At 30.3% G+C, this 57671-nt stretch carries 57 protein-coding genes and 1 pseudogene (2 of these 58 only partly in view); 34 read left to right on the top strand and 24 right to left on the bottom strand.

The features are described from left to right. The 5 genes from BUB47_RS01755 to BUB47_RS01735 all read left to right on the top strand — a co-directional run. On the top strand, positions 1-729 hold the 3' portion of the coding sequence (locus BUB47_RS01755) for an ABC transporter permease (protein ID WP_073183157.1). 1230 nt of this gene lie to the left of the window's left edge; the window shows 729 of its 1959 coding nt (coding positions 1231-1959); its start codon lies beyond the left edge, outside the window; the stop codon is at positions 727-729. A 34-nt stretch (positions 730-763) separates the two neighbouring features. Further along, a complete protein-coding gene (locus BUB47_RS01750) occupies positions 764-1285 on the top strand; it encodes an FtsX-like permease family protein (RefSeq protein ID WP_159430528.1) in 522 nt (173 codons plus the stop codon). A gap of 232 nt (positions 1286-1517) precedes the next feature. Next, positions 1518-2177, top strand: a complete 660-nt coding sequence (locus BUB47_RS01745) for a GTP pyrophosphokinase (RefSeq protein ID WP_073183154.1) — start codon at positions 1518-1520, stop codon at positions 2175-2177. Between the two features lie 169 nt (positions 2178-2346). Continuing rightward, entirely contained in the window at positions 2347-2898 is a 552-nt protein-coding gene (locus BUB47_RS01740; protein WP_073183152.1) for a MaoC family dehydratase, read from the top strand. A gap of 133 nt (positions 2899-3031) precedes the next feature. Further along, positions 3032-4780 (top strand): phosphotransferase, encoded by a 1749-nt coding sequence (locus tag BUB47_RS01735; RefSeq protein ID WP_073183150.1) that lies wholly within the window; start codon positions 3032-3034, stop codon positions 4778-4780. Positions 4781-4792: 12 nt separating this feature from the next. Here the strand turns inward: BUB47_RS01735 and BUB47_RS01730 are convergent, their stop codons facing one another. Together BUB47_RS01730 and BUB47_RS01725 are read right to left on the bottom strand one after the other, a co-directional pair. Further along, the gene (locus tag BUB47_RS01730; RefSeq protein WP_143270580.1) at positions 4793-5266 is read right to left on the bottom strand and encodes a hypothetical protein; all 474 of its coding nucleotides are present in this window, start codon (positions 5264-5266) and stop codon (positions 4793-4795) included. 169 nt (positions 5267-5435) lie between these two features. Further along, positions 5436-6632, bottom strand: a complete 1197-nt coding sequence (locus BUB47_RS01725; protein ID WP_073183146.1) for a M20 family metallopeptidase — start codon at positions 6630-6632, stop codon at positions 5436-5438. A gap of 144 nt (positions 6633-6776) precedes the next feature. Between BUB47_RS01725 and BUB47_RS01720 the strand changes: the two genes are divergently transcribed. The 7 genes and pseudogenes from BUB47_RS01720 to BUB47_RS01695 all read left to right on the top strand — a co-directional run bounded on the left by BUB47_RS01720 (position 6777) and on the right by BUB47_RS01695 (position 13526). Beyond that, positions 6777-8177 (top strand): YfcC family protein, encoded by a 1401-nt coding sequence (locus BUB47_RS01720; RefSeq protein ID WP_073183144.1) that lies wholly within the window; start codon positions 6777-6779, stop codon positions 8175-8177. A 133-nt stretch (positions 8178-8310) separates the two neighbouring features. Then, positions 8311-8543: pseudogene (locus tag BUB47_RS10040) on the top strand (response regulator); the annotation flags it as partial. Then, positions 8532-8972: a response regulator transcription factor gene (locus BUB47_RS10135; RefSeq protein ID WP_268761864.1), complete on the top strand. Its 441-nt coding sequence runs from the start codon at positions 8532-8534 to the stop codon at positions 8970-8972. The pseudogene BUB47_RS10040 and the gene BUB47_RS10135, both read left to right, overlap by 12 nt. Beyond that, on the top strand, positions 8959-9813 hold the full coding sequence (locus BUB47_RS01710) for a sensor histidine kinase (RefSeq protein WP_073183143.1): 855 nt from the start codon (positions 8959-8961) through the stop codon (positions 9811-9813). Before BUB47_RS10135 ends, BUB47_RS01710 begins: the two co-directional genes overlap by 14 nt. A gap of 128 nt (positions 9814-9941) precedes the next feature. Then, a complete protein-coding gene (locus tag BUB47_RS01705; RefSeq protein WP_073183141.1) occupies positions 9942-10862 on the top strand; it encodes an ABC transporter ATP-binding protein in 921 nt (306 codons plus the stop codon). After that, entirely contained in the window at positions 10855-11580 is a 726-nt protein-coding gene (locus BUB47_RS01700) for an ABC transporter permease (RefSeq protein ID WP_073183139.1), read from the top strand. The genes BUB47_RS01705 and BUB47_RS01700 overlap by 8 nt, the downstream gene beginning before the upstream one ends. Then, the gene (locus BUB47_RS01695) at positions 11577-13526 is read left to right on the top strand and encodes a serine hydrolase domain-containing protein (protein WP_073183138.1); all 1950 of its coding nucleotides are present in this window, start codon (positions 11577-11579) and stop codon (positions 13524-13526) included. Before BUB47_RS01700 ends, BUB47_RS01695 begins: the two co-directional genes overlap by 4 nt. Before the next feature lie 100 nt (positions 13527-13626). Here BUB47_RS01695 and BUB47_RS01690 read toward each other — a convergent pair whose 3' ends face one another. The 3 genes from BUB47_RS01690 to BUB47_RS01680 all read right to left on the bottom strand — a co-directional run bounded on the left by BUB47_RS01690 (position 13627) and on the right by BUB47_RS01680 (position 16423). Continuing rightward, entirely contained in the window at positions 13627-14247 is a 621-nt protein-coding gene (locus tag BUB47_RS01690; RefSeq protein ID WP_073183136.1) for a superoxide dismutase, read from the bottom strand. 158 nt (positions 14248-14405) lie between these two features. Then, complete coding sequence (locus tag BUB47_RS01685) at positions 14406-14933, bottom strand: FUSC family protein (protein ID WP_073183135.1); 528 nt, start codon at positions 14931-14933, stop codon at positions 14406-14408. Positions 14934-15118: 185 nt separating this feature from the next. Continuing rightward, positions 15119-16423 carry an MATE family efflux transporter gene (locus BUB47_RS01680; protein ID WP_073183133.1) on the bottom strand — a complete coding sequence of 435 codons (1305 nt, stop codon included), beginning with the start codon at positions 16421-16423 and terminating at the stop codon, positions 15119-15121. Between the two features lie 88 nt (positions 16424-16511). On the opposite strand from BUB47_RS01680, the gene BUB47_RS01675 reads away from it, so the two are divergent. From BUB47_RS01675 to BUB47_RS01660, 4 genes are all read left to right on the top strand, one after another. Continuing rightward, the gene (locus BUB47_RS01675; protein ID WP_073183131.1) at positions 16512-17240 is read left to right on the top strand and encodes a MerR family transcriptional regulator; all 729 of its coding nucleotides are present in this window, start codon (positions 16512-16514) and stop codon (positions 17238-17240) included. A 90-nt stretch (positions 17241-17330) separates the two neighbouring features. Next, complete coding sequence (locus BUB47_RS01670) at positions 17331-18101, top strand: DeoR/GlpR family DNA-binding transcription regulator (protein WP_073183129.1); 771 nt, start codon at positions 17331-17333, stop codon at positions 18099-18101. 192 nt (positions 18102-18293) lie between these two features. Then, a complete protein-coding gene (locus BUB47_RS01665; RefSeq protein WP_073183127.1) occupies positions 18294-19343 on the top strand; it encodes an S-methyl-5-thioribose-1-phosphate isomerase in 1050 nt (349 codons plus the stop codon). 103 nt (positions 19344-19446) lie between these two features. After that, complete coding sequence (locus tag BUB47_RS01660; protein ID WP_073183125.1) at positions 19447-20103, top strand: L-fuculose-phosphate aldolase; 657 nt, start codon at positions 19447-19449, stop codon at positions 20101-20103. A 37-nt stretch (positions 20104-20140) separates the two neighbouring features. Here BUB47_RS01660 and BUB47_RS01655 read toward each other — a convergent pair whose 3' ends face one another. Both BUB47_RS01655 and BUB47_RS01650 read right to left on the bottom strand, forming a co-directional pair. After that, positions 20141-20467, bottom strand: a complete 327-nt coding sequence (locus tag BUB47_RS01655) for a GNAT family N-acetyltransferase (protein ID WP_073183124.1) — start codon at positions 20465-20467, stop codon at positions 20141-20143. 118 nt (positions 20468-20585) lie between these two features. After that, the gene (locus tag BUB47_RS01650; RefSeq protein ID WP_073183122.1) at positions 20586-21380 is read right to left on the bottom strand and encodes a hypothetical protein; all 795 of its coding nucleotides are present in this window, start codon (positions 21378-21380) and stop codon (positions 20586-20588) included. Positions 21381-21484: 104 nt separating this feature from the next. Here BUB47_RS01650 and BUB47_RS01645 point away from each other — a divergent pair, with 104 nt between their 5' ends. Further along, positions 21485-22402: a diacylglycerol/lipid kinase family protein gene (locus BUB47_RS01645; RefSeq protein ID WP_073183120.1), complete on the top strand. Its 918-nt coding sequence runs from the start codon at positions 21485-21487 to the stop codon at positions 22400-22402. A 47-nt stretch (positions 22403-22449) separates the two neighbouring features. Here BUB47_RS01645 and BUB47_RS01640 read toward each other — a convergent pair whose 3' ends face one another. The 4 genes from BUB47_RS01640 to BUB47_RS01625 all read right to left on the bottom strand — a co-directional run bounded on the left by BUB47_RS01640 (position 22450) and on the right by BUB47_RS01625 (position 26979). Next, a complete protein-coding gene (locus BUB47_RS01640; RefSeq protein ID WP_073183118.1) occupies positions 22450-24048 on the bottom strand; it encodes a Na/Pi cotransporter family protein in 1599 nt (532 codons plus the stop codon). A gap of 154 nt (positions 24049-24202) precedes the next feature. Then, complete coding sequence (locus BUB47_RS01635) at positions 24203-25039, bottom strand: DegV family protein (RefSeq protein WP_200779455.1); 837 nt, start codon at positions 25037-25039, stop codon at positions 24203-24205. A 32-nt stretch (positions 25040-25071) separates the two neighbouring features. After that, complete coding sequence (locus BUB47_RS01630) at positions 25072-25797, bottom strand: DUF2238 domain-containing protein (protein ID WP_200779454.1); 726 nt, start codon at positions 25795-25797, stop codon at positions 25072-25074. Positions 25798-25866: 69 nt separating this feature from the next. Continuing rightward, positions 25867-26979: an aminotransferase class I/II-fold pyridoxal phosphate-dependent enzyme gene (locus BUB47_RS01625; RefSeq protein ID WP_073183116.1), complete on the bottom strand. Its 1113-nt coding sequence runs from the start codon at positions 26977-26979 to the stop codon at positions 25867-25869. A 211-nt stretch (positions 26980-27190) separates the two neighbouring features. Here BUB47_RS01625 and trkA point away from each other — a divergent pair, with 211 nt between their 5' ends. Together trkA and BUB47_RS01615 are read left to right on the top strand one after the other, a co-directional pair. Further along, on the top strand, positions 27191-28576 hold the full coding sequence (gene trkA / locus BUB47_RS01620; protein WP_073183114.1) for a Trk system potassium transporter TrkA: 1386 nt from the start codon (positions 27191-27193) through the stop codon (positions 28574-28576). A 12-nt stretch (positions 28577-28588) separates the two neighbouring features. After that, a complete protein-coding gene (locus BUB47_RS01615; protein WP_073183112.1) occupies positions 28589-30037 on the top strand; it encodes a TrkH family potassium uptake protein in 1449 nt (482 codons plus the stop codon). Here BUB47_RS01615 and BUB47_RS01610 read toward each other — a convergent pair. Then, the gene (locus BUB47_RS01610; protein ID WP_073183110.1) at positions 30034-30615 is read right to left on the bottom strand and encodes a LysE family transporter; all 582 of its coding nucleotides are present in this window, start codon (positions 30613-30615) and stop codon (positions 30034-30036) included. The genes BUB47_RS01615 and BUB47_RS01610 overlap by 4 nt on opposite strands. A gap of 56 nt (positions 30616-30671) precedes the next feature. Next, positions 30672-30860, bottom strand: a complete 189-nt coding sequence (locus tag BUB47_RS01605) for a hypothetical protein (protein ID WP_073183109.1) — start codon at positions 30858-30860, stop codon at positions 30672-30674. Between the two features lie 188 nt (positions 30861-31048). Between BUB47_RS01605 and BUB47_RS01600 the strand changes: the two genes are divergently transcribed. Beyond that, a complete protein-coding gene (locus BUB47_RS01600; protein ID WP_083529022.1) occupies positions 31049-31348 on the top strand; it encodes a hypothetical protein in 300 nt (99 codons plus the stop codon). Between the two features lie 42 nt (positions 31349-31390). On the opposite strand, the gene BUB47_RS01595 is transcribed toward BUB47_RS01600, so the two are convergent. Together BUB47_RS01595 and hisC are read right to left on the bottom strand one after the other, a co-directional pair. Next, the gene (locus BUB47_RS01595; protein ID WP_073183107.1) at positions 31391-32938 is read right to left on the bottom strand and encodes an ABC-F family ATP-binding cassette domain-containing protein; all 1548 of its coding nucleotides are present in this window, start codon (positions 32936-32938) and stop codon (positions 31391-31393) included. A 62-nt stretch (positions 32939-33000) separates the two neighbouring features. Further along, the gene (hisC, locus tag BUB47_RS01590; RefSeq protein WP_073183105.1) at positions 33001-34089 is read right to left on the bottom strand and encodes a histidinol-phosphate transaminase; all 1089 of its coding nucleotides are present in this window, start codon (positions 34087-34089) and stop codon (positions 33001-33003) included. Between the two features lie 233 nt (positions 34090-34322). Between hisC and BUB47_RS01585 the strand changes: the two genes are divergently transcribed. The 8 genes from BUB47_RS01585 (at position 34323) to BUB47_RS01550 (ending at position 41402) form a co-directional block, all read left to right on the top strand. Then, positions 34323-35639: a phenylacetate--CoA ligase family protein gene (locus tag BUB47_RS01585; protein WP_200779453.1), complete on the top strand. Its 1317-nt coding sequence runs from the start codon at positions 34323-34325 to the stop codon at positions 35637-35639. Positions 35640-35656: 17 nt separating this feature from the next. After that, a complete protein-coding gene (gene iorA, locus BUB47_RS01580; protein WP_200779452.1) occupies positions 35657-37414 on the top strand; it encodes an indolepyruvate ferredoxin oxidoreductase subunit alpha in 1758 nt (585 codons plus the stop codon). 11 nt (positions 37415-37425) lie between these two features. Beyond that, the gene (locus BUB47_RS01575) at positions 37426-37995 is read left to right on the top strand and encodes an indolepyruvate oxidoreductase subunit beta (RefSeq protein ID WP_073183103.1); all 570 of its coding nucleotides are present in this window, start codon (positions 37426-37428) and stop codon (positions 37993-37995) included. A 9-nt stretch (positions 37996-38004) separates the two neighbouring features. After that, positions 38005-38409 (top strand): amino acid-binding protein, encoded by a 405-nt coding sequence (locus BUB47_RS01570; RefSeq protein ID WP_073183102.1) that lies wholly within the window; start codon positions 38005-38007, stop codon positions 38407-38409. Positions 38410-38420: 11 nt separating this feature from the next. After that, the gene (locus BUB47_RS01565) at positions 38421-39719 is read left to right on the top strand and encodes a phenylacetate--CoA ligase family protein (protein WP_073183100.1); all 1299 of its coding nucleotides are present in this window, start codon (positions 38421-38423) and stop codon (positions 39717-39719) included. Between the two features lie 10 nt (positions 39720-39729). Next, the gene (locus BUB47_RS01560; protein ID WP_073183098.1) at positions 39730-40149 is read left to right on the top strand and encodes an ACT domain-containing protein; all 420 of its coding nucleotides are present in this window, start codon (positions 39730-39732) and stop codon (positions 40147-40149) included. A 136-nt stretch (positions 40150-40285) separates the two neighbouring features. Then, the gene (locus BUB47_RS01555; protein ID WP_073183096.1) at positions 40286-40894 is read left to right on the top strand and encodes a TetR/AcrR family transcriptional regulator; all 609 of its coding nucleotides are present in this window, start codon (positions 40286-40288) and stop codon (positions 40892-40894) included. Positions 40895-40916: 22 nt separating this feature from the next. Beyond that, complete coding sequence (locus tag BUB47_RS01550) at positions 40917-41402, top strand: flavodoxin domain-containing protein (protein WP_073183094.1); 486 nt, start codon at positions 40917-40919, stop codon at positions 41400-41402. 71 nt (positions 41403-41473) lie between these two features. On the opposite strand, the gene BUB47_RS01545 is transcribed toward BUB47_RS01550, so the two are convergent. From BUB47_RS01545 to BUB47_RS01530, 4 genes are all read right to left on the bottom strand, one after another. Then, complete coding sequence (locus tag BUB47_RS01545) at positions 41474-42652, bottom strand: amidohydrolase (RefSeq protein WP_073183092.1); 1179 nt, start codon at positions 42650-42652, stop codon at positions 41474-41476. 3 nt (positions 42653-42655) lie between these two features. Further along, positions 42656-43870, bottom strand: a complete 1215-nt coding sequence (locus BUB47_RS01540; RefSeq protein WP_083529021.1) for a hypothetical protein — start codon at positions 43868-43870, stop codon at positions 42656-42658. A 191-nt stretch (positions 43871-44061) separates the two neighbouring features. After that, positions 44062-46065, bottom strand: a complete 2004-nt coding sequence (gene ftsH, locus BUB47_RS01535) for an ATP-dependent zinc metalloprotease FtsH (RefSeq protein ID WP_083529020.1) — start codon at positions 46063-46065, stop codon at positions 44062-44064. Then, positions 46058-46366, bottom strand: coding sequence for a zinc ribbon domain-containing protein (locus BUB47_RS01530; protein WP_073183090.1), 309 nt, complete (start codon positions 46364-46366; stop codon positions 46058-46060). Before BUB47_RS01530 ends, ftsH begins: the two co-directional genes overlap by 8 nt. A gap of 236 nt (positions 46367-46602) precedes the next feature. Between BUB47_RS01530 and BUB47_RS01525 the strand changes: the two genes are divergently transcribed. From BUB47_RS01525 to BUB47_RS01515, 3 genes are read left to right on the top strand one after another with little or no spacing between them, the layout of a single operon-like run. Then, a complete protein-coding gene (locus BUB47_RS01525; RefSeq protein WP_073183089.1) occupies positions 46603-48282 on the top strand; it encodes an Hsp70 family protein in 1680 nt (559 codons plus the stop codon). Then, complete coding sequence (locus BUB47_RS01520; RefSeq protein WP_073183087.1) at positions 48282-50963, top strand: J domain-containing protein; 2682 nt, start codon at positions 48282-48284, stop codon at positions 50961-50963. The genes BUB47_RS01525 and BUB47_RS01520 overlap by 1 nt, the downstream gene beginning before the upstream one ends. Positions 50964-51014: 51 nt before the next feature. Then, positions 51015-51347 (top strand): CGGC domain-containing protein, encoded by a 333-nt coding sequence (locus tag BUB47_RS01515; RefSeq protein ID WP_073183085.1) that lies wholly within the window; start codon positions 51015-51017, stop codon positions 51345-51347. A 25-nt stretch (positions 51348-51372) separates the two neighbouring features. On the opposite strand, the gene BUB47_RS01510 is transcribed toward BUB47_RS01515, so the two are convergent. Beyond that, positions 51373-51927: an alpha/beta hydrolase family protein gene (locus BUB47_RS01510; protein ID WP_073183083.1), complete on the bottom strand. Its 555-nt coding sequence runs from the start codon at positions 51925-51927 to the stop codon at positions 51373-51375. Between the two features lie 321 nt (positions 51928-52248). Between BUB47_RS01510 and BUB47_RS01505 the strand changes: the two genes are divergently transcribed. The 3 genes from BUB47_RS01505 (at position 52249) to BUB47_RS01495 (ending at position 55630) form a co-directional block, all read left to right on the top strand. Further along, the gene (locus tag BUB47_RS01505) at positions 52249-53451 is read left to right on the top strand and encodes an iron-containing alcohol dehydrogenase (RefSeq protein ID WP_073183081.1); all 1203 of its coding nucleotides are present in this window, start codon (positions 52249-52251) and stop codon (positions 53449-53451) included. Between the two features lie 127 nt (positions 53452-53578). Next, a complete protein-coding gene (locus BUB47_RS01500; protein WP_073183079.1) occupies positions 53579-54217 on the top strand; it encodes a TetR/AcrR family transcriptional regulator in 639 nt (212 codons plus the stop codon). 189 nt (positions 54218-54406) lie between these two features. Then, a complete protein-coding gene (locus tag BUB47_RS01495; protein ID WP_073183078.1) occupies positions 54407-55630 on the top strand; it encodes an MFS transporter in 1224 nt (407 codons plus the stop codon). A gap of 56 nt (positions 55631-55686) precedes the next feature. Here the strand turns inward: BUB47_RS01495 and BUB47_RS01490 are convergent, their stop codons facing one another. The 4 genes from BUB47_RS01490 to BUB47_RS01475 all read right to left on the bottom strand — a co-directional run. Continuing rightward, positions 55687-55887 (bottom strand): PspC domain-containing protein, encoded by a 201-nt coding sequence (locus tag BUB47_RS01490; protein WP_073183076.1) that lies wholly within the window; start codon positions 55885-55887, stop codon positions 55687-55689. A gap of 73 nt (positions 55888-55960) precedes the next feature. Continuing rightward, positions 55961-56956, bottom strand: a complete 996-nt coding sequence (locus BUB47_RS01485) for a DUF4097 family beta strand repeat-containing protein (protein ID WP_073183074.1) — start codon at positions 56954-56956, stop codon at positions 55961-55963. A gap of 1 nt (position 56957) precedes the next feature. Then, on the bottom strand, positions 56958-57620 hold the full coding sequence (locus BUB47_RS01480) for a DUF1700 domain-containing protein (protein WP_073183072.1): 663 nt from the start codon (positions 57618-57620) through the stop codon (positions 56958-56960). Continuing rightward, positions 57617-57671, bottom strand: the final stretch of a protein-coding gene (locus BUB47_RS01475; protein WP_073183070.1) for a PadR family transcriptional regulator. 257 nt of this gene lie beyond the right edge of the window; 55 of the gene's 312 nt are visible here — the last part of the coding sequence; its start codon lies beyond the right edge, outside the window — the gene reads right to left on this strand; the stop codon is at positions 57617-57619. Before BUB47_RS01475 ends, BUB47_RS01480 begins: the two co-directional genes overlap by 4 nt.

Genomic DNA, 57671 nt, shown 5'->3' with positions numbered 1-57671 from the left:
AGCGTAATCTTTCTCACCTTATTTACAGTGACCTTTGGTTATGATGTTAAAAAGATGGTGGATAGATATAATACAACGGATGTGACCATAGAACAAAATGCAATGAGTCACGATAATGAAGAGAAATATCAACCCATTGATGAGAACTTACTACAAAAACTGTCTTCCATAGATACGGTAGAAGAAATGCATTTATTTTATCAAGGTAAGAAAATAGAGGAAGAGGAAGATACGAAAGGCTTACCCTATGCATCTACCTTGGGAACAGGATATATAAAAGTAAATTCTGTTTTTGAAAGGGAATACAACAGATTTGCTGAAAAAAGCATTTCAGAAGGAAAGCCTTCTTGGATGGGGAACCCTTACGCGATAGAAGATGGAAAAATTAAATTAAAGATGATAGGAGTCCCAGCGGATCAATTAAAAGATGAGGCAATCAATTTAAAGGTTTTAGATGGAGAACTAAATGAAGAAGAATTTGATGGTGGCGGATCTATTATATTTAACCAAGGGACGAATTTGTCCAATCAACTACTGGAAGATGGGCCTAGGGCTGGAGATGTATTAGAGTTGTCCATATGGGATCCTGGCAGAGATGTTTATGTGGAGAAAGAATTTAAAATAATGGCAGTAGTAGAGTCTATAAATCCCTTCCATACGTCTATTATTGGAGGAGCACCCATCAGCCTATCCGATGGAGATTTTAAAAAAAATTTATCCAAATTATAAAGATTTAATCTCTTATGTGAAATTAGATACAAGTATGGAATTAGATAAAAATGAGTATGAAGAAATTGAAGAGACAGTCCAAGAATCCTTTAACTCTCAAATTGTCATGGGTTCCAAATACAAGACAAGAATAGAGCAAGAAACTCAAAAAGACCAAATGATGATTAGTGGGTTGTTGATATCTATCGTTTTTGGAATTATAGGATTGACCAATGTGGTAAATACATTAGTAACCAGCATTATGGCAAGAAAAATGGAATTTGCAACAATGCAGTCCATAGGCATGACGAAAAAACAAATGATTGCCAGAATTACTCAGGATGGAATTGTCCTTTGCCTGTCAAGTTTTATCGTAGCCGTACCCATTTCCTATTTTCTAATTGATATTTTAGGGAATCAACTATTGTTATTAACGGGATTTAACGGTAAGATATTTATGATTGGATGCACTATTTTGTTTTTTATAATGATGGTTGTAACCCTTATAACTTCTTATATAGTGACATGGTCTCTCAATAAAAAAACTTTGACAGAGAGAATTGCAGACGCAGGATAAAAATACAATAAATAGACTCTACTATTTTTAATTAAACTAGTAGAGTCTATTTTATTAATAACATAAAACTATAAATTATAAGGATTATCTATTTAGTTATTTTTAATTGTAGAGAATGTGGATAAATTAAACAGGTAAAATACTAAGATTATTCTAATTTATCACTAATTGTTTGAAAGAAGTATTTTATTTTGATATTATGTATTCTAATGATTAAGTGAGGTAGAAATTTATGAATACAGAAGGAAATGATAAATTATTAAATATTGAAAGTTCTTTAGGAGATTCAGAAGAACTTATATTGCAATTTAAATCTTATCAACAACGCTATACAGCAGCAATTAAAGAAGTCACAACAAAGCTGGAAATACTAGATGATGAGTTTAAATCTATACATGAATACAATCCTATTCATAATATTGAAACAAGATTAAAAAGTCCACACAGTATAATGAAAAAACTGGAGAAATATAATTTACCTAGAGATTTAGATTCAATGAGCGAAATAAAAGATATTGCGGGAGTTCGCGTTGTATGTAATTATATAGAAGATATTTATACAATAGCGGATTTATTGACGACTCAAGTTGACATAACACTGGAGAAGAAGAAAGACTATATAAAAAATCCAAAGGAAAATGGATATAGAAGTTTACATTTAATTATAACAGTTCCAATATTTTTATCTACAGGTGTGGAGTCAATTCCTGTGGAAGTACAGATAAGAACAATTGCAATGGATTTTTGGGCAAGTCTTGAACACTCTTTAAGATATAAAGATCCAACGGATACGACAAAAGATGTAATTCAAAGATTAACTAAATGTGCAGAGGTAATTGCATCTGTTGATAAAGAAATGCAGGATATTCACAAGTCAATACACCAAGGATAGTAAATATATATATAATAAGGAAAGGTTAATACCTTTCTTTTTTTATTAAGTGATAAAATAAAGGAAGTAGTTAGTGTTATATTAATTAGATATTTGAATAAAATAATTTTATATAATGGTGCTAGGACTATTTGATTTAATATTTGCAAGTAATTTAAAGGAGGATATTATGAGTTCAAAAGAGGAAAAAAGAGTTAATGAAGTATATGATTATGAAAAGTATTTTAAAAAGGCAACTGAAAAACCTTTTAATTTTGCGGATCATACTTATGCAGAATATAAGTGGTTTGAAGATTTTGAAATAGGAGATACATATAATTTGCCATCAAGAACTCAAACCGAGGGTATTTTTGCTGCATTTATGGTTGTGTCAGGAGATCGTCATCCTATACACTACGATAGAAAATACTGTAAAGATAGGGGGCATAGAGATTTATTTGCTCATGGTTTGCAAACTCTAGCACAAGTTGCTCCCGGGGCGGGAATATGGCCTGAAGAAGTTGGTGAGTCGCTAATTGGTGCCTTGGAAACAACGTCGCGTAATTTAAAACCTGTATATTTAGGAGATACTCTATATCCTAAATTAGAAATAGTAGATTTAAAACCACAAAATACTACTGGAGTAATAACTTTTTATCATACTATTTACAATCAAGATGGAGAGATAGTGTTAGACGGATTTCAAAAATATTTAGTTCGAAAAAATCCGAAGAATCTATAAGTTATAGAAACAGTGTAAAGTTCATATACTTCTTTTGTTCATCATCTAAATAAAGTAATCTTTGACATATTACTTAAAATTGTATATCATTTAACTAAAGTGATTTTTCGTGAATAGGAGGAAAGTTTAAATAATGAACAAACGAGATTGGATTGTATTGTCAGTAATTGTTAATTATGGATATAATGGACAACGAGACATAATAAAGTATACAGGTTATTCACTGGGGTTAATTAACTCCTCTATTAAAAAACTAATTGAATATGGATATATTGATGAAGAGTACAATATAACAGATAAGACTAGGATGCATATAGAGATTTCAAAACCTAAGCGTGCAGTAATTCTTGCGGCCGGAATGGGTCTTAGAATGACGCCTATTAATAAAGTTCCAAAGGGACTTCTACAAATTAACGATGAGCCTTTAACTGAGCGTATTATTAAACAATTACATAAAGTAGGTATTTATGAAATTTATATTGTAGTAGGTCATATGATGGAAGCTTTTGAGTATCTAACTGATAAATATGAAGTTGAACTTATTTATGACCGTGAATTTGCTTGGAAGGACAGTTTGCATTCACTTTTCTTAGCGGAAGATAAATTATCTAATTGTTACATTGTGCCAGGGAGTGTATGGTTTTCAAAAAATCCATTTAGCAAGAGTGAATATTTTTCATGGTATGGTGTATCGGAATACATGGATGACGAGAGCATTGTGCGATTAAATCGTAAGATGGAACTTGTATATACTGATGATGAAAGTGGCGGAAATTCTATGATTGGAATTTCATATTTACTAAATGGAGAGGCAAAAAAAGTTAGAGAGAATCTAATAAAATATGACTCACAGAGAAAATATAATCGTGAACGTTGGGAACAGACGTTATTTGATGGAAATAAAATGATGGTATATGGGCGAGTAATGCTTGGCCAATCTGCCTATGAGATAAAAACTTACGAGCAATTGCGAGAATTAGATAGTGAATCTAAAGACTTAAATTCAAAGAGAATTAATTTTATAAGTAAGATGTTTGGAGTTGAAAAAGAAGAGATTACAGATATATCTGGATTATTTAAGGGAATGACTAATAGACATATGCGTTTTTCAGTTCATGGTAAGCCGTATTTACTTAGAGTTCCAGGTGAAGGTAGTAATGAAATAATTAACCGTAGGCAAGAGGCGGAAGTTTATAATGTTTTACATGGCAAGGGACTATCAGATGTAGTTGTCTATATTTCTCCAGATGATGGATACAAAATAACAGAATATTGGGAAGATTCTCATGACTGCGATCCGTCAAATGAAAAAGAAGTAGAGGCGTGTATACACCATTTAAAAAAACTTCACGATATGAAACTTGAAGTAAATCACTCTTTTGATATTGGAGAGAGAATTGTAAGATATGAAGAGCTTAGAGATACTCCATCAACATTTACAGATTACGATGAAACAAGAGAAAAAATGATGGAACTTTTAGATATTTTCAAAAGTTTACCTGAGGAAAAGTGTTTGTGTCACATTGACGCAGCGGAAGTCAATTTTTTATTTGTGGGCGAGCAAGTTTACTTAATTGACTGGGAGTATGGTGCAATGTGTGATCCACATATTGACTTAGCGATGTTCTCTATATTTGCAAATTATAAAAAAGATAGAATTGATGAAGTAATAGACATATATTTTGATGGTAATGCAAATGATATTTCACGATTAAAAGTATATATATTTGCGGCTGTAGGTGGATTTTTATGGTCAGTGTGGAGTGAGTATAAGGCGAATATGGGCGTTGATTTTGGAGATTACACTATGAAGCAGTATAGCTATGCTAAAAAATTCTATAAATATGCAACTGAACTTGCAAAAAAGTTAAATAAAATATAAATCTAATAAATATTATTTAGTTAAGGATATGGCATTTGATAATGTATTTATAAGCATATTAAATAGAGCTATTATATTTAACATAGCCAATAGCATAGATAGTGAAAAGCCTATTTGAAAGTCAGTTATATTTGGAAGCGTTATAAAATATTCTATTAGGAAAACATTGTAAAATGTTGAAATAGAAATAACATAACTAAAAAATATACAAGATAGTGTAATAAATATTCTGTATATGTAGGAATTCATTTTTATATTTATGTCTTTGTCACCACTAATTGCAGGTAGCTTTACAGAATATATTGAGAACATCAATATTGAAAAAGAAAAAGTTATAGTTAAACAAAACTTTGATAGTTCTTGAATGTCTTTAACATTAAAAGAAGATTCTAAAAATATTACACAAAAAACAAATAGTAAAATATTTGATATGGCAATCAGAAATTTTGATCTAGTTATCTTTTTATTGTTGTTAGTTTTCAACAAAATCACCTCTTTAAAATAATACCATATTATAAATAAAAGAGGAGTATAAGTTCATTTATTTAAATATTATAAACTAAAGTTACAAAGTGAAATTAATGACAACGAATTTAAATTATTAAAAGGCACTTAGTATAGATAAATTATACTTAGTGCCTTTTGATTTATAATTTTATTTTGAAGTTTGTTTTAAAAAAGAGTTCTTAACTTCTTTAACCATTTCAGGATTTTGAGATAATTCAATAGCGCTGCACACGAAAGATTCAACTGTTGTTAAAATTCTCTTCTTTGCCTCACTACTATTGGCATACTGTATAAATTTTTCTTCGTGAACTATAGCCTCTCCATTTGCTATTCCCACATTTCCATATAAAGTAGGACAAGCGTAACTTACATTTCCAATATCAGTGGAGCCTGGTATTTCTTCGACATCACTTAAAGGTTCAAATCCTGAAAGCTCCATATGTTTTTCCATAAGCTTTAAAAGTACTGGATTTAATATTAAGTCATAGTAAATATTTTCAGGATAGTTAATTTTAAGTTCGGCGCCAGTCATTAGAGCAGCACCATGGGCACAATTTTTAACTTTTTCAAAAACTTTTTCAAAATAGTTTTTTTTAGCTGCTCGAACATAAAAAAGACATTTACAGTGGTCTGGAATTGTATTGGCAGCTTGTCCACCTTCTGTTACTATTCCATGAATTCTAACATCACTTTTAAGTTGTTGTCTTAGGTAGTTAATAGCTGTAAAGGTCAACATGACAGCATCTAATGCATTTACGCCATCTTCAGGATTTACAGCAGCGTGAGTTGCTTTACCCAAAAATTCAAATTCCAGTGCTCCCATGGCAAGTGCTCTGGCTTTTAAGTTGCTATTTTCATGTAAGTGCATTTGAAAAGCTGCGTCCACATCGTCAAAGGCACCTGAATCTGTCATGTCAATTTTTCTTCCTGTAGTTTCTTCTGCAGGTGTTCCAAATATAACTATTGTTCCCTTAAATAGATCTTTTTGCTTAGATAGTAGTATTCCGGCTCCCACAGTAGTGGCAGCAATCCAGTTGTGACCACAGGCGTGAGCAGGTAGTTTATTTGGTCCATATCCTGGAAGTGCATCGTATTCAGCTAAAAATGCAATTGTTGGGCCATCACCGTTTTTAAATTCTGCACGAAATGCAGTTTCTAAGTTTAAATAGGGCTTTTCAACTGTAAAACCATTTTCTTCCAACAAATTTGCTAAGTAATTAGAGGACTTAAACTCTTCATCTCCAAGTTCGGGATGTTCAAATATGAAGTCACTAATTTCAAAGAATTCATTTTTATTTTTGCTAATTTCTCCTTGTATATAATCATGTAAATTTATTTTATCCATTTATTTATTCTCCTTATATTTAGTTGAGATTGTTCTTTTTTCCATATATAATAGTATAATTATTATCAAAATATTATCACGAATTTTTAGTATTTTCAATATTGCAAATACTGAAACAAATGTGGTTACATAGGAGAGATTATTATGGAGACAAAAAAGAAAAAACTTAAAATGCCACATACATATGTAATTCTTGTAATTATGTTATTACTTGTGACAGCATTATCTTGGTTTATACCGTCAGGGGAATATGACCGAATAGAAGATCCTGAAACCGAGAGAATTATAGTTGTAGACGGGTCTTACCATTCAGTTGAAAAAGAATATGTAACACCATTCCAAGCGGTTGGAGCAATAGCAGAGGGAATGGTGGAATCATCAGATATAATATTTTTTATTTTATTTGCCTATGGAATGGTCTATATGTTAATTAAATCTGGTGCTTTTTTTGGAGGAATAGCGCAGGTACTGCGGATTTTTAAGGGTAAAGAAAAAATAATGTTGCCTGTTTTAATGGTTTTATTTGCAGTTGCAGGTTCAACAGTGGGAATCAGTGAAGAATTTTATGGAATTATACCTGTATTTGTAGGGATAGGAATAGCAATGGGATATGATGGGCTGGTAGGTGGAAGTATAATTTGTCTTTCAATGGCAGTTGGTTTTTCAGCCAATACTACAAATCCATTTAGTATAGGAATAGCACAGAGTTTGGCTGGGCTCCCTATGATGTCCGGAATGCTTTATAGAATAATTATATTTATTGTATTTACTGGACTTTCAATTTTCTATGTAATGAATTATGCAGAAAAAGTAAGAAAAAATCCTGAACTGAGTTTAGTTAAAGATGTAGATTTTGGACACTTAAAGGGAATGAGCAGAGAAGAAATGAATAAATTGCCATTTACAAACAGGCATAAAATTTTATTGGGAATTTTTGTTATGAGTATTGTAATTATGGTTTTAGGAACTATTCTAGGAGGATGGTACTTAAGAGAATTATCCGCACTTTTTATAATTATGATGGTAATAATTGGACTGGTTGCAGGTTTTAGTTTAAATGAAATTTGTGAAAACTTTTTAGAGAGTGTAGGCGAAATAATTTTTGGAGCGCTAGTAGTTGGATTTGCTCGTTCAATAATGGTAGTTATGACTGAGGCTAATATAATTGACTCAATAGTATTTTATATGTCGGAAATATTAATAAAACTGCCTAAGTATCTTGCGGCAATAGGTATGTTAATATTTCAAAATTTACTTAACTTTTTTATTACTTCCAATTCAGGTCAAGCTGCAGTGTCAATCCCATTAATGACTCCAATTGGTGATATGATAGGTTTAACTCGCCAGACTACAGTTTTAGCATATACCTTCGGAGCAGGATTTTCAGATATATTTTGGCCTACTGGATGCGCCGTAATGTGTGGTCTTATGGGAGTGCCAATGAACAAGTGGTATAGATTTATAACTCCACTGTTTTTAATGATGTTTGTGCTGGAAATTATATTTTTAATGTTGGCTGTTAGTTTTGGATATGGGCCATTTTAATAAAAAGATATTAGTTAAAGTAACTTTAATATTATAAGAAAGCATACAATAAATTTATGAAATATAATAAATAGGAGGAGTGCTATTGAGCAAGAGAATATTACTTATTGAAGACAGTGAGGATATAGCAAATATGGTAAAAAGTTACCTGTCTGAAAAGCTATATAGTGTTACACTTGCAACAGATGGTGAAAAAGGAATTGAACTTTTCAACGAAGATAGTAAATATGACTTAATACTTTTGGATATTATGCTTCCTAAAAAAATGGACTTGAAGTTATGGAACAAATACGAAGAGAAAGTACAGTTCCCATAATTATTATATCGGCTAGAGATTTGGAATTAGATAAGACTATGGCATTGGACTTAGGAGCAGATGACTATATTATAAAACCATTTTCTCTTGCTGAATTAGACTCCAGAATTAAAGCTAATTTACGTAGAAGTAGTTTGTGGAGTCTAAAGAACAATCAAAATAAAGTTTTAATTTTTTTAGATTTATCTTTAGATATAGATAATTGTAGTCTCACTCAAGATGAAAAAAACATATCTTTGACAGCCACAGAGTTTGAAATATTGAAGATGTTTTTATTAAGCCCTGAGCGAACTTTTACAAAGGGCCAAATATATTCTTCAGTTTGGAAAGATGAGTACTATGGAGATGAAAGTATTATAAATGTTCATATTAGTAGACTTAGAGAAAAACTTGGGGATAAGGGGAAAAATTCTAAATACATAGAAACTCTTTGGGGTATTGGCTATAGATTGAGGAAAAGTAAAAGTGAAAAAATCTGAAATAATATCAATTATAGAACAAATAAAAGATGTAAATGAAAAAAGTTCTAATTCGTCAGTCTTTGTAAACACTTCAAATCCAGTAGTAAAAGAATTGTGTGAAGAGTTAAATATAATGATGGAATTTAATAGATCCTTGGAATCAAATTATATAAAGTCGGAAAATAACTATAAACAAATGTTATCAAATATTTCGCATGATTTAAAAACCCCTTTAACAGTAATTATGGGACTACTTGAAATGTTGAACTTTGAAAATAAAACTCTAGAGGAGAATAGTAGGCTTGCTAAAAAAACATACACTGTTGCAGAAGAGCTTCACAATATTATTAATGAATTCTTTGAACTTGCAAAGCTAGAGTCAATGGACTCTGAAATTTCGCTTTCTCAAGTTAATTTATCTGAAATTGCAAAGAAAATTATTTTAGATTTTTATGATTTAATTAAAAGCAATAATATTAATTTAAAATTAAATATACCAGAGCATACTGTAAATATTATGGGTAATGAAAAATCTATAAAGAGAATTCTTAGAAATTTACTTCAAAATGCAATCCAATATGGTGGAAGTACAATTGGCATAGATATAGTTGAAAGTGAAGGATATGCAAGTTTAATTGTATATGACAATGGACAAGGGATTGAAAAACAAGATATTAACAAGATATTTAATAGATTGTTTACACTTGAGGACTCCAGAAATAAAAAATTTCAAGGAAGTGGACTTGGACTTACTATTGTAAAGCAATTGGTGGAACAGATGAATGGAGAAATAACTGTTAGTAGTGCTCCTTTTGAAAGAACAGAGTTTAAAATATTGTTTAAAAAATTTATATATTAACTATTTTATCACTAGGTTTATCCTGGTGATATTTTTCTGTATAAATAAATTGTTAGAAAAAAGTTAGAAACTCTAAAGTTAAAAGAAAACTTTAAATGGTAAATTATTAAGTGTTAGGGGGAATATTTATGAAAAATATAGTTATGACAAAAGACCTTTTAAAAGAAGTTGATGGAGTTGAAATTTTAAAAAATATAAATATCAACGTCAAGAAAGGCGAGATATATGGATTGCTGGGGCCAAATGGAGCAGGAAAGACTACACTTTTAAAAGCTATTTGCAACTTAATTTCTATTAATTCCGGAAGTATTAATATTTTTGAAGAAGAAATAACTTCAAGTAGTTGTGAATATTTAAGAAAAATAGGTGCACTTATTGAAGAACCGTTTTTTGAGGAGGAACTATCAGGTATAGAAAACTTAAAAATACACTGTGAATACTTGGGATATTACAATAAAACAGCTGTTGCAGAAGTTTTAGAATTAGTGAGTATGACAAAGTACAAAGACAAATTAGTTAAGTCTTACTCAACGGGAATGAGGCAACGTCTAGGAATTGGGAGGGCAATAATATCTAAACCGGAGCTGCTTATTTTAGATGAGCCCATTAATGGACTTGATCCTGCCGGAATTAAAGAAATGCGTGATTTATTTAAGACGCTTTCTAGAGATTTTGGAACGACAATTATAATTTCAAGTCACATTTTAAGTGAATTAGAACTGCTTTGTGACACAATAGGTATTTTAAAAGAAGGTGAACTTCATTCAGAAGAACCAATAGAAGTTATAAAAAATAAAAATATAAACTTTTTTTTACTTGAAGTTGAAAATGTTAAACGCACAGCTGCAATATTAAAATCTAAACTAAAAATAGACAATTTTAAAATAGATGGAGAAGGTCTTATTAGAATATATGATGAGTCAGTTATTCAATCTGACTTAATCGGAAAATTAGTTTCAGAAGAGATAAACATAAAATCTTTTCAAGTAAAGACATCTTCTCTGGAAGATTACTATTTATCAGAAACAGAGGAGGGTACAGATGAATAAATTAATATCACTGGAAATGAAAAAATATGGGAAGGGCTCTGTATTTAAAGCTGTTTCAAAAATATGGATACCTTTAATATTTTCAATAGCTTTTTTAGGAATGTTTTTATTTTTTGAAAAAATGCCTATGCTGACTAACCTTTCAATTGAAGAGTTTGGAGATTTTATAAGAGATATTTCTGAAATGCCTCCGGTATATTCACTATATTTTCAAATGGTTTCAGTTATAGGACTTATTTTTACCTCAACTATGTATTCAGCCTATGTAGTCAAAGATTTTAAAACTAAAAAGATTCAACAGTTATATTTATATCCAATTAAGAAAAGTAAAATTCTCTTATCAAAAATATATACAGCTTTTATAATTAGTTTTTTATCTATGATAGTAACTACAGCTATAGGAATTTTATTAATTTTAATTTTAAATAAAGGTCCAATTCCAACAACAGAATATATAAATCAAATTCAAAACATTGTTCTAATTCCAATAGTAGGACTTATTCCCATGGTAATAGGAATGAAGAAGAGATCGGTAGTAAGTACAATAGTTTCAGGAGTAGTAATTTCACTATTATTAGGAGGAAACTTAGGAACAATTTCACTTTGGGACTATTCTATTGTAAATATAATACTATCTATTATTGGAGTGGTTTTAACTATTTGGATTATTAGAGATCCTATGACAACAGAGTGTTTTAACAGAGGAGAAGACAAATGAAAAAGAAAATATTAACTATAGCTTTAGCATTATTTTTAATGCTAAGTTCATTCCCGTTGGAAATTTTGGCAAGTGAAGATAATGTATTATTAAATAGTGAAGAATTACAATCAACAAAAACAGAGTTAGATGTAGAAAAAATTGAAATGATAACAGATGAAATTGCAGAGAAATATATTAACAAAGATATTGTAGGAGCTTCAGTTGCAATAATTCAAGATGGAAATATTGTATTTGAAAAAGGATATGGTCTAGCAAGTGTTGAAGAAAATATAGAAGTATCTCCAACTGAAACTTTTATGGAGGCAGGTTCAGTATCTAAATTATTTACTTGGACAGCAGTTATGCAACTTGTAGAAGAGGGGAAAATTGATTTAGATGAAGATATTAAAAACTGCCTCCCTAAAGATTATTTAAATTTATCTTTTGAAAAGCCTATTACAATGAACCATTTAATGACGCATAGTGCAGGCTTTGAAGAAAATCCAACTGCTATGATGGTAAGTGATGTTAAAGACATACTTCCACTAGAGGAATACCTTTCACAGAAGTATGCTCCAAAGCAAATTTATTCACCGGGAGAAGTAGTGGCCTATTCCAATTATGGAACTAATTTAGCGGGATTAATAGTAGAGAGAGTTAGTGGAGTTGAGTATTCAAAATATATAAGAGAAAATATATTTAATCCTTTAGATATGACAAATGCTTATTTTGACAGAAATTATACTGCAGTAGAAAATATAATGAAGAACAAATCAGAAGGATACGCTTTAAAAAATGGTGAATTTAAGAAAGTGCCTCATGTATATATTAATGATATGCCTGCAGGTAGTTTAAATATTACAGCTGATAATTTAGCTAAGTTTATGCTTGCTCATATGAATAGCGACGGAACAGGAGACTTAAAATTATTTAAAAATCCGGAAACTTTAAGTGAAATGCACACCACTTTATTTTCTCATGAGGATATGCGGGTTAATGCACATGGGTTTTGGGAGGGTGAATATGGTGGAGTTAGAACCCTTGAACACGGTGGAAATACAATTGGTTTCACTTCTCGTTTTATAATGGTTCCGGAGACGGATTTTGGAATATGTCTACTTACAAATGCAGCAAGTGATATGTCGGGAATGAGCACAGAATTAATTGAAACATTTATTGGAAGTGGAGAAATCATACCAGCCGAATACAGTGGAGATAGTCACAGTGAAGAAGTAGTTGGTAAGTACAGAAGTGCGCGTACCATTGAATTTACCTTCGGAAAAATAATGTATCCTTTAATGAATTCAGACTATGAAATTAGCACAAATCAAAATGGAGGTATTAATTTAAAAGTTTCTGCTTATGGAATTGATAGCTCTTATGTTGAAGTAGCACCTTATCACTTTGTAAGAGTAGATGGTAAGAATACACTTATGGATAAAGCTGGAATGAATATGAGCAAACTTTATTTTTTAAGAGATTCAGAAAATAAAGTAACAGCACTAACATTTGGCTCTGTAGATCAGTCTTTAAAAATATCAGAAGTGCAGTCTACAGGCTTTACTATAGGATATATTGCAATTTGCATTTTAGTATTATTAGTCGGTTTGATATCAGCAGTAATAATGAAAATAAGAAATAGAAAAGATAAAAATAAGGACAATAAGTTGGTAAAATATTATTTTTCACTATCTATACTTGGATTATTAGAGTTTGGCAATGTAGTTGTTCAAACACTTAGATTTTTAGCTAAGCCTGAACTTTCATCTTCTGCATTTTTACCACATATTATTTTATCGTACATCATTTTAATACTTCAGGTAATAAACATATTTTTTGTCATGAGGAACTTAAAAGCAGCAAGAGATTTAAAAGTGCAAAAGATGTATTTAATAGTACTATCTGTTGCAACTGTAATGATGATTGTGTTTTTATATTCCTATAATTTTTATAAATTTATTTAGATACTTAAATAATAAAAACTTAGTAGTTTCAAATTAAAAATCTACAAGCTTGATAAATGAGCTTGCAGATTTTTAACTTATATTAGTTAATATATTTAGTTTATTTACTGGTTTTTAATATATAGTTATATCTTTCTTCAGCATAGTCCCAGTTAATTACATTCCAAAATGCATTAATGTATTCAGGCCTTCTGTTTTGATATTTTAAATAATATGCGTGCTCCCAAACATCTAGTCCTATTACCACTCTTTTAGAATTCATTACAGGGCTGTCTTGGTTAGGTGTTGATTCAATTGAAAGTTCTCCATTGCTATAGATTAGCCACGCCCAGCCACTTCCAAAACGCTTTGTAGCAGCATCGTTAAATTTAGCTTTAAATTCTTCTAGTGAACCAAAACTCTTGTCAATAGCAGTTTTTAAATTTCCTACAGGTTCTTTACTTCCACCTGGTGCTATTAATTTCCAGAAAAGTGAGTGGTTGTAGTGACCACCACCATTATTAATAACGGCTTGTCTTACACTATCTGGCAAACTTTCTGACTTTTTAAGCAAATCAGGAAGCTTCAATTCTTGAAGTTCGGGTTCGTTTGCAATAGCATCATTTAATTTATCAACATAAGCTTGATGATGCTTAGTGTAGTGAATTTCCATAGTTTTTGCATCAATATGTGGTTCTAATGCATTGTATTCATATCCCAGTTCGGGTAATTTATAAGTCATAATTGACCTCCTTTTATTTTACAGAATTATCTGTTAACTTTCTTTTATTAATATACCCTTGAAATAAAACGATAATCATTATCAATGAAATTAATAATAAATAATTTTGAATAGAATTAAGAGAAATATTAATATAGTAAAATAAAAGATACGTATTATTATTTTTTAGGTGGGAAAATTAAAAAATTTATTGCAAGTCCGATCAAAGTTCCCAAAACAGTTCCTATAGTTCGGTTTAAAGCATACATCCAAGCATTGTCGAGAGTTGTAAGATAAGCTATTGCAAAATAAAATATTCCTCCAGGGACAATGCTCTTTCTATGATTTAGTAGTGCTAAAAATACCATGTAAGGTATAATTCCAAGAGAAATGGCAACGATGTTTTCTGTAAAGCTGGCAACAAGACCACCAGTAACTCCGGCTACAACAGTTCCGACATTTCGAGTTATTACATTAGATATTGCCCTTGTTCTGTCGGGTTCCATTCCAACTAAAACTCCAATACAGGCAAAAAAAGGAATCATTGGTACATCTGTAAAGTTAATGTGTTCCATAATGTATCTCATAAATAGGGATGCTATAATAGTTCCCAATACTACTTTAATTGTATAAATTAAAAAATCTCTATCTAATCTTTTTAAAATAGTAGAAATATTTTTTCCAAGATAAGAATGTTTTTCATTCAAAAATAATCTCCTCCAAATATGTAATAGTTAGTCATAGTTTCATTATACTAGATTAATTGAGATAATAATGTACTAATACACAATTGTAAGGATAATGTTAAAAAAAATAAAATAAGATCAAGTTTATTATTGTTTTCTAAAAGACTTGATCTTATATAAAATTTTATTGATTTATGAATAGTGCTCTAACTATGCTTTACACCTCTATAGCGGTCAGCTTTAAGTATAAAAAATACTCCAAGTAAAACTGCTATTAGTTGGGAACTTGGAACAGATAACCACACTCCGGTAATGCCAAATATGCGAGGTAAGATTAGTGTCAATAGAACTAGTATTACAACGGGTTCGCCATATATTATAAAGTAAGATAGGCGATTTTGATGTGTGGCATAAAAGTATGAAGTAGTAACACGTGTAAATGAATAAAATAAAAAAGTAAGGCAGAATAAAGGCAATATTGCTGCAGTTATTTTTGCAACTTCAGTAGAAGCTCCAAATAAAATTGGAATTTGTACACGAAGTAAGAATACTACTATGGCGTAAGCTCCTGCCACAGCTAGAGAAAATTTATATGCAAAATCTCTAGTTTGAATAGCTTTTAAAGTTTCTTTCTGACCGGTGTAAAAACTAATAAGAGGTTGACAACCATCTCCAATACCTTGTAATAGTAATTGTATAAATGATACTACATAGCTTACTACTGAGTAGGCAGCAACTGCTTGAACTCCTCCATATTTCATTGCAAACTTATTCATCATTATTAAAATAATATATGGTGCAACAGCAAGTCCAAAAGGTGAAAGTCCTGTGCTAAAAATAGAAGCTCTAAGTTTTGAATTGGGCTTAAAATCTGAAGTCTCCAGTGAGCGTATATTTTTATATATAAAAGGAAGACATGGCAGTACAGTTATAAACTGTCCTATAATAGTTGCCCATGCAGCACCTTTCATTCCATATCTAAAAACCGAAACAAATAGCCAGTCTAGAATAATGTTTGTTATAAAACCTAAAATCATTGCAAACATAGCAAGAGCAGGTCTTTTTAAATTACGTATAATTGGTGCAAATCCATTTGCTAAAATTTGAAAACTTGAACCTAAGACTATCCAATATAAATATTCTGATGCATATTTTAATACTGTATCTTTTGCTCCAAAAGCTACGAGTATTGGGTGCATAAATAATAATAAAAAAGCAGTTAGCACCAGACAAGCGATGGCAAGTAAAGTTAGTGTTGAGCCTAAATATTTTTTTTCTGATTGGATGTCTTTTTTTCCAAAAGAAATAGACATTCCAACAGCTCCACCAAGACCTATGCCTGTACCTGTTGCTTGAATGAGAACAACGAGAGGATAGGCAAAATTTATAGCAGAAAGCCCAGCGTCTCCAATATTTCTGCCTATAAAAAGCCCGTCAACAATAGAATATAGACCAGAAAATGCAAATGCGAGCATTGATGGAAGTACAAAATGGAAAAACTTTTTTCTCATTATAATTCTCCTTTTTTGAAATTTATGTTATTCTATATTCTATAGAATACACCTTAAAGTTAGTTTAATGTCAAGTTGGAGGATAATGATGGTAAGACAAATAGGATTAGTTGCAAAAGTGCTGGGAGTTTCAGCTTCAAAACTTCGATATTGGGATAAAAAAGGCTTAATTCGCTTTAAGAGAAATTCAGAAAATAATTACAGAACATTTTCTTTTCAAGCTATGATGGATATTTGCGACATTATTTTTTATCGCGATTTATCTATGTCAATAGATGACATACAGAAGTTGTCATCAAAAGATGAAAGTGGATTAAATAATATACTTAAGGAAAATAGAGTATCACTACAAGCTCAAATTGAAAAATTGGAAAAGTCAGTTGAAAAAATTGACAAGAGAATAAGTGCAGTTGAATCTATAGAAGAGTTAAAAGAAAATTTTACAATTGTTAAGGGGAAGTTTAGTCAAATAAACTACTTTGACTTTGACAATACAGCACATGTAGAAATATATTTAGAAAATCCAGAAGAAACTGTAGTATTTTTAAATTGTGAAAATCCTCTAGACATAAAATATGGAATATTTGCTGAAAGTGGAGATGAGCTTAGAAGAGCAGATACTGAAAAAAAATTATATTTACAGGGACTATTTTGGGTTAGTACAAGTAGTAAGTTTTCAAATTTAAATGAATTTATAGAAGAAGCTAAACAAAGGAGATTTTCACCTGGAAATCTAGTAGGGGAATATTTAATTACAACTGGCGGAGAAGTAAAAAAAGATTATTATATAGGGAAGATGGAATTATTAAAATGTTAATTTTTTGCATGTGATTGATTAATTGAAAAACATTCTCCGTTAAGTTAAAATGTAGATATAATAAAAATGTTACTATAGGCGGTAAAAAATATGTTATCTGTAGATAGAAAAAATAAAATATATAGTTTGTTTTTGGAAAAGAAAACTTTAATTATAAAAGAACTTTCAAAGGAATTTAATGTTTCGGAACAGACAATTAGAAGAGATTTTAAAGAACTTGAAGATGGTGGAATAATTAAGATGGCCTATGGTGGCGGAACACTTAATGAAAATATTTTATCTACAAAAAATGTAGAATTTTCTGTGAGACAAAAATTGACTATAAGAGAAAAAGAAGAAATAGCAAAATTGATATATAGAGAAATAAAAGAAAAAGAATCTATATTTATGGATAACTCCTCTACAGTGCTATCTTTATTAAATCTTATGGATGATGTTGCAGCTACGATTGTAACTAATGCTATTATGGTCTCTTATGAGCTTTTAAAATTTAAAAATGTAAATCCCGTTCAATTGGGAGGAGCCATAGATATTAGGAATAAATGTACCATGGATAGTATTTGTTTAGAAATGCTTGAATTGTACCATTTTGACAAGGCTTTTATATCTTGTAGTTCTATTTCTATGTTAAATGGAATTACGGATTCAAACTTGGCAATTTCTTCAATAAGAAAAAAGGTGATTGAACAATCTGATAAAGTATATTTACTAGTAGACCATACAAAATTTGATAAAGTGTCACTAGTTCAAATATCAAATTTTAATAAAATAGATTATTTAATAACAAATAGAAAGCCGAGTGATGAGTGGATAGAATTTTTAAAAGAAAACAATGTCGAATTAATTTTTGGTGAATATTAGTTTGAATTTAAGAAGGTTGTATACCTTCTTTTTTTATATTTTAAATTTTGAAAATAAATGGCATAAATTTACAAAATATTACATAAATATCCTTTGATTTAGTTGAACAATGTTAAAATTTCTTATATTATAAATTTATATAGAGTTTGTTAAAGATAAATGACAAACAAAAAGTTGTGTTAGGAGAAAAAAATGAAGAGACAAGATTATAATTTACCTTACTTATTGAAATATGAGAATGTAGCTTGGTATGAAAATGGAAAAGTAGAGATTTTAGATAGAAGAATTTACCCTATAAAAAAAGAAAAAGTAGTATGTGAAAGCTATGTTGATGTAGCTAAGGCAATAACTGATATGGTTACACAAAGTGCCGGCCCATATACTGCAGTTGGAATGGGAATGGCATTGGCAGCATTTGAAAGTAAAAAATTAAAAGAAGAGGATAGAATAGAATTTTTAAAAGAAGCCTCACATGTTTTATCTCATGCAAGACCTACTACAGCCAATAGAATGGGCCTAATAACAGAGAAATCTTATGAAGTAGGTAGAGATGCAATTAAAAGTGGAAAAGATCCTATTGCAGCTATAAAACAAGATACAGTTGATTCTTTAAATAGAAGGTATTCTGTTATGGAAAGAGTAGCTGAAAATTTAATAAATTTACTTGAGGATGATTCAGTTGTTTTAACTCAGTGTTATGGTGAAACTATTATTGGGATGTTATTAAGACTTGCAAAGGAAAAAAATAAAAATATTAAATTTTATTGTGCAGAAACCAGACCCTTTTTCCAAGGAGCTAGATTAACAGCATCTTGTTGTGCAGAAATGGGTTTTGATACCACTGTAGTAACAGATAATATGGTAGCGTGGCTATTAGAGAATAATAGAGTAGATCTATTTACTTCTGCAGCAGATACTATAACTGCTGATGGGCATATAGCAAATAAAATTGGAACATATCAAATAGCAATACTTTGTGAAAGATTTAATGTTCCATATTATGTGACAGGATTTCCAGACAGAGATAAAAAAGATAGAAATAGCATAATAATTGAAATGAGAGATCCGGAACAAGCTCTTAAGTTTTTAGATATAAAGATAACAGATGATAATGTAAAGGGGATTTATCCTTCATTTGATATAACTCCTCCTAACTTGATAAAAGGAGTGGTTACAGATAAGGGAGTTTATGGACCTGAAAAATTAAACTTATATTTAGAAGAAGCTACAAAATTTTATTGATATATATTATTTGTAATTAGTTTACTATGAAAATTGGTTAAAGTGTATAGGTGAGTTTGGCTAAGGTTTAACTAAGATAGAACATTATAAGGAGACTATAAATATGTTAATGGTAGAGGAAAGAAAGAAAGTAGTGGAATTTGGAAAGAGGTTAATTACAGAGGGACTTACTACGGGAACTGGAGGGAATATTTCAATTATTGACAGAGATAAGGGGTACTTTTGTATAAGTCCAAGTGGAATAGATTATTTTAAAACAGAAGTTGAAGACATTGTTGTAATGGACTTAGATGGAAATGTTGTGGAAGGAGATAAGAAGCCTTCAAGTGAATTTGAAATGCACAGACTTATATATATAGATAGAGAAGAAGCAGGAGCAGTAGTTCACTGTCATTCAACATTTGCAACTGTACTTGCATGTAATAGAATGGACTTGCCTGCATCAAATTATATAATAGCTGATGGTGGTGGAAATAATATTAGATGTGCAGAATATGCAACTTTTGGAACTAAAGAAATAGGAGAAAGAGCAGTCGAGGCAATGAAAGGCAGAAGAGCCTGTCTACAGGCAAATCATGGACAAATAACATTTGGCTACAACATAGATAGTGCATTTGGCTTAGCTAAGACAGTTGAACAACTTTCAAAGATACACGTTCTTGCACTATCATGTGGAAAGCCGGTTTTAATAGATGATGTGGAAGTAGAAAACATCGTAAATAGATTTCAATCCTACGGACAAGTTAGTAGAGATAAATAATAAGGAAAAGTAAAAAAGAAGCCTATTAGGGCTTCTTTTAAAATATCTCACAAATTCCCGGACCTTCAACATTTTTTCCGGCGTCTACATTTACATCATCATAACTGTGATCTTCATTAAATTTAGTAACTACATAAGAACACTGAGCTTTTATTTTATAGTCATTTTCTCTTGCATAGTCAGTTAGTTCATCTAGGAGTTTTTTAGCCATTCCCTGACCTCTTAACTCCGGATTTACAACTGTACTTGCAGCAAGTAATACTTTTGGATTATCTTCTAAAGGTCTAAATTTAATAAATCCTGAAGGGTTGTTTTTATCTTCACCAACCCAAAATAAGTTTTCATCTCTAATTATTTTACTCACAAAATCATCCCTTTCTTCTTACTACTATTAATAAACAATATACCCTTAAAAAGTAAAGCAAAACAGTGTTGTATAATTTTAAATGTATCTTATAGCTTATAAATATCAGGGATTTAACTTAGATTTTACATTCAAATAGTGCAGTCATTTTTTGGATTTCTTCTGGATAGTATTTTAAGAGTTTACTCTTTTTTAAATTTTCTTTAATTGCAGAGTTGATACTCTTATTGATGTTAATATATTTTTTTAATATATCAAATCCCTCTACTGGACCTGCAGCTACTATTACACTTGGTGCAAAGGATAGACCTTTTTTTAATGCTTTGTAATTTTCTATATCTTTTTTGGAATCTAACTTAGAAAAGTTTTTAAAAATAATATCTAATGCTCTTAGTGAATACTCTATTTGAGAATTTGTCTTTAAAATAATTGGGTGAGCCAGAGTTGCAATAATAGCTCTTTGCTCCAGTAGGGTGGGTTCGGACATACTGTCAATAATTTTTTGAAATTCTGAATATGAATTTATGGCAATAATTTTAAGAGATTCTGTAACTATTTCTCTTACTCTCCAGCGACTGTCGTTCATAGCTTGAATAAGTAGTGTAGTAATTTCACTTTTTTTAAGAGAATTTTTGTTGTAAAAATTCCCAAGTCCTATTAGTCCGCAGATAACTAACATAGTATTTTCATCATTTCCATTTGAAGTAGAATTAAAAATACTTGTGAGGTAGTTATAAAGTTCTTCACTTGGATTTAAGGTGCTTATTACCTCAGAAAAAGATTGCATTAAAGTTAAATTAGCTCTCTTTCCGGGAAGGTTTGAATTATGTAAGAGATAGGTATTTACAGAGTCATAATTACCACTGTCAAACTGAGTTTTTAAATAGTTACAATCTGCTTTTTTTATATTCATTATTTCCTCCAAGTCTCTTGTCAAGTATAGTATACTTTTATAAGTATATAATATGTTTTATAAATTAAAAATACAATACTTAAAGAAAAAATTAGAGGTATAGAATGTACTATTTTATAGTTAATCCCAATGCAAGAGCAGGACAGGGTGAAAAAGTATGGAGTGAAATAGAAAAGATATTAAATGAGAGAAAAATTGAGTATAACTATTTTTATACAAAAGGAGAAGAAGATGCTAAAAATATTGCCTTTGAATTATCCTCATCCTTAAAAGAAGAGTCTTTTGTAATAGTACTGGGAGGCGATGGTACATTAAATGAAGTAATTAATGGCCTTATAAATTTAAACTTAATTACTCTTGGTGTAGTTCCAATAGGCTCTGGAAATGACTTTGTAAGGTCTTTTAAAAGTAAAATAAACTATAGAGACTATATTAACATTGTACTTAGTCCTAAAAAAATAGTTGAGTATAATATTTGTAAAATGAAAAATTTAAATGGTGAGAGAAAATTTATTGTGTCCTCGGGGATAGGATTTGACGCTAGTATTACTAATGAAGTAAATAACTCAAGAAATAAACTCATCTATACAAAAACGCCAATAAAAAATTTTATATATGCCATATGCACTTTAAAAATACTATTTACCTATAGACCTTTAGAAATTAAATTATTTGAAGAAGATAAAGTAAATATTTTTAAAAATGCTTATTTTTCAGTAGTGATGAATACTGCTTATGAGGGAAAAGCTGTTATGCTTTGTCCTGAGGCAAAGGGATATGATGACTATATAGATATTTGTATTATGAATACTAGTTCAAAATTAAAGGTTGTTCTTTTAACATTAAGTGCTTTTTTTGGAAAGCACGCTAAGAGTAGAAATGTGTATATTTCTAAGGGAAAGTATTTTAAAATGGAGTGTTCAGATGAAACTCACTGTCATATAGATGGAGAGCAATTTGGCAAAAGTGATTGGACGGAGTATAGTATATTAGAAAAAAAGATAAAAGTAATAGTTCCATAAATAGGGCATTAAAAAAACTCCTCAAGATTTTATGAGGAGTTTTTGTTTTATATTAACAGTTTTCCAATATTACTTAAATAAGCAGATATTCTTTCGTAACTACTTAGAAGTTTTTCATAATATAGTCCACTTTCAGGATCACACACACCATTTTTCATTCTATCAATGTGTCGATTTCTAAATATTTCAATTTCTTCTTCCGTTTCATTATTAAGATTTTTAGTCTTAAGGCGTTTTTCTTCACGTGGAATATTTTCGCCTAAAGTATCATAAAGTTCATTCATAAGTTTGTCTAATACTTCAATTTCTCTATAGAAGTCTCCACTATATGTCAAGTGCTTGTCATAAGAAGCTTTAGCATATTCTCCAATTGATTTAGTGTGGTCTCCAATTCTTTCAATATCTCTTACGATTCTAAGATATCCTGTAAAGTTAGATGCCATTGTATCGTCCATAGATTCACTAAGTACATCAATAATATACTTAGTTATATTTGAATTTAAATAATTTATAATGTCTTCATTGTATAAAATTTGTTTGTGTTTTTTTTCGTCGTAGTTATAAAAAATTTCCAGTGCCAATCTATAATTTTCTTCTGCAATTTCTAACATTCTTGTAGTTTCAGCTCTTACATCAGTTAAAACTAAATTTGCTTCAGCAGGTCTTTTTAGATTTATATATTTTAGAGAAAAATCCTCTGTCATAGGATCTTTACCAGGTATTAGCCTAGTGGCAAGTGTAGCAAGTTTATTAGAAAATGGAAATAGTATTAAAGTTGCCAATATGTTAAACATTGTATGCATATTTGCAAGTTGAGCTGCCGGTAAATCTTTAGAGTATTTTACAACAAAAGCTTCAATAGGTAACAAGTATATTAATATTAAAAATATGATAGTACCCAGTACGTTAAAAAGTACGTGAACAGCTGCGGTTCTCTTTGCATTTTTAGAACTTCCCATTGCCGATAAAATACTGGTAATACAAGTACCTATGTTAAACCCACAAATTATAAATATAGAACCGTGTAATCCAACAAGTCCTTTATTAGCAAGAGCTTGAAGTATTCCCAGCGAAGCACTGGAAGATTGTATAAGTGCAGTAAATATTGTTCCAACGAGTACTCCAACAATTGGATTTGAAATTTTGGTCATTAAAGAGACAAAAGCTATATCCTCTTGTAGTGGACTCATTGCTTGTGACATTATCTCCATACCCATAAATAGAATACCAAGTCCCATTACAACTTGTCCTATGTGTTCAATAGAACTTTTGTTGATAAATTTAAACATTATAAATCCTATAAAAGCAATAAGTGGTGCTGAATCAGTAATATTTAAAGCAACAAGTTGACCTGTGACAGTTGTACCTACATTGGCTCCCATTATAACTCCTACAGCTTGTTTTAAAGTCATAAGATTTGCATTTACAAATCCAACAACCATAACTGTTGTGGCAGAGCTACTCTGTATAACTGCTGTAACTGCAATACCCACTGCAATACCTTTAGCAGTACTAGATGTGAGTTTTTCGATAACATTTTGTAGCTTATTTCCAGCTGCAAGCTCCAGACCTTCGCTCATTAAATCCATACCATAAAGGAATAGAGCAAGACCACCAAGCAGCGAAAATACATATACTATTGACATTTTTTCCTCCTATTATTACATTTAACCCATGAACAATCATAACCTAATTTACATTTTTTTGGTAGTGAATTTTACATTTTTAATAATAAATTTTAATAAGTTATATAAGATATAGTGAACATAGAAAAGACAAGAAGTAAATCTTGTCTCAAAATTATTTTCTAGCAAAGGCTATAGCTAGACAGTGTGGACCAACATGAGTTCCAATAACACCACCAATTGGATATAAATTGGTATTTTTTAAATTGTATTTAGAAATAGTTTCGTTCATAAACTCCAGCCCCTTATCTTTATCAAGAGTGTAGCCAAAGTTTACAGGAAAGTCAAAATTTATTTCACTTTCTTCAAATTGTTTGTACATTAAATTTATTCCCGATTTTGTACCACGGGATTTACCCAGTTCTTTTAATACAGAATCTTTTAAAATAACTACAGGTTTTATGTTTAAAAGTTCGCCAACAAAGGCAAGTGAAGAGGGAATTCTACCACTCATTTTTAAATACTTTAAAGTATCTAAGACGCCGCATACAACTAATTTATCTTTTAAGTTTTCTAAGGTTTTTGCAATTTCGTCAATACTTTTATTTTCATCTCTTAACTTAACAGCATATTCTACTAGCATTCTCTGAGTTAAAATTGCCTGTTTTGAATCTAGAATATATATTTTTTCATAATTTGACATCTTTTTCGCAAGTAGAGCAGAGTTTAAAGTTCCACTAAGTCCACTTGAGAGGGTAATAACGAGGACGTCTTCCTCCTTGGACTTTGCCTCATTAAAAACATTTAAATAAAGCTCTGGGGAAGGTTGACTGGTAACGGGAAGGATTGAAGTGGTTTTTAATTTATTAAAAAAAGTATCAAAGTCTTCAAGAGTATTTTGAGGACATATTTCATCATCAAAGGTAATAGTTAAAGGAACAATATCTATATTTAAACTTTTAGCTTCTTTAATAGTAATATCTGAGGCACTATCTGTAACGATTCTAATCATAATTACATCCTTTCACACACAGTAAAATAATATTAAGCTTGTTTATTTTCTTCTTTCTTTTTCTCTTCTTTTTTAAGGTGAATAAAGCCAATTACAACTATAAACAAGGCTCCAATAAAATCGACTATAATATCTTTCATAGTGTCACCAAGCGCGGCATGCCCACAGAGAATTTCACCACTTGCAGTCATAAATTTTTGCATGTTTGTTCTAAGTATGTGGTCTGCTAAATATTCGTATATTTCCCAGACTACACCACAGGTGAGTGCAAAGCAAAAGGCAAATAAACTTACAAAAAATGGGCTTAAATTTAAGTGTAGCTTGTTGTAATTATTGAAGAAGTCAACAATTACAAAGCCCAAAGCTCCTAACATAATTGCACTAAAGACATGTAAAATAACGTCCCAGTAGGGAACTTTGTAGTAAAAGTTTCTAACTTCACCTAAGTATATAGCGCAAAATAGAAATATAAAATATATTATTTCCATAATATCCGGTATATCTATACCATACTTTTTTTCTACTCTGGAAGGTAAAAATATTATAACCATTCCCACAAGGCATTGAAGAATCATTAGAACATAGTCACTTTTCACAAGTTCATATTCTTTATTGGACACTCCTGAAGGAGCTTTTATAAAGTTTATTATTGCATAGACAACAGAAAGAGCAAGTAGTGTAAATACTATTTTAAATATTAAAGTCTTTCTCTTGTCTGTTATTTCCTCGGCAGTTCTTTTGGGCATTTTCTTTTTCATATATAACTCCTATATAAATTTCATATTAAAGATTTGGTCAATACATATTAATTATATCACAATAATATTTTATGCTTCACTAACTTCTCCAATGATTTTGTCGGCTTCTTTTAATAGTTTAACAATTAAATCAACTTCATCTCTAATCATTAGCCTAACTGAGTTTTTATCAAGAGATTCATAGGAAAGTCCACTTACTGTATTTAAACCGACTTTTCTAAGATATTCCCATAAGTTTAAGTCTAAATTTGTATAGATTAACATTATTGGAGTTGAACTTGAAGTGTAACTTACTTTTAAGTTTTCCATACTATCTAGGGCATTTAATAATTTCAACTTTTTTTCTTTAGTATCTTCTATAATGTGTTCAGTATATTTATTTGAAATTATATTTTCTGCTAAAATCCTACCTATACTATTGCCGTTAAATGGAATGATAAATTTTTGGAGATACTTACTGGCATCTAAGCTTCCAACAGCGTATCCAACTCTAATTCCTGCCATAGCATATCCTTTGGAGAAACTCTTACTTACAAATAAGTTGTTATATTTATTTACAAGAGATACGGCGGAATTTTCAACAGGCATATATTCTCCATAGGCCTCGTCAATTAAAATAGCCATATTAAGGGAGTTTGCCAGTGCAATGATTTTTTCTATTGTCTTAATTGGTAAAATCTGCCCAGTTGGATTGTTGGGATTTTCAACAAATACCAATGAAGCATTACTATATTTCATTTCTGTCAAAAAATCGTCTTCTGTAAATTTGAAATTATTACTTTCTTTTAAAGAGTAGTGCTTGTGTTTTGCTCCGATTAAATAAGCGTGGTCTGTATATGCAGAAAAGTTTGGAACATAGCTAAATAAAGTTTTTCCCCCAAGTAAATAGAGTAAATTTATATTTGTTAGCAAATTATAAGAGCCGTCGCCAATACTTACTTGTTCTTTAGATAGTTCTACATATGGCTTGTAGATATTAATAATTTTTTCAACAAGTGATAAGTTATTTGGATATTGTTTTATAGTTTTTTCGTCTATAGTTTTAAGTACATTTAGCACATATTCTGGAATCTGTTCATAGTGTACACCTAATGAACAGTCTAAAATAGCTGGATATGTGCTTACATTTGCATATGATTTTGGCTGATAATTTTTAATATTATCATTAATAAGTTCAGACATATTAAAACTCCTATTCTTTTAATTTAAAAAATGGTTTGCTCATAATAATATATTAATTACTGTTAAACTTCAAGAAATATTGAAATTACAATATATTAAATAGTACTTTAAAAGATATTGGATTAAATATATAATAAACAAATACAATAAAATATTATAGTCATTTAAATTGTTTTTAAAAATAATTTAAATGGATATTAAGGAGTAAATTATGAAAGTATTAATTGCTGGAGTTGGAAAACTGGGATTTAGAGTGGCAAGTTACCTTGTAAATGAGGGGATAGAAGTTACTGTAATAGATAAGAATGAACAGGTATTAGATAATATTGCTAATGTCTTAGATGTAATGACTATAAAGGGAAATGCCTTAGACTTAGTACTTCTTAGAGAATTGGAAGTTAGTAATTATAATATAATTATAGCCACAACTAAAAGTGACGAGGCAAATGTAATACTTTGTACCATTACAAAGAAAATGGGATGTGCAAAGACAATAGCCAGAGTTAGAGATCCAGAGTACCACAAGCACTTAAAATTTTTAGGCCAGGAGTTAAATATAGACTATATTATAAATCCGGATTATGAAACTGCACTAGCCATTGAAAAATATTTATCTAAGAAGTATTTATTAATGAGCGATGACTTTGTAGAGGGAAAAGTAAAGTTAGTTGAGTTTAACATTGAAAATGATGAGCACTTTGTAGAAAAAAAACTTGAGGAATTAGAAGATTTTGACAATTTATTAATAACCACTATTTCCAGAAATGGAGAAACTATAATTCCCAATGGACAGACAGTGCTAAAGAAAAATGATGTAATACTTCTAGTGGGAGATTCAGAGACTATAGAATCTTTTGATAGAGATCATTCTGATGTTGTTAGAGCAAGAGCCATTAACAAAGTTATGATTTTAGGTGGAGGTAAGATAGGATTTTACTTAGGCGGACTTTTAAGTGATGAGGGAATTGAAACGACTATTATAGAAAATGATTTGGAACGCTGTTTATTTTTAAAAGAAAAACTTCCGAATTGCACTATAATTAACGGTGATGGAACAGATATGAATATATTGGAAGAAGAGATGATTCACACCTTTGATGGATTTGTTGCAGCTACGGGAATAGATGAGGCAAATTTATTAATTGCATTAGTTGCCAAACAAATGGGAGTTTACAAGACAATTGCAAAAATATCTAGAAATAACTACAATTCAATTTTAGACAAGCTTTATATAGATGGAATTTTTAACACTAATTTTATAACAGCAAGTAGAATTTTAAAAGAATTAAGAGGTTCAGGTGCTCTGTCTATAAATTTAATGTTGGGCGGAAGTGCTGAGTTTACAGAAATAGTTTTAAAAAGTGATGCACTTGCAGTAAATAAAAAAATTAAGGATTTAAAACTTAAAAAGGGAATATTAATAGTTACTTTAATAAGAGAAAATCAAGTTAAAATTCCAAATGGAGATGATATTTTAAGAGAAGGGGACCATGTAATAGTATTTTGGACTCATGATTTACTTGAGGAAATGAACAGAGTGTTTCGAAAAAAAGAACATAAACTTAAATTTTTTTCGAATAAAAAATCAAATAAATAGTGGAGGGGTATTTTGAACTATTTTATAATTATTAAAATATTAGGTACTATTTTATTTATTGAGTCATTATTTTTAATTCCTCCAATGGCACTAGGAGCATATGATGGCGATGGCACTGCTATGAGTATATTTAGCATTTTTATAGTAATGTTTATACTTGGACTATTACTGATGAGAATAAAAAACAAAGAACAAGTTGTAACGCCAAAAGACGGTTTATTTATAGTTACATTTGCATGGATTATGGCTTCAGCTTTTGGAGCTCTTCCGCTGTATGTCTGTGCAGATTTAAGTTATGTAGACTCCTTTTTTGAAATAGTATCAGGTTTTACTACTACAGGAGCTTCAGTAATATCTAATATAGAAAAGTTGCCGCGCTCTATTGTACTATGGAGAAGTATAACTCACTGGTTAGGTGGAATGGGAATACTTGTATTTACAATTAGTCTACTTCCAAAATTGGGAGTTGGGGGATTTCAAATATTTAAAGCTGAATCTCCAGGACCCGTTGCGGGGAAAATTGAGCCTACAGTTAGACAGACTGCAAAAAGGCTCTATACAATTTACATTATAATAACAGTAGCTTTATTTATATTACTTGCAGCTGGAGGAATGGGAATTTTTGATTCAATTATACATACTTTTGGAGTAGTTGGGACAGGGGGATTTTCAAGTAAGTCTGATTCAATTATGAGCTATCAAGGCTACTATATCCCTTGGGTTATGACAATTTTTATGGTGCTGTGTGGCACAAATTTTACAATACACTACCAACTATCTAAGGGTAAATTAAGAGATATTTTAAAAAATGAAGAATTCAGGTTGTTTTATATTTTAATATTTGTATCCGTTATATTAATTACATTGGACTTATATTTTCACAACTATGGAAGTTTGGCCATTTCAGTTAGAGACTCTGCATTTCAAATTTCATCTATAATATCAACATCTGGATTTGCAAATGCAGACTATGATCTATGGCCTAATTTTAGCAAGTATATTTTATTAATACTCATGTTTATAGGTTCTTGTGCAGGATCTACTGCAGGGGGATTAAAAGTAATTAGAATAGTAGTACTATTAAAGTTAATAAAAAGAGAAATTCAAAAGACCATTCATCCCAAGGCAGTACTACCTATAACGATGAATGGCAAAACTTTAAATGATGAGGTTGTAATGGGGATAAATTCTTATTTTGGAATTTATGCAATTGTATTTGTAATTTCAGTTGGAATAATAACTATTAGCGGAGCAGACTTAGTAAGTAGTATTTCTTCTGTTGTGACTATGCTTAGTAATGTTGGACCGGGATTTAACTTAGTAGGACCTACAAAAAACTTTGCAAATTTTGCAGTGGGATATAAATTGTATTTTAGTTTTTTAATGCTTCTTGGAAGACTTGAATTTTTTACAATACTTGGACTTATTGGATTTCATACTAAAAAGAAAAAGGCAATTTAAAAAAATATTGAAATTGCACAGTATACCAGTAGGAGAGCCATAATTGTATTTGTAATTTTCGAATACTTTGAAAATAAAACTTTAAAAGTAGAGCCAAATAACAACCACAGCAAAGTAAAGGAAAATCCCAGCAGAGCAAGTAATAGTGCGAATAAAAACAAAACAAGATAGTTGTTTCCATATACAGGTATTATAAAAGACTGCATGGAGACAATTCCATAGATAAAAGTTTTTGGATTTACAAATTGAAGTAAAAATCCAGACAAAAAATCACTTTTAGAATCTTCATTTTCAGATATTGAAGAACTTTTAAAAGTCTTCCATGCTAAGTAGAGCATATAGCAAGCGCCAGCAATTTGCATTGGAGTTTGTATTTTTGGGATTACTTCTGATAATACGCTGCAAAAAAGAGCGCAAATAGTCATAGTAATAGAGCAACCGGCTAAGACGCCAAAATTAAAGGGAATAGCTTTTTTAAACCCTAATCGACTTCCGTTGGACATGGACATTATATTATTTGGACCAGGCGTTCCTGCTGAAACACTGACATATGCTAAAAAATTAATCCAGTTAAACATTTTTCCCTCCAGAAAAGTATTTAGTATATTGTAAAATGCTACAAGTAAAATTTAAATTAAAATCTGCAAAACTCTCTTTTTTCTACATATCCATTATTTGTAGTGGGATTGTTATTTTCCAGTGATTTTTCTTTAGGTATGGGCTCAATATTAATGCTGTCGGTATTATGTGGGTTATTTATTGTTTTAAGGCCCATTAATAAAATAGAGAGTAGAATGGAAATAGTTATTATTATTTTTTTCATAGTATTCTCCTTTAAAATTAAGAATTATTACATTTATATTAAGTGTTAGTAATTTGATTATACCATTTAAGTACCGAAATTTAAGTATAGTGTTATATAATTTATGCAGATATATAAATTATAATAGGATAAGCTTTGGAAAATTATAATATTTGTAATAATAAAAGTATTTGACAGGAGAAAAAGATATGGCAATGTTTTTATTATCAATTGTAACAGGGGCTTTAACTTTAGTAAATTATTATGCTGTGGGAAATGGGTATATTTCCAGTGACATAGCATTAAAACTACAGACAATACTTAGCATAATTACAATTTTTGCTGTAATTTTATATAGAGGTAAGAGATTGCGTAAAAGCTTTGACGGTGGGCAATATAGTATTTTTACTTTTAAATTTGGGGTAGTGTTTATTTCTCTTTTAGGAAATATTTCAATTGAAATACTGTTAATTTTATATAAATTAGGTTATATTAATTCTATAATATAAAAAATACCTATGCAAAAATTTAAATTGCATAGGTATTTTACTTTAAATTTTAAAATTATTCATATTCCAAATATCTGTAGCAATTTCTTCATAGAAGTCTTTTTCATGAGAAACTAAGAAAATTCCACCTTTGTAATCTTTTAATGCTTTCTTAAGTTCTTCTTTTGCATCTACATCTAAGTGGTTAGTAGGTTCATCAAGTACGAGTATGTTAGTTTTTTTATTTAAAATTTTGCTAAGTCTAACTTTAGCTTGCTCGCCACCACTTAATACGTGAATTTTAGATTCAATGTGTTTAGTCATAAGTCCACATTTTGCAAGAGCTGCTCTAACTTCAAATTGTTCCCAACCCGGAAATTCTTCCCACATTTCTTCAATACAGTTATTTTCATTTTTTAAATCTTCATCTTGTTTAAAGTAGCCGATTTCTAAATTTTGACCAAGTTCAACATCTCCGGAAATTGGATTTATCATTTTGAGTATTGTCTTTATAAGTGTAGTTTTTCCAAGTCCATTTTCTCCAATTATTGCAATTCTGTTTCCACGTTCCATTCTAAGATTTAATGGTTTGGTAAGTAGAGTATCATATCCTATTACTAAGTCCTTAGTTTCAAAAATAACTTTTCCTGTGGCAGAGGATTCTAAGAATACAAATTCAGGTTTTATCTTGTCTTTAATAAGTTCTATCTTTTCCATTTTATCTAATTTTTTTTGTCTGGACATTGCCATATTTCTAGTTGCAACTCTAGCTTTATTTCTAGCTACAAAGTCTTCTAAGTCTGCAATTTCCTGTTGTTGCTTTTTATAGGCAGCTTCAAGTTGTTTCTTTTTTATATCCCTAAGTCTTATAAACTCGTCGTAATCGCCTACATATCTGTTAAGTTCCATATTTTCAACATGGTAAATTAAATTAATTACAGAGTTTAAAAATGAAATATCATGTGAAATTAACAAAAAGGCATTTTCATAGTTGAGCAGATAATTTTTTAGCCAATCAATATGCTCTTCGTCCAAGTAGTTTGTAGGCTCATCTAACATTAATATATCAGGTTTTTCAAGTAGCAGTTTTGCCAGTAAAACTTTAGAGCGTTGTCCACCTGAAAGCTCAAAAACATTTTTATCTAAGCCGATTTTGTCAATTCCCATTCCATTGGCAATTTCTTCAACTTTTGAATTTATTAAATAAAAATCTTGATGTTCCAGTATTTCTTGTAGTTCTCCAACAGTTTCCAAGAGACTGTTTACTTCATCATCTGTTGCAGTTGCCATTTTCTCATAGGATTCGTTTATTTCGCTTTCAATGTCATAGAGGTAAGAAAAGGCATCTTGCAGAACTTCTCTTACACTTTTATTTTCATCTAGTGAAGCATGCTGATCTAAATATCCAACTCTTACTCGCTTAGACCATTCTATTTCACCATCATCAGGCATTAACTTGCCTGTTACTATGTTCATAAAAGAACTTTTACCTTCTCCATTAGGACCTACAAGTCCAACATGCTCACCTTTATTTAAAATAAAATTTACGTTTTTTAATATATCTCTGCCACCGTAGTTGTGACTTAAATTTTTAACAGTTAAAATACTCAAAAAAAAACCTCCCAATCTAAGAAATTTTACCACAGATTGAGAGGTTGTACCAATTAAAATTTTTAATTTTCCTGAATAACTTCTTTTAGAACTTTGGCAAATTCTTCGTTTTCATCTTTAGTACCTATGGAAACTCTTACATAATTTCCTGGGAATGGTCTAATAATGACACCTTTTTTTTGCATCTTTTCAAAAAGTGTTTTAGAATTCATAGAAGGAGCTTCAAAAAATATGTGATTTGTCTGACTTTTTGTATATGAAATATTTAACTCTTCAAATACTTTGTATAGATACTTTTTTCCTTCAATATTGTTGTCATATACTTTTTTTAGAAAGTCTTCATCATCAAGTGCATTTATAGCAGCTATTTGCCCAAGTACGTTACAGTTAAAAGGTCCTCTTACTTTATTAATATTTTCTATAATTTCAGGTTGACCTGTTAAGTATCCAACTCTAAGCCCTGCAAGACCGTATATTTTTGAAAAAGTTTTTACAGTTAGTACATTTGGATATTTTTGAAATAGCAAATAAGCATTTTTAGGAGCATCTTCTGAGTCAGCAAACTCAATATATGCCTCATCGTAAATTACAAGTATATCCTCGGGAACAGTATCTAAAAAATCGGTTATTTCCTTCTCAGTTAAAAGAGTTCCTGTTGGGTTATTTGGGTTACAAATCCAAATAAGCTTAGTATTTGAATTTATATTTTCACAAATTGCATTTAAATCGTAGTTTAAATTTTTCATGGGAACTACGTTTATTTTTGCACCCATAATTGTAGAAGAGTCAGTGTATCTGGGAAAAGTAAGTTCACTTAAAATGACTTCATCTGTCGGATTTAAATAAGCTTCAGCTACTAGACTAAGTGATTCATCTCCACCATTTGTAATTAAAAAATTATTTGGTTGAAGATTTAGTTTTTTTGAAAGTTTTTCTTTTAAATTTGTGGCATTTCCATCAGGATAGATATTAATACCGCCATTTATGTAGTCAATCAGCGCCTTTTTAACAACTTCGCTAGTACCTAGAGGATTTTCATTTGAAGCAAGTTTAATTACATGTTCAAGTCCGTACTCTCTTTGAACATCTTCAATCGGTCTTCCGGGAATATAGGGAACTATATTTACAATTTCTTCTCTGGGTTTAATCATATCTTACACCTCGTTTAAATATTATTTAAATTAAATTAAGTATATTATATGTAGAACACATAAATTAAGCAAATATATTTATTATTTTATATTAAAGTTTATGTCAAAACATTTCAATATTGTAGATTAAAACTCAATTTATTAGCATAGTGCTATTGACAAATCTCTATATTGAAGTATAATTAGTAGTTAAATAAATTTATGCTTTAAAGCAATAAAATGGAGGTTATAAATTGAGTAAAATAGCGAATATTTGGGCTAGAGAAGAAACACTTAGTCGAGAAGAAATTAAAGACATTCAATCAAAGAGATTAATAGAACAAGTGAAAAGATCCTATGAGTTAGTTGAGCCATATAGAAAAAAAATGGATGAACTAGGTGTAAAACTTGAAGATATAAAATCAATTGATGATATTTCTAAACTTCCATATACAACGAAATCGGATTTTAGGGAGAATTATCCCTTTGGGCTTTTTGCTGTTGAAAAAGAAGAACTTGTTAGAATTCATGCTTCATCTGGAACTACAGGTCAACCAACAGTTGTTGGGTATACTAAAAATGATCTTTTAAACTGGACTGAAACTGTTTCCAGAGTGGCAACAGCAGGTGGTGCCGGAAGAGATGACATTGCGCAAATTTGCTTTGGATATGGAATGTTTACAGGAGCCTTGGGACTTCACTATGGACTGGAAAACATAGGCGCAGCAGTAGTTCCATCATCAGTTGGAAATACAAAAAAACAAATTATGTATATGAAGGACTTTGGAGCAACTTTATTAGTGGCAACTCCTTCTTACGCTCTTCACATTGGAGAAGTTATAAGGTCTATGGGTATGGATCCAATGAAAGATTTAAAAATTAGAATTGGACTTTTTGGAGGCGAAAACTTTTCTAAGCTTATGCGAGAAGAAATGAAAGCTGTTTGGGGAGAAGACATGCTTTGTACTTCTAATTACGGAATGAGTGAGTTAAATGGGCCAGGTGTTTCAGGAGAGTGTTTAATGAACAATGGGCTACATATAAATGAAGATCAGTACTATGCTGAGATTATAAATCCAGATACAGGAGAAGTTTTACCTAAGGGAGAAAAGGGAGAACTTGTTATAACTTGTTTGACAAAAGAGTCCACACCTCTGTTAAGATATAGGACAAGAGATCTTACGAGACTTATATATGAACCTTGTGAGTGTGGAAGAACTACAACTAGAATGGAAAACTTAAGTGGAAGATCTGATGATATGTTAGTTATTAGAGGAGTAAATTTATTTCCTAATCAAGTTGAAGTAGTAATTAATGAATTTAGTGAGTTGGGAGCTCACTATGAAATGATCGTAGATAGAAAAAATTATTTAGATCACTTAGAAGTTAAAGTTGAACTAATAGATTCAAGTATACTGGACTCTTATCCAAAATTAGAAAATCTAGAGAACAATGTGAGAAATAAATTAAGGGCGGCAACTGGTCTTGATGCAAATATAAAATTAGTGGCACCAAGAACACTAAAGAGGTTTGAAGGAAAAGCTCAAAGAGTTACAGATTTAAGGGTTTAGTTTTAGGGGGTATTATTTTGAAAAACAAAGTTACAATGCTTGGAAATGAAGCAATAGCAAGAGGACTATATGAAGCGGGTGTAAAAGTTTCCTCTGCATATCCAGGTACGCCAAGTACGGAAATTAGTGAGTATTTATCAAACTATAAAGATGAAATATACTGCGAGTGGGCTCCAAATGAAAAGGTTGCTGTAGAAGTTGCAATAGGCGCTTCAATGGTGGGAATAAGATCTTTTGCGTGTATGAAACACGTAGGCCTAAATGTGGCAGCAGATCCACTTTACACAGTTTCATATATAGGTGTAAATGGAGGACTTGTTTTAACAGTTGCAGATGATCCTGGAATGTACAGTTCTCAGAATGAGCAAGATACCAGAGCAATAGCAAGAGCTGCTCACGTTCCGGTACTGGAGCCTTCAAATAGCCAAGAGGCAAAAGACATGACCATTTTAGCCTATGAGCTAAGTGAAAAATATGACACGCCGGTAATTATTAGAACTACTACCAGATTGGCACACTCTCAAAGTATTGTAGAATTAAATGATAGAGTAGATATTAAAGATAGAGAATATGTGAAGAATCCTAGAAAAAATGTAATGGTTCCAGCTAATGCAAAAGCCAGACATCCGGTAGTAATAAATAGAGAGAGAATTTTAAGTGAGGATGCCTGTGATTTAAGTATAAATAGTATTGAATATAGTGATACTTCCATTGGAGTTATAACTTCTGGAATTCCGTACTTATATGTAAAAGAAGCTCTTCCAAAAGCTTCTGTTTTAAAACTTGGACTTATAAATCCTTTACCTAAAAAGTTAATAGAAGAATTTGCAAAGAAAGTTGATAAGCTCTATATAATTGAAGAGCTAGATTCGATTATAGAAGAACAAGTTAAGTCTTGGGGAATAGAAGTTATAGGAAAAGATTTATTTCCACTAGATGGAGAGTATAGTGCCAATATGATAAGAGAAAAAATATTAGGCGAAACTTTAAATATAGAAAAAGAAATGGAAGCTCCAATAAGACCTCCAATTTTATGCCCGGGTTGTCCTCACAGATCAGTGTTTTCAGTGATGAATAAGTTAAAAATTCACGGAGCAGGGGATATTGGATGCTATACATTGGGAGCAGGAGCGCCTTTAGAAACAATTGACAGCACAATTTGTATGGGTGCAAGTATAAGCTCACTTCACGGAATGGAAAAAGCACGTGGAAGTGAATTTGTAAAAGATTGGGTTGCAGTAATTGGAGACTCTACATTTTTACACACTGGGATAAACTCTCTTATGAATATGGTATACAACAACTCAAAGGCAACTGTGTTGATTTTAGATAATTCTATAACGGCAATGACAGGACATCAAGAAAATCCCGCTACCGGTAAGACTCTCATGGGAGAAGAAGTAAAGCCAATAGATATAAAGAAAATGTGTGAAGCAATGGGAATAAAAAATGTAATAGAAATTAGTTCCTTTGACTTAGACGGACTTTCAAAAACTTTTAAAGAAGAAACGCTAAGAGATGAATTATCGGTGATAATAGCAAAGGCACCTTGTGTATTGTTAAAGGGTGTTGCAATTAAAAATCAATATATAGTAAATAAAGAGAAGTGTAGAAAGTGTGGTTTGTGCATGAAGCCGGGATGTCCGGCACTTACTAAGGCTGAAGATGGAACTACATTGATAAATGATACAATGTGCAACGGATGTGGACTTTGCTTTAATCTGTGTCCATTTGATGCAATAGAAAAAGTAGATAGTGTAATAGAGAGCATATAGAGGAGGTTAAAATGGAGACTAAAAATATAATGATTGTTGGCGTGGGCGGACAAGGAACACTTTTAACCTCAAGAATTTTAGGGGGAATAATATTAAATGCAGGTTATGATGTTAAACTCTCTGAAGTTCATGGAATGGCTCAAAGAGGTGGCTCAGTAGTCACCTTTGTAAGATATGGAGATGTAGTTTACGAACCTATTGTAGAAGAGGGAAGTGCAGATGTACTAATAGCCTTTGAAAAATTAGAAGCTCTTAGATACGCTCATTTTTTAAAAAAAGATGGAGTATTAATTGTAAATGATCAGAGGATTGATCCAATGCCGGTAGTAATAGGAAAAGAAAAGTATCCTGATGAAATAATTGAAAAATTATCTAAAGAGTACAATGTCATTTCCATAGATGCTCTTGAAGAATCTAGGATGTTAGGAAATTTAAAAGTATTTAATGTAATAGTTCTTGGAGTTGCAGCAAAACACATGAATTTTACAATAGAAGATTGGCATGCAGTAATTAAAAATACTGTTCCTGAAAAGACAATAGATATAAATATCAAAGCCTTTGATAGAGGATTTAACTTATAGGAGGATATTATGCTAAAACAATTGTCAGTATTTATAGAAAATGAAGAGGGAAGTATATCTGAAGTGACAGATACACTTAGTAAGAACAATATTAATATAAGAGCAGTATCTCTATTTGACAGTCCTGAATTTTGCATATTGAGGTTAATTGTAGATAATACACAAGAAGGTGTAAGAGTTCTAAGAGAAGAAAACTTTTTAGTTAAAGAAACTGATGTAATAGGAGTTAGTTTAGACGATAAAATTGGCGAACTCAATAGAATGCTTCAAGAGATAGCCAATAATAATATAATAGTAAATTATTTATATTCTCTAGTTGTTAGAGAAGATGGTAGACCACTAATGGTTATAAATGTAGATGAAATTGAAAAGACAAAAGAAATTTTAAAACAAGCTAAATTTGATGTAGTGTGAGGGGAAATTATATGATTTGGAATGAAGCTAAAGAGTGTATGAGTAGAGATGAGATGACTCATCTTCAAAGTACAAGACTTGTAAAACTTGTAGACAGACTTTATCACGACGTTGCTTTTTATAGAAAAAAAATGCAAGATATGGGAATAGAACCAGGTGATATTAAGGGAGTGGAAGACATAACAAAACTTCCATTTACAACTAAAGACGATTTAAGGGATAACTATCCATTTGGACTTTTTGCTGTGCCGGAATCACAAGTTGTAAGAGTCCACGCTTCTTCAGGCACTACGGGAAAACCAACAGTAGTTGGCTATACTAGAAAAGATATAGATATGTGGAAAGAGTGTGTTACGAGAGTTCTTTCAATGGCAAATATTGGAAGAGATGATAAAGTTCAAGTATCCTATGGATATGGACTTTTCACTGGAGGTTTAGGGCTTCACTATGGCGTGGAAAATTTAGGAGCAATGGTGGTTCCAATTTCAACTACGAATTCTAAAAAGCAACTTACTCTAATGGAAGACTTCGGGTCCACGGCAATTGCCTGTACACCGTCATATTTGCTCCATTTAATGGAAGTTATTGAAGAAGAGGGAGTAAGAGACAAGCTAAAGTTAAAGTCTGTTATTTGTGGTGCTGAGCCTTGGACAGATCAAATGAGATCTAAAATCGAAGAGGGATTAAAAGTAAAGGCATATGACATCTATGGGCTAAGCGAAATAATGGGACCCGGTGTTGCAGCAGATTGTGAGTATCATAAAGGTCTACATATTTATGAAGATCACTTTTTGCCAGAGATAGTAAACTCAAATACACTGGAACCGGTAGCAGAAGGCGAAGAGGGAGAGCTTGTAATTACAACACTTACAAAGGAAGCCTTTCCTTTAATTAGATATAGAACTAAGGATTTAACTAGTATTAATTACGACAAGTGTGAATGTGGAAGGACTCTTGCAAGGATTTCCAGATTTACAGGTAGAAGTGATGATATGTTGATAATAAGAGGAGTTAACGTATATCCTTCACAAATAGAAACTGCACTTCTTGAAGTTGAGGAAACTAAGCCACATTACTTAATTATTGTGGACAGAATAGATAATTTAGATACCATAGAAGTTTGGGTTGAAGTTGAAGATAAATTTTTCTCTGATGAAATAAGAAAATTAGAAAACCTTACAAAGAAAATAGGGTATACATTAAAGCAAGCAATAGGCCTTCAAGTAAAAGTTAAATTAGTAGAGCCTAGAACACTTGAGAGAACTGAGGGAAAAGCTGTAAGAGTAGTAGATAAGAGAGTTATTTTATAGGAGGAGTACTATGGTAAAACAATTGACAGTATTTATTGAAAATAAGCCGGGAAGTTTAAATACTGTAACAGAGATATTAGGTAAAAATAATATAAATATTGTAACTTTCTCCTTAGCAGATACTACAGATTTTGGATTACTTAGAATGATAGTTTCCAATCCTGAAAAAGCAAGAGAATGTTTAAAGGGAGAACTTATATCCACACATTTAAATGATGTAATAGTTGTGCAAACTGATAGGTCCTCCGATTCACTGTATAGGCTTGTAAATGCATGTAGGGACTTAAATATTCAATATATGTATGTATGGTCTAGCAATGGAGAGGCAACAGGAGTAGTATTAAAAATTACAGAAGCCGAAGAGGGAGAAAAACTTCTAAAAGCAGCGGGATTTAGAGTGTTAAATGAAGAAGAAGCTTACTTAATATAAGTAAATAATTAGTAGTCATAGAAAATATTATGGCTACTTTTTTATGTAAATTTTAAAATCAATTGACAAATTATAAAAAATACAATATATTAACACTGTTAATATAAATAACTGTGTTAATGAAAGAGTGATAATTATGGTTGTTAAAAAACGTAGAGAGAAAGAAAAAGAGTACATGCGTCAATTAATTTTAAATTCAAGTGTAAAAATAATTATTGAAAAGGGATACGAAAAGCTGTCTATGAGAAAAATAGCAAATGCTATAGAGTATTCTCCAACTACAATTTATATCTATTATAGAAATAAGGCGGAAATTGTTGAAGATATTTCAAGACAAATCTATGAAAAAATAGTTGGAAATATTGAAAAAATATTAAGAGAAAATATAGAATTATCTATAGATAGAAAAATAAAACTTTCCTTTGAAGAATTTATATTTAGTATTGTAGAAAATTCTGAGATGAGTAAAGTTGTAATTAGAAGTGGAACAAAGGCAATCCTAGGACCAAGAGAGAAGTCTGAAACAGAGGAAATAAGTGGAATAGAAAAATTATACGCTCTATTGTTAGAAGCTGAAAAAGAAAATATATTTAGAAAATTAGATGAAAATATTTCATGGATGCTAATTTCATCATTAATAGGTTTTTCAATGAATGCTTTAGAAAATCAACTGTATTTAAATAAAAATTGGAGAGAGTTAGTTGATATTTATTCTGATTTTTTACTTAGGGGATTATTAAATTAAAATTTAATAGGAGGAGAGTTAATTGAAGGTATTGGTATTATATGAAAGTAAGTATGGGTGTACTAAAGATTGTGTAGAATATTTAAAGAATAAACTAAATTGCACTGTTAAAGATGTCGATATAAAAAATGAGAAAGTACCGGAACTACAAGAATATAATTTAATATTAATAGGAAGTCCAATATATATGGGGAAAATTCAAAGAGATATAAAGAATTTTTGTGATAAGAGACTAGAAGAATTATTAAAGAAAAAAATTATACTATTTATTTCCTGCACAACTCCAAATCAAGTAGATGATTTTTTTAAGAATAATTTTCCAGTAGAGTTACTTAAAAATTCCTTAGGACAGTTTAATTTTGGAGGAGAACTTAATATGGAAAAGATGAGTTTTATAGACAAAAAAATAACGCAGTTGGCAGAAAAATTAGAACCAAGAGAAATTAGAATACTGTATGAAAATATAGAAGAAATGGCAAACTATATTAATGCAGATTTCAAATTGTAAAATAAATATTAAATACATAATTAAATATAAAAAACCACAGAATAATAATCTGTGGTTTTAGTATTTATTGTTTAAGCATTTTCCTTTAAAAAGTCAATTGCATATTGAGCATATACTCCTGAACCTTCTGCCAATACGCTATCATCAATGTTAAAGTGTTCATTGTGATGAGGGAAATCAGCATCAATATCAGGATTTCCTCCTCCAATAAATGCAAAGCACCCAGGTTTGTTTTCTAAATAGAAAGAGAAATCTTCTCCACCAGTTACTTTTTCAACTTTTATTAATGCTTCAGGGCCAGCTACTTTTCTTACAGCTTCTTCTGCAATAGCTGAAGATTCAGGATCATTTGTAGTAGGTCCAAGTATATAATTATATTCTAAAGTTGCTGTTGCTCCATATGCAGCAGCAGTATTTTCACAAACTCTAAGCATATCATCTTTAATTCTAGCAGCTATATCCTTAGAGAAATACCTATTAGTTCCTTCCATAACAGCTTTACCGGCAATTATGTTAAATCTATTTCCGCTGTGAATACTTCCAACAGTTACAGCAACAGAATCAAGAGGAGAATAATTCCTTGAAACCAGCGATTGTAAGTTCATTACAATTGCACTTGCCACAACTACTGCATCTATTGTTTCGTGAGGAGCAGATCCATGTCCGGATTTTCCTTCAACAGTTATTATAAATTGGTCTGCTGCAGCCATTCTCTCTCCAGCTTCAACAGAAATTTTTCCAGCTTCCAGTGGACTCCAAACGTGTGCCCCAAAAATATTATCTGTCTCTTCATACCATGTTCCAAAGTCAATCATAGCTTTTGCACCTAATCCAACTTCTTCAGCAGGTTGGAATACTAGATAGATTTTTCCCTGTATGTCATCTTTAACTTCCATTAGCATTTTTGCTGCACCAAGTAAAGTTGCAATATGTGCATCGTGGCCGCACGCATGCATTTTTCCGTCATTTTGAGATTTGAAGTCAAGATCAGTACACTCCGTTACATTTAAAGCGTCAATATCAGCTCTTAATGCTACAGTTTTGCCAGGCTTAGCTCCTTTGATTACTCCAACTAATCCAGTTCCCAATTTTTCATTAATTTCATAAGGGATACCAAGTTTATCTAACTCTTCTGCAATTTTTTTAGTTGTTTCAAACTCTTCGAAGCTAAGCTCGGGATGGGCATGAAAGTATCTACGCATATCTCTTATATAGTTTCTATTTTTTTCTACTAAATTTTTAATTTCCATAAATTAAAGACCTCCTAACATTGGCGCCATAATTCCTGCTAAGACAACAGATGCAATAGATACAGTAATAAATCCTGCAACTAACATCTTAGGAAGAATTTCATCTAAAACAACTTGTTTTTCTTCTTCATTTTCACTTACACTTGAAGCAACTTCATTTGAAATAATAAATGTTCCCGGAAAACCGAAAAGAGCAGTTGTGCCAATTGCAAATGCCATAAAGAAGTCCATTTTAACTATTTTGCTTGCTATAAAAGAAGCAAGACCTATACCTACAACACCTAGTGCTAAACTCATTACTAGTCTAGGCAATAATTCCAAGACTACTTCAGGAGTTGCCTGAGTTAAACTGTTAAAAATTACTACCATTAGTGCTGCCATAGCAAGACCTTGAGAATTAGATTTAGTTAAAATATCTTTTTCCAAGAAACCAAGTTCACTAAAAATTATACCAAGTAGCAAAGCAACAATGTTTTTATCTAGTATATTTCTGCCGGCCATTTTTTGTATACCGAAAGAAATAGCTGTTGCAAGAAGTGCTATAATTGCAACTTTAGCTAAGTACACATTACTACTTGCATATTTTGATGGAGTTTGAGGAATCCTCTTTGCATGACCTTCAACGTCGGCCATGGCTGCCATAGGATCTTCAATTTCACCATTTTTGTATTTTGTTAATGTTTTTCGTGCAACTTTCTTTAGGCAAAAAGAAGCTATTGGATATCCAAAGAATCCCTGAACAACTACTAAAAGTGTTGCCATTATTTGCAGGTCAACTCTTCCAATTGCTGCTGCAGCTTCTCCCATTTGAATACCTGCTACTACTCCCCCTGCAATTGGAGGTGCTGCTACGATAGCAGTTTCTTTTCCTATTATAGGGCCGCCTACAACAAATAAGAAAATAGCAATACCTATAATTGCCGAAATAGCAACTACGACAGTTCGCCACTGTTCTATTAGTTGTTGAATATTTAGTAGTGTTCCCATATGAGTTAATAGAATTACTATAAATAATCCGCCAAGTCCATATAGTTGAGAAGTTTCAAATAAATCTGTTGGTACTCCAATCCAAAAACCAAGTAACAGTAAAACTGAACTTGTAAACATCATAGAGATAATACTTTTTGTTTTAACTGACAATATGTCTCCAATGGCAAATACTAGAAAAATATAAGCTATAGAAATAATTCCAGCCATGGGTCCAAATAAATCTACCATATTTTATACCTCCTTTTTTGTGTATTAGTAGTATTTTAATAGAATACTATTTCACTGTCAAGTGCGAAAGTGAAAAATTTAAAAAAGTATCGTTTTCTTTTGTAATAAATTTTATTTATTGTAATTTAAACAAAAAATCAGAGTGGAAACAATGTATCACCCTGATTTTAAAGTACTATTTAATTTATATTTTATTCTCTGTTTTTGTTTAATATGTCCATAAATTCTTCACCACTAATATTTTCTTTTTCAAGTAAATATTTTGATATAGCTTCTAGTGCTTTTGTATTTTCTTTTAATAGTTCAATAGAATTTTTTTGACATTCTTCTAATATTTTATTGATTTCTTTATCTACTATTGTGCCTGTTTCTTCGGAGTAGTTAGGAACATTTCTACCATCTAAATATTGGTTCTGTGTACTTTCAAGTCCCATTGGACCAAAAGTGTCGCTCATTCCATATTGAGTAACCATTCCACGAGCTAGTTGAGTTGCCCTTTCAATGTCGTTAGAAGCCCCTGTTGTAACTTCGCCAAATTTTACAATTTCTGCAGCTCTTCCTCCTAAAAGTGTGGAAACTTGAGCCAACATTTCTGAACGTGTCATTAAATATCTTTCTTCTTCAGGTACATTCATAGTATATCCAAGACTGCCCATAGTTCTGGGTACAATTGTAATTTTTTGAATAGGTTGACTATTTTTTTGTAGGGCACTGACTAATGCATGGCCAACTTCATGGTAAGAAACTATTTCACGTTCCTTAGAGTTCATAATTCTATCTTTCTTTTCTTTCCCTGCTATTACTACTTCAACTGCTTCCATTAAATCTTTTTGTTGAACAGTAGTACGATTTTCTTTTACTGCTAAAAGAGCACCTTCGTTTATCATATTTGCAAGGTCTGCTCCTGTTGCACCAGAGGTAGCAAGTGCAATTTCATGTAAATTTACACTTGGATCTAATTTTACGTCTTTGGCATGAACTTTAAGTATTGCCTCACGTCCTATTAAATCAGGTTTATCTACTATTATTCTACGGTCAAATCTTCCTGGTCTTAAAAGTGCTTTGTCTAAAACTTCAGGTCTATTTGTAGCAGCCAGAACAACTACACCTTTTTCACTGTCAAAACCATCCATTTCTGCAAGAAGTTGATTAAGTGTTTGTTCTCTTTCATCATTACTTCCAAGTTGGTTATCTCTACTTTTACCTATAGCATCAATTTCGTCTATAAATATAATACTTGGTGCATTTTTTTGAGCTTGCTCAAATAAATCTCTAACTCTAGATGCTCCAACGCCTACAAACATTTCTACAAATTCACTACCGGAGATAGAATAAAATGGTACTTTTGCTTCACCGGCAAAAGCTCTTGCAAGTAAAGTCTTACCAGTTCCGGGAGGACCTACTAATAGAGCACCTTTAGGTTGTTTAGCACCAATTGCATTGTATTTTGATGGGTTTTTTAAAAAGTCTATCATTTCAGTTAAACTTTCTTTTGCTTCATCTTGTCCCGCCACATCGTCAAAGGTAATTCCTGTATTTTTTTCAAGGTCATATTCTTTAGCTTTACTTTTACCAATTCCAAACATTCCACCTGAACCGCCATTTGAATTTCCCATTTTTTTAACAGCTTTACGAATTACAAAGAAGTACACTAAATATAAAATAAGGGTAGGTAGTATCCACCACATTACAAAACTCAAGAGTGGGGATGAATTGGAAGTGTCATAAATTTCTCCAAAAGTAACATTTTTTTCAAGAAGTCTCTCAGTTAAATTTGGATCATTTACTCTAGTTGCAATATAATTATTTCCAGGAGCAGGCTTAACTTCCTTTTCATCACTTTGTCCGTTTGGATATAATATTTTTTCAACTTCAGCAATATCTGCATTCTTTGATATTACAAATTGTAGTTGGTCTTCACTTAATTCAACAGTGCTTACATTATCAGTTTCAACTAACTCAATAAATTGACTGTATTTAATTTCAGGTACTGCTCTATTAGAAATATTTGCAGAGATAATATTTATTATTGTAGTAATTAGAAACATCACTAACAATATATGAAATATTGTAGGACCTTGAGGAGTATTTTTAGATGTTGAACTGTCTTTTTTATTAGAATTTGTATTTTGGTTTTTATTAGAATTCAAATCATTGGGTTTTGAATCCATTTTTTTATTTTCATCATTACTCATTATCATTTTTCCTTTCTATTTGTTCATTTAATTTGCTTCCGCAAAATTTACAATATTTACTATCTGAAGTATTGTATGTCATACAATTACTACATTGTATTTCATTTTTTAATGAAGCTAATTTAATTTTATTTTTAATAATTTCATCCATTATTGTATCTATTTTTTTTTGCTTATTTTGAGTTATTTCTAATAGTATTTTCCCAAGTTCAACATATTGGACTTCTAATTTAAATTCATTTTTATTTAAATTTTCTTCTATTTCAGAAATTTTTTTCTCATCTATAGTTTTATTATCCAATGTATAACACCCCCACTTCTATATACTAATCTTAAATTTAATTAGTTAAAAAATCTATATTCAAAAAGTTAGTTTTGTAGGTTATAGGACAGTTAACTTAAAATGTCCATTAAATGTAATATTTAATTAATTGAAAAGTAATAGTAAGTGAGATAAAATCAAATACAATAAGCAAAAATTAATATGAAATTATTATTTTTAAATTATATAGATAAAGACTAATTAAAAGGAGAAATATGGCTACAATAGGAATAGATTTAGGAACGTCAAATAGTATGGTTACATATTGGAATGGGAAAAATGGAGAAGTTATAAAAAATGTACTAGGAAATGTGCTGACTCCATCAATAATAAGTGTTGATGAAAGTGGGGAAATATTAATTGGAGAAATAGCTAAGGAAAGGTTAATTACTTATCCTGATAAAACTGTCTCAGCATTTAAGAGATTTATGGGAACTAAAAAAATATATAGTATAGGGAAACATGAGTTTTCTCCCATAGAATTGTCATCTATTATTTTAAAAAAATTAAAAGAAGATGCAGAGAGCTATTTAAATGAAAGTTGTGACAGTGCAGTTATTAGTGTGCCTGCTTACTTTAATAATGCTCAAAGAGAAGCTACCCTTGCAGCGGCAAAGTTGGCAGGTATTGATGTTTTAAATTTAATAAGCGAACCAACTGCAGCGGCAATTTCCTATGGGCTTTATAGTGAGATTGATTCCACGATTTTAGTATTAGATTTAGGTGGGGGAACATTTGACGTATCTCTACTTGAAATTTTTGAGGGAATAATTCAAGTAAACGCAATTTCTGGAGATAATAAATTAGGTGGAGAAGATTTTACCAATGAAATAGTAAAAGACTTTTTGAGAAAGACTCAATTAAAAGAAGATATTTTAAATTTAGAATTTATGTCTTTACTTAGGAAGAAATGCGAACATTTAAAATTAAATTTAAGTGAAGAAAACTTAAGTTTCAATATTGAATATAGAGACGTTAACTATGAATACTCTTTAAATATAGGTGAGTTTGACAAATTAGTTGTAGATTTATTGGAGAGAATAAAAACTCCTATAATAAAAGCTATAAAAGATTCACAGATAAAAGTGGAAGACATTGATAAAGTAATATTAATTGGAGGAGCTACAAAGTCTGAAAGTGTAAGGAAATATATTACAAAACTATTTAATAAATTCCCATACATTAGTATAAATCCAGATGAAGCAGTAGGTATTGGAGCAGGTATACAAACAGCGCTAAAGTTAAGGGATGAAAATTTAAGTGAGGTAATTTTAACAGATGTATGTGCCCACACACTGGGTATAGAAACAACTGATGTAGATGGCAATATAATCATAGATGGACTGTTTTCGCCAATTATCGAAAGAAATACAACTATACCTGTGAGTATTATAAAGAGATTTTATAAACTATATGACAGACAAGAGGTAATAAATGTATTAATTTATCAAGGGGAGAGCAATAAAGTAGAAGATAATTTATTTTTAAGTAAATTGTCAATTCCCATTGAAAGAGAAAATGATGCAATAGATGTTAGATTTACTTATGATGGGAATGGAGTTTTAGAAGTAGATGTAGAAGTTGTAAACTCAAGTATTAAAAAAAGGTTGGTCATAGAAGAAAATCCTGGAACATTAACTCAAGCTGAAATTGAAGAAATTTTAATAAAACTAGAACAATTTAAAGTCCATCCTAGAGAAAAATCAGAAAACAGGTATTTACTTGAAAGAGCAAGTAGATTATATGTGGAAAGCTTAGGAGAGAAACGAAGTTACATTGGAAATTTAATTACGAAATTTGAAATTACTCTTGAAAAACAAATACCTGAAAAAATAAAAGAAGAAGCAGAAGAGCTCAATAATATATTAAATACATTGGAAAGAGAGATATTTTAATGAACATATGGGAAATATTGGAAATTGAGCCCACAGAAAATAAAAAAGAAATAAAAAAAGCCTATGCTAAAAAACTAAAAGTAACTCATCCAGATGATGACTTGGAAAAATTTCAAGAGTTAAAAGAAGCTTTTGACTTAGCGCTTAATTATAGGTCAAGTGGAGAAGAGGGCAAAAGCAAAAATTTAAAAGATAGTATATCTAAAGAATTTACAGATATAATTTCTATTGAGTATTGGGGAAATTATTACAATAAATGGGAAAATACTGAAGATGCTAAAAATAATTTAGAGATGTTTATCTTAGAAAATGTTGGAAATATTCCGAAAGATATAATTAATTTTGTGTTGGAAAAATTTGAGCTATTTATAGAGGATGAGTTGGCGTTAAAGTCTTTTAAAAACATTCCTGATTTTAAAGTTTATGCAATAGATGGACTAAATAATGACGAGAATATTAAGTTTTATAGAGTTAGATATGCTATTTTTTATAAACTAACTACAGGATTTAACAATATAGAAGAACTTGGAGAACTCTTTAATATTGGAGAGAATTTAAATTCAAAAGATGAAGACTTAAAATTTTTAAAGTTATCTTTTGGAATAGTACAGGATATTGAATTAAAACATTATAATCCTCTAGCGCTAAATAATACAAAGATAAATCTTTCTATGTTGGAAAATACAGAAAGTAAAACATATAATTTTGTAAAAAACTTTATAGAAGTATATTCAAAAGAGAGGTTAAATCTTTCTGATGATTTTTTAAAGTTTCAAGATGTTAAATATATACCTGAATATTTAATTTTATTTTTAAAAGGATACGCTTCTTATGTATTAGAAAATTATAACGGTGCATATTACTATTGGTTTGTAGAAAAGAATATATTACCAAAGATTTTACAAGAAATAGCTGTAAGAGAAATATCTTTAAAAGAAAGTTATTTAAATGCAGAGTTTCAAGAAAGTTTTAGTTTAGAAAATAAAAAATCTGAAGATGTTAGCTTAGATATTAATGACTTGTTTTCAAATTTAGATATGTCTCAGAATTTAGACAATTGGAAAAATGTATTGGAAGATTTAAGTATAGAGGGCTATGTAAATATTCAAGAAAATATAATATCATTTTTAGTTCATAACTATAAATTACTTCCTAAAGATGTTGTAGATTATATTTATAAAAAGTTTAATATTGATGATTTAGAAAACTATAAAATTTCAAATAAATTAAAAACTGAATTAAAAAGCCTTCCAAATATGAACTTTAAAAATAATTTAATACCTAAGTATATGAGAGCAGAATTTTTTGAGACTAGGTATGATTACTATTTTTCCAGTGTAAGAAAGGAAGAAGGTCAATTTGGAAATAATCTTTACAATAAATTAAACAGCATATCTTTTGATTATGATGTAGAACTGATTAGAGTTCAACAACTGTTTTTAGAAGAGTTGGCGTTAAATAAAAAAAATACTATGGGTTTTAAAGATACAAAAGATCAATTGAGAAAGTTAAATGTTTTCCAACCTACAGATACTTTCAACTTTTACAGTATTTTCTTTAAAATCTACGATGTAAAAAAAATAAACTATGAAGACTTTAATTTACTACTTTCTTATAAAAAAGAAAGATTATTAATTTATGAAGATATATACAATGTTATATTGTCATTAGCTTTTAAATTTTCAAAAGATAGTGAAAGTTCAAAAAAATATAGAGATAAATTGCCTAATTATTTAATGGGATATATTGACTTTCAATTAAAACAAATAGAAAAAATGCAAAAGAGACAAAACAGGACATTTAAATATATTGCAAAGAAAATAATACTATCAGTTTCAGTTGTTATTTCAGCTATAGTTATATTGGCTTTAGTAAGTTCTTATATAAGTGATAAGACAATTGACAAGAGACTTGAAAATAACTATGCTTCAAATGAAATGTTGACTGAAAGTGAATTAGAATATATGGGAAAATACTCTACAAAAGATGAAGTGTTTGCAATGAGATTTTTAATAGAAGATGTAAATATTGAGTTAAATAAAAAATTTGCAGAAACTTATTTTTCTGATGAAGCAAAAAAGATATATGAAAAAAATATTATAGAGCAAAGAGGCAACAAAAAACTAAGCTTATTTAACTTAAAAATTATAACTAAATATATTGAAGGTAGAGAAAATCTATATACTGGATATTTTTATAACAGTAAATTAATCTGTTTAGTTGAAAAAAAAGACGATATAATATTAAAAATCTATGGAGATGGGTGGAGTGAAATTTTAGAAGAAGATGAAGAGTTTTACTCTAAAATAATGTTGTCTAATCTTTTAAACTCCATTAAATTTGTTGTATCTAAGTACTTTGTAGAAGATGATAAGACAAGTGCTTTAATAGATAGTGAGTACTTAGTATCTGAAGAATTTAAAACTCACATATTTGAAGAACCTTACAATGAAGTAAACTATAATTATAAAATGGGGTTTTATTTACATTATTATGACTATGATAAAGACAAAGAGTATATAATATTGTATTCTAATGATAAAGAAGATGTTAGATATATTGAATTGGATAAATTTAAGCGAATTAATAAAATTTTTAAAGAAGACAGTGAGTTAGTAGACGAAAAATTAAGAGAGGCAACAAGAGATTTAGAAGATGATAAGAGGCCTATTAGAGTATGAGTGGGTTAGTGTGAAAATAATCTGGAAACCTTAGTTAAGAAGGTGAATAATGTGAAAATTGGTATAATAAGGTGTATGCAAACAGAGGATTTTTGTCCGGGAACTACTGATTTTAAAGTAATCAGAGAAAGAAAGGGAGCCTTTGAAAAAGTAAGTGAAGATATAGAAATAATAGGGTTTATTAATTGTGGAGGTTGTCCCGGTAAAAAGGCTGTACTTAGGGCAAGAAAGTTAGTAAAGAGAGGGGCAGATACAATTGTATTTGCATCTTGTATTCAAAAGGGAAATCCAATAGGATATCCATGTCCCTTTGCCAAGAAGATGAAAGAAGTTATAAAAGATGATTTAGACGAAAGTATTAAATTTATAGATTATACTCATTAAAAAGAACTGCTAAAAAGCAGTTTTTTTAATTGCTAAAATTTTCATTTAAAAAATTTAAGATAGTTGAGCAAAATTCAGGGTCTTCAATGGGAGTAGTTACTAAATTTCTCTGAATTACAAAGTGTTCATAACCATCTCTAGTTAAAGTAGTAGTGTCAATACCTAGTTGTTCAGCTCTACTTTTTATTCTTATAAAATTATAGTAGTCAACTTGTCTGTCCTTTTTAGAGTGCATAAGTAGTAGTGGTCTATTATTAAATTTTTCTAAAGAGTTAATAGGAGTGTAATTTAATTTATCAAATCCATAGTGTAGACCTAAGTAAATTGTTATAAATGGCTTTTCTAAAAGTCTTAATGGTTTAGGAATATAATACTGTTTCATAGTATCTATAAAGACATTTGGAAAATCAGAGTAGCCAGAAATAGCAATAGTTCCATTGATTCTACTATCTTCTCCAGTTGCAACTAAGGCTGTAGATGCTCCCATAGATGTTCCCATGACTATTATAGGTAAGTTAGACACATTACTGTCACTTTTTAAAAAATCAACTCCTGCAACTACATCCATCCACTTTGTCATTCCAAGTCCAATATCACTTCCTTCACTTAGTGTATTTATTTTTATGAAAAGGGTTAAAAATCACATATAATGAAAAGATTTTTCTATTAGATAAAAAATATTTAAATAGATTTAAAAGAAGTATATTAATAAATGTATGATGTATATATTTATTAATATACTTCTTTTATTTTAGGAATAAAGTACATTAAACGTTGAAAACTAAAGGTTTAAATCAAATGATTAAATTTTAAAATTAAAAGGTAAAAGCTTGTCAATTAATTAACAATCAGTTATAATTGTATTATAAAAAATTATTTTAGATTTTAGGAGGTAATAAAAATGTCTTGGGAAAAAGGTATTAATATTGAAAATGTAAGTGAAATTATTTGTGGTTCTCATATTTTTATGGGAGTGGGTGCAATAAAAAAAATGGATTTTATTGCAGAACAACTTAAAAATAAGGGAGTAGATTGTGTTATAGCAATGACAGGGAAACGTGCTTATGAATCTACAGGAGCATGGGCTGTAGTTACTGAAGCGCTGGACAAACACAACATTAAGTACATACTATATAATGAAGTTACACCTAATCCGGAAACTCATCAAGTTGACGATGCAGTAAAAGTAGCGCTTGAAGGTGGTGCTAAGGCTGTAATTTCAATTGGGGGCGGAAGTCCTATAGATGCGGGGAAGAGTGTTGCAATACTTATGGAATATCCTGACAAGAACTGTCAAGATCTCTATGAAATGAACTTTGCACCTGAAAAAGCTGCTCCAATCATAGCAATAAATTTAACTCATGGAACAGGTAGTGAGGCAAATAGATTTGCCGTTGTAACTATACCTGAAAAAAATTACAAACCTGCAATTGCATATGACTGTATATATCCAATGTACTCCATAGATGATCCGGCACTTATGACAGGTCTTCCAAAGGGTCAAACAACTTATGTAAGTGTTGATGCAGTAAACCATGTAATAGAAGGGGCAACTACAGTATTAAATAATCCATTTGCAGTTACACTTGGAAATGAAACAGTAAAGCTTGTTGCTAAATACTTGCCAAAAGCTATTGAAAATCCTGAAGATTTAGAGGCTAGATATTTCCTTTCCTATGCTTCTTTAATAGCAGGAACTTCATTTGACAATGGTCTGCTTCACTTTACACATGCTTTAGAACATCCACTTAGTGGAGTTAAACCTGATTTAACTCATGGTTTGGGACTTGCAATAATTTTACCTGCTGTTATAAAAGTAATTTATAAAAATAGTGGATATATCTTAGCTGATTTATTGGCACCAATAGTTCCAGGACTTACTGGAGATGCTTCAGAAGCTGAAAAAGTAGAAAATGGTGTTCGCCAATGGTTAGTATCTGTAGGTATAGATGAGACATTAAAAGATGTGGGATTTGTTGAGGAAGACATTGAAAAATTAGTTGACTTAGCTTTTACTACTCCAGGTTTAGATGGATTATTAGCTAGTGCACCAGTTGAAGCAACTAGAGAAGTTGTAAGACAAATTTATACAGATTCACTATAATAATTTTAAGATGAGTTGAAATATACTCATCTTTTTTAATGTAAGATATAGTTTAATTAAAGTGAATTGACAAATAAAAGTAAATAATGTAGTATTAGATACCAGTGGTATGTAAGGGGTGTTAAAAATGACAAAAGATAGAAACTCTGAAGATTCTCGTCAAAAAATCTTAGATGTATCCAGAAAGTTGTTTTTAGAAAAGGGATATGACAATACTTCAATTCAAGATATAGTAAATGGACTTGGGGGTATGACGAAAGGAGCAATATATCACTATTTTAATTCTAAATTTGATATATTTGAGACAATTGCAAATAGTCCGGAAGAGTTAAATTGGGGAGATAATTGGGTAGGAAATACTGGACTTGAAAAGATAAGAAATAAAATTATTAGTTCACTTAGTGCCCATGAAATGCAAGCTATATTTTATTCAGCTGCTGTTACTTTAAAAAGTCCCAGAATGATTGGAGAGCAGTACTTAGAAAATATTAATACAGCTGTGCCTATGATTGAAGTATATGTAAAAGAAGGGTTAAAAGACGGCTCTATTAAAACTAAATATCCAACAGAAGTAGCTGAGCTGACAATTCTTACATTTAATATGTTAATAGGAATAAGAATTTTTGATTTTACTAAAGAAGAGTTTATGAGAAAAATTTATTTTATTAAAGACTTATTTGAAGGACTGGGAATTGAATTAGTAAATAGTGAAGTTTTAGATTCGGCAAAAAGGTTAATTACTTACTTAAAAGAGAAAAATTGCTAAAAGCAGTTTTCTTTTTCAGCAAGAACATACCGCTGGTATGAAATTCTTTTTTATCCCTTACATACCAACAGTATCTAAATAAAATAAAAAGTAAAAGGAGTGATATTAACGTGATAATGTATAAATCTATGCGTAAAAGTACAATAAGTGACAGTTTAAGTTTTAATATATGTGGAGGTATAAAAAAAGATGTGGAATAGGAATTTTATACTTTTATTATGTAGTCAGCTTTTTTCTGTTTTTGGCAATACGATTATTCAATTTTCAATTTCACTATATGTTTTAGATAAGACAGGTTCTTCTACTGTATTTGCATTAATTTCAGCGCTGTCTATTATATCTAGAGTTATCTGTCTGCCCTTTGGTGGGGTGTTGTCTGATAGAGTTTCAAAGAAAAAATTAATGATAATAATGGACTTTATATATTTATTATTGTCTATTGGATTAGTTTTAAGTGTATTTAGTGATAATACAGTATTTATTATGGGAGCTATAACTGTTGTAATTGGAATGGTGTCTTCTTTTGAAACACCAGTAGTTCAATCTGCGATACCGATTGTATGTAAAAAAGAAGACATTTCTCAAGCAAATGGAATAATTACTTCTGTTGCTATGTTGTCAAATATTTTAGGTCCAATAATTGCAGGAATAGTTTATAGATTTGATCAAGCATACATGGTATTTATAATATGCGGTTTTCTATTTGCAGTTGCAGTAATAAGTGAAATTTTATTAAAATTGCCAAACAACAGTAGGTGGAATAGTACAAGTTCAATATTAAGTGTAGTTTATGAAGATTTAAGAGAAGTTGTAGAGTATTTAAAAGGTAAAAAAGTTATACTTAGAATATCTCTAATAGCATTTTTGTTAAATTTATTTATTTCATCTTTTATAAGTGTAATAATTCCATACACAGTGAGAGTAAGCTGGAATATAAGTAGTGAACTCTTTGGAGTAATGAATATGCTATTTGCAATTGGAGGTTTAATGGGAAGTGCCTTCGTAGGAATTTATGCGAAAAAAATTAATTCAAAAATTACTACAAAGCTTTTAATATTAAATAGTTTTTTATTTATGGCATTAGCTTTTCCGTACTCAGAATTGTTTAATGTAAATATGTCCTTTTGGATTTTAACAATTCTTGCAACTGTACTTCAAGGAGTGTTCACGCTGGTTTCAGTTCAACTAATAAGTTTTATTCAAATGAGCACAGATATAGATATGCTTGGTAGAGTAATGTCATTTGTTATGATGGCTTCAATGTTAGCTATGCCAATAGGGCAATTTATATTTGGAATATTTGGAGAGATATTAGTGGGCAAGAGTATGATAGTAGTAATCTTAATTACAGGATTTATTTCTATTTTAATTTCAATATACTCTAAGAATACTTTTAATAAAATAGAAATATAAAATTAGAGTAGGTTATAACCTACTCTAAAAATTTAAATTATTTAATAATTTATTAATTAATAGTTATTTATTTCATAGTCCCAAGGAAGTATTAGCCAACAGGCTATATATAAAACTACTCCTGCACCATAAAAAACTGAAAGTACTAACCATAAAATTCTTACAATTGATGGATCTATGTCAAAATATTCTGCAATACCTCCACAGACTCCAGCAATTTTACAGTCTCTTGAAGATCTATATAATTTTCGACTCATAATATCACCTCATTTAAAGCTATTAATATTTATATTATAACAATTTTTAAAATATTTATCATTAAATATTTATTTAAAGGTATTCGAAATCATTTTCAAAATTGTCATAGTAATGTTCATATTTTCTATTGTATATGTTTTCAATGTGGTGCTCAATTTTATTTTCTAAATCGTCGCCATAGTCTTCATAGTAATCATTATATTCGTCATAATTATCATATCTGTTGTCATAGTCATAGTCCTCATCTTCATAGTCAAATACACTGCCTTGATTTTGTTTAGAAATTGATATAGAGCTCATTGAACTATTTACGGTTAATTGATTTTCTGCTTGAGAAGTTGATCCTTTTACAATGCTCAATAAATTTTCAGGGTCATTTATTTTTAAATCCACATTTCCCATAGAAGAATGAATAGAATTTTTTCCGGAAAATGTTATATTCTCACCAACCACATTCCCCATACTTGAGTCTAAAACCATATTAGCTAATTTAGTATTTTTAATATCCATATCACTCATGCTAAATTTTATATGAGATTTTGAAATATTAGAATTTTTTATTTCAATATCAGCCATGCTTGATTTAAAATCTAATTTTGGAAGAGTAATATTATCTATTTCTATAGCGCCTATACCTAAGTCTATATTTAGATTTTTTAATCCGGATGCAGGTCCTATAATAGTTATTTTACTTTCGTTGTTTACTCTATTATTTAACTTGTGCGAGTAGTTTTTTAAGTTAACTGTCAAATTTCCATTGCTTTCACTTACAGAAATTTTATTATTTTTATCCATTGGAGATACAGTGTATACTTCCCAAGTGTTTACATTTCTTCCAATTAATTTAACTTCAGCAACAGAACCGTCAATTTGAATTGACTGAAGATTTGAATAATTGTAGTCTTTTTTTTCAGTAGGGCCTGAATAGTAGTTATTACTGTTGTACATATTATGTCTCATACCAAAATTATAGTTGAAATAAGTTCTAGCTCCTCCAAAATATGAAATTGATGACACTAGAACTCCTATAATTACTAATATTAAGGCGATTTTAGTTGATTTTTTCAATTTATTCATCTCCTTCATTATTTTTGTCTTCGTCTAATTTAATTGTGTCAAAATTATCGGTATTAGAATTGTCAAAGTGGTCTGTTTGAAAATTATTTTGACTTTTTTCTGTAAAGTTATTTTGATTTTGAGGTCTGGATTTTCTGGCGATTCCGCCGGCAAATTTATGAATTATAAACTTAATTGCATTGAAGAGCAAAATTATAGCCCCAATTGCCACAAATACAACTCCCAAGAAAAATATAGCAGACAGAGGTGAAAATGTTACAAAATATGCTATTCCAGCAATTCCACCAACTATTCCCATAAATCCTGATACAAATAAAAGTATTATAACTGCAAATATTGCTATTAGAATTCCAATGAAAGCAGCAGCTAAAGGCAAGGTAATGGGAAGGGAGAGTATTCCCAACAAAATAAGCAGTAATCCATCTCGATTCTTCCTTTTTTGGGGAGGAGTTTGTTCCCATTTGTTAGCTTGTTGATTCATTAAAATATCTCTTGCAATTTTCATAGGATCATATCTTTCTGGAACTGAGTCTGTGTAGTCAATTTCTTGTTCTTCAAATATTTCTTCATAGTAGTTAAGTATATTGTCACGTTCAGCAGGAGAAATACTCCTTAGACGGTTGCTGAGCTCACGCATAAATTCAATTCTAGTCATTTTAAATCCCCCCTAATAATTTTATCAATGCTTTCCTTATATCCAATCCAA

This window comes from Anaerosphaera aminiphila DSM 21120 (assembly GCF_900129925.1).
Lineage (GTDB): Bacteria > Bacillota > Clostridia > Tissierellales > Peptoniphilaceae > Anaerosphaera > Anaerosphaera aminiphila.
The sequence above is the reverse complement of the archived record's forward strand: the minus strand, read 5'-3'. Positions and strand labels throughout refer to the sequence as shown.

What these genes read in the sequence shown, in the direction of transcription:
- BUB47_RS01725 (WP_073183146.1), bottom strand. Translation starts at nt 6,632, where the DNA reads ATGGATAAAATAAATTTACATGATTATATACAAGGAGAAATTAGCAAA.
- BUB47_RS01560 (WP_073183098.1), top strand. Translation starts at nt 39,730, where the DNA reads ATGGTAAAACAATTGACAGTATTTATTGAAAATAAGCCGGGAAGTTTA.
- BUB47_RS01735 (WP_073183150.1), top strand. Translation starts at nt 3,032, where the DNA reads ATGAACAAACGAGATTGGATTGTATTGTCAGTAATTGTTAATTATGGA.
- BUB47_RS01695 (WP_073183138.1), top strand. Translation starts at nt 11,577, where the DNA reads ATGAAAAAGAAAATATTAACTATAGCTTTAGCATTATTTTTAATGCTA.
- BUB47_RS01525 (WP_073183089.1), top strand. Translation starts at nt 46,603, where the DNA reads ATGGCTACAATAGGAATAGATTTAGGAACGTCAAATAGTATGGTTACA.
- BUB47_RS01500 (WP_073183079.1), top strand. Translation starts at nt 53,579, where the DNA reads ATGACAAAAGATAGAAACTCTGAAGATTCTCGTCAAAAAATCTTAGAT.
- BUB47_RS01670 (WP_073183129.1), top strand. Translation starts at nt 17,331, where the DNA reads ATGTTATCTGTAGATAGAAAAAATAAAATATATAGTTTGTTTTTGGAA.
- BUB47_RS01480 (WP_073183072.1), bottom strand. Translation starts at nt 57,620, where the DNA reads ATGACTAGAATTGAATTTATGCGTGAGCTCAGCAACCGTCTAAGGAGT.
- BUB47_RS01690 (WP_073183136.1), bottom strand. Translation starts at nt 14,247, where the DNA reads ATGACTTATAAATTACCCGAACTGGGATATGAATACAATGCATTAGAA.
- BUB47_RS01605 (WP_073183109.1), bottom strand. Translation starts at nt 30,860, where the DNA reads ATGAAAAAAATAATAATAACTATTTCCATTCTACTCTCTATTTTATTA.
- BUB47_RS01600 (WP_083529022.1), top strand. Translation starts at nt 31,049, where the DNA reads ATGGCAATGTTTTTATTATCAATTGTAACAGGGGCTTTAACTTTAGTA.
- BUB47_RS01720 (WP_073183144.1), top strand. Translation starts at nt 6,777, where the DNA reads ATGGAGACAAAAAAGAAAAAACTTAAAATGCCACATACATATGTAATT.
- BUB47_RS01635 (WP_200779455.1), bottom strand. Translation starts at nt 25,039, where the DNA reads ATGATTAGAATCGTTACAGATAGTGCCTCAGATATTACTATTAAAGAA.
- BUB47_RS01510 (WP_073183083.1), bottom strand. Translation starts at nt 51,927, where the DNA reads ATGACAAAGTGGATGGATGTAGTTGCAGGAGTTGATTTTTTAAAAAGT.
- BUB47_RS01505 (WP_073183081.1), top strand. Translation starts at nt 52,249, where the DNA reads ATGTCTTGGGAAAAAGGTATTAATATTGAAAATGTAAGTGAAATTATT.
- BUB47_RS01570 (WP_073183102.1), top strand. Translation starts at nt 38,005, where the DNA reads ATGCTAAAACAATTGTCAGTATTTATAGAAAATGAAGAGGGAAGTATA.
- BUB47_RS01630 (WP_200779454.1), bottom strand. Translation starts at nt 25,797, where the DNA reads ATGAAAAAGAAAATGCCCAAAAGAACTGCCGAGGAAATAACAGACAAG.
- BUB47_RS01625 (WP_073183116.1), bottom strand. Translation starts at nt 26,979, where the DNA reads ATGTCTGAACTTATTAATGATAATATTAAAAATTATCAGCCAAAATCA.
- BUB47_RS01640 (WP_073183118.1), bottom strand. Translation starts at nt 24,048, where the DNA reads ATGTCAATAGTATATGTATTTTCGCTGCTTGGTGGTCTTGCTCTATTC.
- BUB47_RS01660 (WP_073183125.1), top strand. Translation starts at nt 19,447, where the DNA reads ATGTTAATGGTAGAGGAAAGAAAGAAAGTAGTGGAATTTGGAAAGAGG.
- BUB47_RS01745 (WP_073183154.1), top strand. Translation starts at nt 1,518, where the DNA reads ATGAATACAGAAGGAAATGATAAATTATTAAATATTGAAAGTTCTTTA.
- hisC (WP_073183105.1), bottom strand. Translation starts at nt 34,089, where the DNA reads ATGATTAAACCCAGAGAAGAAATTGTAAATATAGTTCCCTATATTCCC.
- BUB47_RS01545 (WP_073183092.1), bottom strand. Translation starts at nt 42,652, where the DNA reads ATGGAAATTAAAAATTTAGTAGAAAAAAATAGAAACTATATAAGAGAT.
- BUB47_RS01575 (WP_073183103.1), top strand. Translation starts at nt 37,426, where the DNA reads ATGGAGACTAAAAATATAATGATTGTTGGCGTGGGCGGACAAGGAACA.
- BUB47_RS01540 (WP_083529021.1), bottom strand. Translation starts at nt 43,870, where the DNA reads ATGGTAGATTTATTTGGACCCATGGCTGGAATTATTTCTATAGCTTAT.
- BUB47_RS10135 (WP_268761864.1), top strand. Translation starts at nt 8,532, where the DNA reads ATGGCATTGGACTTAGGAGCAGATGACTATATTATAAAACCATTTTCT.
- BUB47_RS01610 (WP_073183110.1), bottom strand. Translation starts at nt 30,615, where the DNA reads ATGTTTAACTGGATTAATTTTTTAGCATATGTCAGTGTTTCAGCAGGA.
- BUB47_RS01680 (WP_073183133.1), bottom strand. Translation starts at nt 16,423, where the DNA reads ATGAGAAAAAAGTTTTTCCATTTTGTACTTCCATCAATGCTCGCATTT.
- BUB47_RS01740 (WP_073183152.1), top strand. Translation starts at nt 2,347, where the DNA reads ATGAGTTCAAAAGAGGAAAAAAGAGTTAATGAAGTATATGATTATGAA.
- trkA (WP_073183114.1), top strand. Translation starts at nt 27,191, where the DNA reads ATGAAAGTATTAATTGCTGGAGTTGGAAAACTGGGATTTAGAGTGGCA.
- BUB47_RS01520 (WP_073183087.1), top strand. Translation starts at nt 48,282, where the DNA reads ATGAACATATGGGAAATATTGGAAATTGAGCCCACAGAAAATAAAAAA.
- BUB47_RS01565 (WP_073183100.1), top strand. Translation starts at nt 38,421, where the DNA reads ATGATTTGGAATGAAGCTAAAGAGTGTATGAGTAGAGATGAGATGACT.
- BUB47_RS01645 (WP_073183120.1), top strand. Translation starts at nt 21,485, where the DNA reads ATGTACTATTTTATAGTTAATCCCAATGCAAGAGCAGGACAGGGTGAA.
- BUB47_RS01490 (WP_073183076.1), bottom strand. Translation starts at nt 55,887, where the DNA reads ATGAGTCGAAAATTATATAGATCTTCAAGAGACTGTAAAATTGCTGGA.
- BUB47_RS01555 (WP_073183096.1), top strand. Translation starts at nt 40,286, where the DNA reads ATGGTTGTTAAAAAACGTAGAGAGAAAGAAAAAGAGTACATGCGTCAA.
- BUB47_RS01675 (WP_073183131.1), top strand. Translation starts at nt 16,512, where the DNA reads ATGGTAAGACAAATAGGATTAGTTGCAAAAGTGCTGGGAGTTTCAGCT.
- BUB47_RS01495 (WP_073183078.1), top strand. Translation starts at nt 54,407, where the DNA reads ATGTGGAATAGGAATTTTATACTTTTATTATGTAGTCAGCTTTTTTCT.
- BUB47_RS01705 (WP_073183141.1), top strand. Translation starts at nt 9,942, where the DNA reads ATGAAAAATATAGTTATGACAAAAGACCTTTTAAAAGAAGTTGATGGA.
- BUB47_RS01650 (WP_073183122.1), bottom strand. Translation starts at nt 21,380, where the DNA reads ATGAATATAAAAAAAGCAGATTGTAACTATTTAAAAACTCAGTTTGAC.
- BUB47_RS01750 (WP_159430528.1), top strand. Translation starts at nt 764, where the DNA reads ATGGAATTAGATAAAAATGAGTATGAAGAAATTGAAGAGACAGTCCAA.
- BUB47_RS01665 (WP_073183127.1), top strand. Translation starts at nt 18,294, where the DNA reads ATGAAGAGACAAGATTATAATTTACCTTACTTATTGAAATATGAGAAT.
- ftsH (WP_083529020.1), bottom strand. Translation starts at nt 46,065, where the DNA reads ATGAGTAATGATGAAAATAAAAAAATGGATTCAAAACCCAATGATTTG.
- BUB47_RS01700 (WP_073183139.1), top strand. Translation starts at nt 10,855, where the DNA reads ATGAATAAATTAATATCACTGGAAATGAAAAAATATGGGAAGGGCTCT.